Below are 55895 nucleotides of genomic sequence, written 5' to 3'. Positions count from 1 at the left end.
GGCCCGCCGCAACGGCGCGAACACGAAGGCCGCCAGCGCCCGGCCGACCCGGAAGACGGCCGCTTCGCCCCGCCACAACCACAGGCCGCAGACCAGCGCCGCCAGGGTGTGCGCGAGCACCATGCCCACCGACCAACCAGGTCCGGCGGCGTGCCGCATGTGCGCCATCCCCGTACCTGACATACCGTCAGCGGATGCGGGCGCGTCCACGAAAGCCTGCGCACCCGCGAACAACCCGTGCAGCGCCAACTGCGCCACTACGGTCGCCCCGGTCACCGCCAGCGCGCCCCGCTCCCGCCGACTGGCGAGCCACCACGCACCGGCGGTCGTGGCGGCGAAGGCATACGCCACCGCCCATCCCGGCACAGCCTCGGACATCAGCGCGTGCCCCAGCCCCGTCGTCGCCACACACACCGCCGCGAAGATCGCGGCGCGCGCAAGGCGGAACGCAGGCCCGGTGGTCATGGCCGACATCGTGCCACCAGCCCTCCGTCCAGGGGAGAAGGGGGCCGATCCGCATCCGGCGGACGTCGGCCTCTGCTAGGGCCGGTCCGCCGCCCAGTCGCGCCCGGACGTGCTGTGACCCGCGTCACGGCGGACCGCCGGAACTCGCCCTCCCGGCGGTCCGACTACTGGAATGCCACGGCCCCACCCGTGGCGTACGTCCCCGGCCCAGCATCAGGAGAAACGCCGATGGCCCTCGAACCGCCCCCGGTCGCGCCGACTACGGACGCTTCCGGGCCCCGCCCGGCACCCACCCGGAGGGCCTCCTGGGCCTCGCTGCGCCCGCTGGTGCTGCGGCTGCACTTCTACGCGGGACTGCTGGTCGCCCCCTTCCTGCTGGTGGCCGCCACGACCGGGCTGCTGTACGCCGGGTCCTTCCAGGCCGAGAAGCTCCTGTACGCCCATGAGTTGCGCGTCCCCGTCGGCAAGACCGTGCTGCCGATATCGCAGCAGGTCGCCGCCGCCCGCGAGGCCCACCCCGAGGGGACGGTCAGTGCGGTCCGCCCTTCACCGGAGGCGGGCGCGACGACCCGTGTGCTGCTGTCCGGAGTCCCGGGTGTGGACGAGGACCACACCCTGGCGGTCTTCGTCGACCCGTACACCGGCGCGGTGCGCGGGGCCCTGGAGCAGTACGGCAGCACCGGCGCCCTGCCGCTGCGCACCTGGATCGACGAGCTGCACGCCAACCTCCACCTCGGCGAGAACGGCCGGCTCTACAGTGAACTGGCGGCCAGTTGGCTGTGGGTCATCACCGGCGGCGGCCTGGTGCTGTGGTTCAGCCGCCGCCGTACGCAGCGCAAACTGCGGGGCGCCACCGGCCGTCGACGCACCCTGACCCTGCACGGGACGGCCGGCGTATGGGCGGCCGCAGGGCTGTTCTTCCTGTCGGCGACCGGCCTGACCTGGTCCACGTACGCCGGGGCGAGCATCGACGACCTGCGCACCTCGCTGCGGCAGGCCACCCCGTCCCTCACGGCGCGGGCCGCTGGCGGGCACGCCGAGCACCCCGGCGCCGCCGCAGGCAGCGGCACGGCCGCCGGGGTCGGCATCGACGCCGTTCTCGAGACCGCCCGGAGCCAGGGCCTGTCCGACCCGGTGGAGATCGTCCCGCCCGCCGACTCGGGTTCGGCGTACGTCGTCAGGCAGATCCAGCGCAGTTGGCCCGAGAAGCAGGACTCCGTCGCCGTCGACCCCACCACCGGCACGGTCACCGACACCTTGCGCTTCGCCGACTACCCGGTCCTCGCCAAGCTCACCCGCTGGGGCATCGACGCCCACACCGGGAGCCTCTTCGGCATCGTCAACCAGATCGCCCTGGCCGCACTCGCCCTGGCCCTGATCTCCCTGATCCTGTGGGGCTACCGCATGTGGTGGCAGCGCGGCCGCGGTTCCACCTTCGGCCGCCCGATCCCGCGCGGCGCCTGGAGCCAGGTCCCGCCCCTCGTCCTCGTCCCGTTGGCCGCCGCGATCGCCGTGCTCGGCTGGTTCGTGCCCCTGCTCGGCCTCCCGTTGGCCGCCTTCCTGGCCATGGACGCCGCGCTCGGGGAGATCGCGTACCGGCGCGGCAGGCGCACGTATGCTCCTTCCGCGAGGTGACGGTGAACGCAGTACCGGACGGTGCCGTATCCGAGGCCATGAACGCCTCCCCGGCGGTACGGATCCTGCGCGCGGCGGTCTTCGCGGCGCTGTGCGTCTCGCTGGCCGCCGCCGGCCACGGGCTGGCCGCGGGCGCGGTGCCGCCGCCGGGGGCGAGCGGCACCGCCTTCCTCGCGGTGTTCCTGCTCGGCTGCGTGTTCGGTGGCCGGGAGCGGTCGCTGCCCGCCATCACCGCCGCGATGCTCGCCACCCAGGCCGGCCTGCACCTGGCCTTCGACACCGCCCGGTCCGGGCCCGGGACGATGCCGATGGCGGGCATGCGTATGCCTGATGCCGCCGCGTATCCGGCCGGCCACCACGCCCTGGTGGCACACCTGGTCGCCGCCCTCATCGCCTCGTGGTGGCTGCGGCGCGGGGAGGCCGCGCTGTGGTCCCTCCTGCGCAGGGTCGTCCGGTGCCGGGCGCCGAGGAGCACGCTGCCCGTCCCCGCGTACGCGGACCTTCCGTACGGGACGACCGCAGGACCGAGGCCCCTGCGGCAACTGCTCCTGCGCCATGCCGTGTCCCGCCGTGGACCGCCGACAGGAACCCGTACCCGTCCGTCCCCCAACGCTTCTTCACCAGTACGGAGTTCCGCCCATGTCCCCGAGACTCACCACCGTCCGCCGCGCCCTGCGCCGAACCGCCCTCGTCAGCACCCTCGCCGCGACCGGAGTCCTGGCCGCCGCGGGTGCGGCCTTCGCCCATGTGACCGTCCACCCCGGCAGTTACGAGAGGGGCGCCACGGACGGCACCCTCACCTTCCGGGTTCCCAACGAGGAGGACACCGCCGGCACCACCAAGGTCCAGGTCTTCCTGCCGACCGACCACCCCATCCTCTCGGTGCTCGTCACGCCCGAGGCGGGCTGGACCGCCGACGTGAAGACCACCAGGCTCAAGACCCCCATCAAGACCGATGACGGCACCATCAGCGAAGCCGTCTCCGAGATCACCTGGACCAAGGGCGAGATCAAGCCCGGCCAGTACCAGGACTTCAACGTCGCCTTCGGCCAACTCCCCGACGACACCGACCAGCTGACCTTCAAGACCCTGCAGACCTACTCCGACGGCAAGATCGTCCGCTGGATCGAGGAGTCCCAGGCCGGCCAGGCCGAGCCGGAAAGCCCCGCCCCGGTCCTGGAACTCACCAAGGCCGCAGCACCGGTGGCCTCGTCCGCCGTATCCAAGACCCCTGCCACCTCCGCCGCCGTGGCGACAGCGACCAGCGACTCCACCGCCCGCGGCCTGGGGATCGCCGGGCTCGTCGTCGGCGTCCTGGGTCTGCTCGCGGCCGGGTTCGCCATCAGCCGCAACAGGTCCGCCCGCCCGTAGCGGGACGGGGCCGGAACGAAGGGGCTCTGTGCGTGGCGGGGGAGGGTCCGCCACGCACAGAGGACTGATTCGACGGGCGGCCGCGAGGGCACGCCAAGGGTCCGGACCAGATACGTGGTGGTCCGGAACGGGTGAACTGCGTTCAGCCCGTCGCGTCGCGGTCCCGCCGCCGACTGGGCGCCGAAGTGCTCGCTTTCGAGTGACGTGACGGCCCGGCACCGGCAGGGTCCGGTCCGGGTGGTCGACGATCGCAGGCGGCCGGACGGGTCCCGGCTGTGAGCTGCCGGTACGTGGGAGGGACGCCATGCAGGTCCTGCTTGTCGCGAGCGCGTTCAACAGCCTGACGCAGCGGGTCCACGCCGAACTGCGCGACCGCGGCCACACCGTGTCCGTCGAGCTCGCACCGCACGGGGAGGGCCTGCGGGCCGCGGTTCGCCGGTACGAGCCGGAGCTGATCGTCGCTCCGATGCTGAAGACGGCCATCCCCCGGGAGGTGTGGGCGGCGCACACCTGCCTCATCGTCCACCCCGGGCCGCTCGGCGACCGCGGGCCGTCCTCCCTCGACTGGGCGATCCACGAGAACGCGACCGAGTGGGGCGTGACCGTCCTTCAGGCCGACGCGGAGATGGACGCCGGCGACGTGTGGGCGACGGTCGCCTGCCCGGTGCCGCCGGTGGGCAAGAGCGACCTGTACCGGAACGAGATCTCCGACGCCGCGATGGCGGCGGTGCTGCTGGCCGTCGACCGCTTCGCCTCGGGCACGTTCACCCCCCGGGCCCAGGGCGGCGGCGCCGACGCGGCCGACGTACAGGTCCGGCCGTACGCCGACCAGCGGCTGCGGCGGATCCACTGGGAGTCGGACTCCACCGACACGGTGCTGCGCAAGCTGCGCGCGGCCGACTCGCAGCCCGGCGTGCTGGACGAACTGCTGGGCGCCGACTGGTATCTGCACGGCGGTCACCCGGAGGACACCCTGCGCGGCCGCCCCGGCGAGCTGCTGGCCACCCGGGACGGCGCGGTCTGCCGGGCCACCACCGACGGGGCGGTGTGGATTCCGGAGCTGCGGCCCCGGCGCCGGCCGGGCGGCCCCGCCACCTTCAAACTGCCGGCCACCACGGCGCTCGCCGACCGGTTGCCGGAGCTTCCCGAGAGCCCGGCGCCGCCGCACCCGGACGGGCGGCGCCGTACCTGGAGCGACATCCGCTACCGGGAGGACGGCCAGGCCGGCTTCCTGTCCTTCTCCTTCCCCGGCGGCGCGATGAGCACGGCGCAGTGCCGGCGCCTGCTGGACGCCTACCGGGCGGCGTGCTCCCGGCCCACCTCGCTGCTGGTGCTGGGCGGCACCCCGGACTTCTTCTCCAACGGCATCCATCTCAACGTCATCGAGGCGGCCGCCGACCCCGGCGAGGAGTCCTGGGCCAACATCAACGCCATGGACGACCTGGTGGAGGCCGTCCTCACGACCACCGACCGCCTCGTGGTCTCCGCCCTGGGCGGTAACGCCGCCGCGGGCGGGGTGATGCTGGCCCTGGCGGCGGACGAGGTGTGGTGCAGGTCCGGCGCGGTGCTGAACCCGCACTACCGCCTGATGGGGCTGTACGGCTCGGAGTGCTGGACGTACACCCTCCCGCGCCGGGTGGGCACCGACACGGCCGACCGGCTCATGCGGGAGGCCCTGCCGGTGAGCGCGGTGACCGCGCAGCGGCTCGGGCTCGTGGACCGACTGGTCGCATGCGGGCCGCAGGACTTCGCCGCGGAGGTCGCCGGGACGGCCGTACGGCTGGCCTCGATGCCCGCCACGCAGGCGCGGGTCGCCGCCAAGAAGGCCGACCGGGAGCGCGACGAGACGGTCCGGCCGCTGGCCTCGTACCGGCAGGAGGAGCTGGCCCGGATGCACCGCGTCTTCTTCGACCCGGACGCGACGTACCACGCCCTGCGCCGCGCCTTCGTCCGCAAGGAACCGTCGGCCGGCACCCCGCCGCACCTGGCCGCGGCGCTCCCGGGGAGGCCCGGGGAGGCTGCGCGCCGTCCGGGCGACAGCGTCACCGTAATGGCTCTCCGTGAGGCCGCACCGGGCCCGGAGGGCTGTTAGCAAGAGAGCAGTACGTCGAAATGCAGGCTTCGTTGTTCACCTCCCAGAGGAGGCATCCCCGTGGATGCAGCAACGCCGACCACGGTCGACACAGTGGGCGCGTCCGGCGCGGCCGAACAGGAAGAGTCCCCGATCCACATCCTCTGGATCAACGCGGGTCTGAGCTGCGACGGCGACTCCGTGGCGCTGACCGCCGCCATGCAGCCCAGCATCGAGGAGATCGTGCTCGGCGTGCTGCCCGGTCTGCCCAAGATCGCGGTCCACTGGCCGTTGATCGACTTCGAGTGCGGTCCGGTGGGTGGCGCCGACACGTTCATCGAGTGGTTCTTCAAGGGCGAGCGCGGCGAGATCGACCCCTTCGTCCTGGTCGTCGAGGGGTCCGTCCCCAACGAGTCGATCAAGCGAGAGGGCTACTGGTGCGGCTTCGGCGACAACCCGGAGACCGGCCAGCCCATCACGACCAGTGAGTGGATCGACCGGCTGGCGCCCAAGGCCCTGGCCGTCGTCGCCATCGGCACGTGCGCCACCTACGGCGGCATCCACGCGATGGCCGGCAACCCGACCGGTGCCATGGGTGTGCCCGACTACCTGGGATGGGACTGGAAGTCCAAGGCGGGCATCCCGATCGTCTGTGTGCCCGGCTGCCCGATCCAGCCGGACAACTTCTCGGAGACCCTGACCTACCTGCTCTACCAGGCGGCCGGGTCCGCGCCGATGATCCCGCTGGACGACAAGCTGCGTCCGACCTGGCTGTTCGGCGCCACCGTGCACGAGGGCTGCGACCGGGCCGGCTACTACGAGCAGGGCCAGTTCGCGCTCTCGTATGACTCGCCCAAGTGCCTGGTCAAGCTCGGCTGCTGGGGCCCCGTCGTCAAGTGCAACGTGCCCAAGCGTGGCTGGATGAACGGCATCGGCGGCTGTCCCAATGTCGGCGGTATCTGCATCGCCTGCACGATGCCCGGCTTCCCCGACAAGTTCATGCCGTTCATGGACGAACCGCCCGGCGGCAAGGTCTCCAGCTCCGCCAGCGGCGCGTACGGCGCTGTGATCCGCAAGCTGCGGTCGATCACCGCCAAGACCGTGGACAAGGAGCCCAAGTGGCGCCACACCGGTGACCAGTTGACCACCGGCTACCGACCGCCCTGGTGATCGGCTCGCTCCCGCACACCCTCCAGCACCGCGACCATCCGACATTCCGCCTGAGGAAGGGCACCACAGACAATGGCACCGAAGACGAAGGCGGCCGGCGACGGCAGCGGCCTGGTGGAGATGGCCTGGGATCCGATCACCCGGATCGTGGGCAGCCTCGGCATCCACACGAAGATCGACTTCAAGCAGAAGAGGGTCGCCGAGTGCTACAGCACCTCGTCGGTCTTCCGCGGCTACAGCGTCTTCATGCGCGGCAAGGACCCCCGCGACGCGCACTTCATCACCAGCCGCATCTGCGGCATCTGCGGCGACAACCACGCCACCTGTTCGGTGTACACGCAGAACATGGCCTACGGCGTGAAGCCGCCGCACCTCGCCGAGTGGATCATCAACCTGGGCGAGTCGGCGGAGTACATGTTCGACCACAACATCTTCCAGGAGAACCTGGTCGGGGTCGACTACTGCGAGAAGATGGTCCGCGAGACCAACCCGGGCGTCCTGGAGCTGGCCGAGCGCACCGAGGCACCGCACGCCGGCGAGCACGGCTACCGCACGATCGCCGACATCATGCGCTCCCTCAACCCCATCGAGGGCGAGTTCTACCGCGAGGCCCTCCAGGTCAGCCGCTACACCCGGGAGATGTTCTGTCTCATGGAGGGCCGCCATGTGCACCCCTCCACCCTCTACCCGGGCGGTGTCGGCACCATCGCCTCCGTCCAGCTCTTCACGGACTACCTCAGCCGCCTCATGCGCTACGTGGAGTTCATGAAGCGGGTCGTGCCCCTGCACGACGACCTGTTCGACTTCTTCTACGAGGCCCTGCCCGGGTACGAGGAGGTCGGCCGCCGCAGGGTGATGCTCGGCTGCTGGGGAGCGCTCAACGACCCCGAGTACTGCGACTTCACCTACGCCAACATGACCGACTGGGGCCGGCGGATGTTCGTCACCCCCGGCATCGTCGTCGACGGCAAGCTGGTCACCAACGACCTCACCGAGATCAACCTCGGCATCCGGATCCTGCTGGGCAGTTCCTACTACGAGGACTGGGAGGGCCAGGAGCAGTTCGTCACCCATGACCCGCTCGGCAACCCGGTCGACCCCCGGCACCCGTGGAACCAGCACACCATCCCCGCCCCGCAGAAGCGCGACTTCAACGGCAACTACAGCTGGGTGATGTCCCCCCGCTGGTTCGACGGCAAGGACTACCTGGCGCTCGACACCGGCGGCGGCCCCATCGCCCGCCTGTGGTCCACCGCGCTGTCCGGTCTGGTCGACACCGGATACGTCAAGGCCACCGGTCACAGCGTCGTCATCAACCTGCCGCGCACCATGACCAAGCCCGAGACCAGGTTCGAGTGGAAGATCCCGAAGTGGAGCAACGCGCTGGAACGCAACCGCGCCCGCACCTACTTCCAGGCGTACACGGCGGCCATCGCGCTGCACTTCGCCGAGAAGGGCCTGGAGGAGGTCCGCGCCGGACGCACCCAGACCTGGGAGAAGTTCGAGGTGCCGGACGAGAGCATCGGCGTCGGCTTCACCGAGGCGGTACGCGGCGTCCTCTCGCACCACATGGTGATCCGGGACGGGAAGATCGCCAACTACCACCCCTACCCCCCGACCCCGTGGAACGCCAGCACCCGGGACACCTTCGGCACCCCCGGCCCGTACGAGGACGCGGTGCAGAACACGCCGATCTTCGAGGAGAACCCGCCGGAGAACTTCAAGGGCATCGACATCATGCGCGCCGTGCGCAGCTTCGACCCCTGCCTGCCCTGCGGCGTCCACATGTACGTCGGCGAGGGCAAGACCGTGCAGAAGATGCACATGCCCACCGGCCTGAGCGGTCTGGCCGGATGAGCGCGATGACCGCGATGACCGCCGAGCAGGCCGGGCGGCGCGTCGAAGAGGTACTGGACCGACTCGCCGCCACCGGGGACCGCGAGGTCGCCGCGGCGGCCGAGGAACTGGTGCGCGTCCTCATGGACTTCTACGGCGCGGGGCTGGCCCGGATCATCGAGCTGCTCGACGCCGGACCGCCGGCCGAGCTCCTTGGCGACGAGCTGGTCTCCAGCCTGCTGGTCCTGCACGAGCTGCACCCCGAGGACCGGGACAGCCGGATCGCGCGGGCTTTGGAGACCGTACGCCAACACGCCGTCGAGGTGGCGGAGTTCGACGAGACCACCGGCACCCTGCGGTTGCGGTCCGCCGCCGGCGGAGGGTGCGGCTGCGGCAGCACCGGCGGGGCCGTCCAGCAGGAGGTGCGGGACGCCCTGGCCTGCTTCGCGCCGGAAGTGACCGCGGTGGAGCTGGAAACGGTGGCGGCCGAGCCGGAGCCGGTGCTGCTCCAGATCGGCCGGCCGTCCCCGGTGGAGGCGCCGTGAGCTCATCGCAGGCGTGGCCGCAGCGCCCCGCCCCGGCCCCCGGACCCCGGGGCCTGCGCCGGTTCGCCGGGCCGCGTCCGCCCCGGCAGGAGCGATGTGAACTCTGCGGTGTGCCGGTGGCCGAGGGCAACCACCGGCACCTGGTGGACACCGAGAAGCGCTCACTGGCCTGCGCGTGCACGCCCTGCGCCATGCTCTTCGAGGCGCCGGGCGCCGCGCACGGCCGTTTTCGGACCGTTCCCGACCGGTACCTGGCCGACCCCGACCACCGCCTCGACGACGGCGCGTGGGAACTCCTGCAGATCCCGGTCGGCGTGGCCTTCTTCTTCCGCAACGCCGCGCTGGACCGGCTGGTCGCGCTCTACCCCAGCCCGGCCGGCGCCACCGAAAGCGAACTCGACGACTCGACCTGGCAGGCCGTGCTCGGCGGCAGCCCCCTGGCCGAACTGCTCGAACCCGACGTGGAGGCCCTGCTGTTGCGCCGCTCCAACGGACGCGTCGAGTGCTATCTCGTCCCCATCGACATCTGCTACGAGCTGGTCGGCCGGATGCGACTGCTCTGGCAGGGATTCGACGGCGGGGCGGAGGCCCGGGCCGACCTGGACGCGTTCTTCGAACACGTCGGGCGGCTCGCCCGCGTGCCGGGGAAGGGGAAGCGGCCGTGACGGAGTTCTCCTTCACCTGCACCGGCGTACGCGCCGACCCGTACGCCGCCGGACCCACCCTGGTCTTCCGGCTGCGCATCACCGCGTCCGGGGACTCCCCGGTGCACGCCCTCATGCTGCGCTGCCAGATCCGTGTCGAGCCGGCCCGGCGCGCCTACGAACCCGCGGAGGCCGAGGCGCTGGGGGACCTCTTCGGTGAGCGCTCGCGCTGGGGCAGCACCCTCCAGCCGGTGCAGTTCGCAATGGTCCCGCTCATGGTCCCCGGCTTCACCGGGGAGACCGAGACCGACCTCGTCGTGCCCTGCACCTACGACATGGACGTCGCCGCGACCCGGTACGCCGACGCTCTGGTGGCCGGTGACGTGCCGCTGCTCATGCTCTTCTCCGGCACCGCCTTCACCGGAGCCGCCGGCTTCCGCGTCGAACCGGTGCCCTGGGACCGGGAGGCGACCTGCCGGATGCCGGTGGCGGTGTGGCAGGAGATGGTCGAGCAGCACTTCCCCGGCTGCGGCTGGCTCCGGCTGCCCCGCGAGACGATGATCGCGCTGCTCGCCTTCCGCTCGGGGCGGGCACTGCCGTCCTGGGAGGCGACCGTACAGGCGCTGCTGGACGGCGCCGAACTCCCGGATTCCCCGCCGCCGGCCCGCGCCGCCCTGTCACGCGTCGCCGCGTCGCGGGTCACCGAGAGGACGGCGCCGTGACGACCTCCGAACTCACCCCGGAGCTGGAAGCCCGCTTCGCCGTCGCCCGGCAGGTCGCCGACGCCGTCCTCTTCGAGGGCTATGTGCTGTACCCGTACCGCGCCTCGGCGGCCAAGAACCGGCTGCGCTGGCAGTTCGGCGTGCTCGTACCGCCCGCCTGGGGCGCCGAGCACGACGAGCACGAGTTCCAGCACACCGAATGCCTGATGGAACCCAAGGCGGGCGCGACGGTGGCGGCCGAGCTGCGCTTCCTGCACGCCCAGCGCCGTACGGTCCAACAGGCGCGGGAGGACGGGACCTTCGAGACCGTCGACGAACTGCACCTGCCCGACCGCGTCATCGTGCCCTGGGACGAGGGCGCCGAGGAACGGGTCACGGTGCTCGCATCCGTGGACGAGCTGGCCGGCGACGGAATCACCGTCCCCTTCACCCGTGCCGCACGCGAGGAGACCGAGCCGGTCCTCGACGCGGACGGCCGGCAGGTGGGCCGGCTGGTCCGCCGTCGCGAGGAGGTCAACGGTGTCCTGCGGCTGTCGGCCGGTGAGATCGGCGGCCCCTACCGCACGATGCGGCTGACCGCCGTCGTGGAGAACACCAGCACCTGGGCGCCGGACGGCCCCGGTGCCGACCGCGACGCCGCCCTGGCCCACGCGCTGGTCGCCGGCCACCTCATGCTGGGGCTCGGCGCCGGCTCGTTCCTGTCGATGACCGACCCGCCCGAGTGGGCCAAGGGCGCGGTCGCCTCCTGCCGGAATCTGCACACCTGGCCGGTGCTCGCCGGTGAACCCGGCCGTACGGACCTGGTGCTGTCCTCCCCGATCATCCTGGAGGACCACCCCGCCATCGCCCCGGAGAGCCCAGGGGCGCTGTACGACTCCACCGAGATCGACGAGATCCTCGCGCTGCGCACCGCGGCCCTCACCGACCAGGAGAAGCGCGAGGCCCGGGGCACCGACGACCGGGCGGCCGCCGTGATCGACCTGGCCGACTCGATGCCCCCCGAGGTCCTGGAGCGCCTGCACGGCGCCGTACGGGCCCTGCGGGAGGTCACCGAACCGGGTGCCACGGCGTCCCGGACAGGCCCCGAGGACATCGCCGAGCTGCCGGACGGGCCGGGCGTGGTCCGCCCCGACACCCCCTGGTGGGACCCGGCGGCCGACGCCTCCGTCGACCCGCTGCGCGACCGGATCCTGGTGGACGGTCAGTCCGTGGGCGCGGGCAGCCGCGTCCTGCTGCGGCCCGGCCTGCGGCGCACCGACGCCCAGGACCTCTTCCTCCACGGCCGCAGCGCCCACGTCGAGGCGGTCCTGCACGACGTGGACGGGGGAGTGCACCTCGCCGTGACCGTGGAGGGCGACCCGGGCGCCGACATCCTGCGCGAGCAGGGACGGTTCCGGTACTTCCAGCCCGACGAGGTCGCCCCCCTGACTTCCCTGGAGGACGCGTGAGCCCACCCACGGAACCGACGGACAAGACCCCCAGGATCCTGGTCGCCGGGGTCGGCAACATCTTCCTCGGCGACGACGGATTCGGCGTCGAAACGGCACGGCGGCTGGCCACGCAGTTACTGCCCGGGCATGTCGAAGTGGTCGACATCGGCGTGCGGGGCGTACACCTCGCCTACCAACTCCTCGACGGATACGACACGCTCGTCCTGATCGACGCCACCGCCCGCGGCGGCGCCCCCGGCACGCTCTACCTGATCGAGGCGGGCCCGTCCGGCGGCACCGGGGGCACGCAGCCCCCGGGCGCCGTGCTCGACGGCCACCGGATGACCCCCGACGCGGTCCTGGCCCTCCTGGACACCCTGTGCGCCGGCACCGGCGCGACCCCGCCCCGGCGCACGGTGGTGGTGGGCTGCGAGCCGGCCGACGTCGAGGAGGGCATCGGCCTGAGCACGCCGGTGGCCCGGGCGGTGCCCGACGCCGTACGGCTGGTCCTGCGCATTCTGCGGGACGAGGAGCAGGAGGCGCCCGCGCCGCGTGCCGTGGCCGGACCGGCCACGAGCTGACGGACCCGACGGAACTGACGGAACTGATCGAGAGGAACACCCCCATGAAGAAGATGGTCATCACCGGCGGTGCGGCCGCGGCCGCACTCGCCGCTCTCGGCGCCCTCGCGGCGGCGGCCGTGCCCGACCTCAAGCGCTACCTGCGGATCCGCAGAATGTGACGCCGCTCCGCTGCACCGAACGGTGTACCCCGTGCTGCCGTGTCGGCGTGCCAGCTCTCCGGCCCCCGGGGCCCGCCGTGTAATGGAGCCCGGCGGACCGACCGCACCGGACGGAGACCGATGCACGAGATGTCCATCGCCATGGCCGTCGTCGGCCAGGTGGAGGAGGCGGCGCGGACGGCCGGCGCCACGGCGGTCAGCAGCGTCCGGCTCCAGGTGGGCGAACTGGCCGGGGTGGTCCCCGACGCGCTGTCCTTCTGCTTCGAACTGGCCTGCGCCGGGACCGTCCTGGAAGGCGCCGAACTCGTCGCCGAATCCGTTCCGGCCCGCGCCCGCTGCGCGCCCTGCGCGGACGAATGGGCCGTCGGCATGCCGCCGCGGCTGAGCTGCCCGGTGTGCGGCGAGGCGACCGCCGAACTGCTCTCGGGCCGCGAGCTGCAGATCGTCAGCGTGCGCTGGGAGGACGGCCGGCCGCACGAACGCACCCGCGAACCGATCTCCGAGGAGCGCTGAACCATGTGCCGAGTGGTCGATCTGCAGCAGGCCGTACTCGCCAAGAACGACGCGTCAGCGCAGACCCTGCGCACGGAACTGGCAGCCCGCGGCACCACCGTCGTCAACCTCCTCTCCAGCCCCGGCAGCGGGAAGACCGCCCTTCTGGAACGCGAACTGGTCCTGGCGCGCGAGCGGGGAGTGCCGGTCGCCGCGCTCACCGCCGACCTCGCCACCGAGAACGACGCGCTGCGCCTGGCCCGCTCCGGCGTCCCGGTCAAGCAGGTGCTCACCGATGGGCTGTGCCACCTGGAGGCCGGGATGCTGGGCGGCCACCTGGACGGGTGGCTGCCCGAGGGGACCCGGTTGCTGTTCGTGGAGAACGTCGGCAACCTCGTCTGCCCGGCCTCGTACGACCTCGGGGAGTCGCTGCGGGTGGTGCTCGCCTCGGTGACCGAGGGCGAGGACAAACCGCTGAAGTACCCCGCCGCCTTCGGACTCGCGCACCTGGTGGTCGTCACCAAGACCGACATCGCCGACGCCGTCGACTTCGACGAGGCGGCCTTCCGCGCCAACGTCCAGCAGGTCAACCCCGGCGTCGAGGTCATCCTGACCTCCGCGCGCCGGGGAGAGGGACTGGGCATCCTGCTCGACCGGGCACTGGCCGCCGGGGACGGCGTCGCCGGCCACGTGCCGGTCATGGCCGCCCCACCCGCGCATACGCATACGCATGCGCCTACGCCCGACGCCCCGTCGCACACGCACGCCGCCGTGGCGCAGACCCGGCCGTGACCACCCCTCAGCCCGGCGCCGCCCTGGTCGAGACGACGCTGCGCCGGCGCGTCACCGTGCGGGGCGTCGTGCAGGGCGTCGGCTTCCGGCCGTACCTGTACACCCTCGCCACCGGCCTTGGGCTGGCCGGGCATGTCACCAACACCGGTGAGGGAGTGGTCGCGGAGGTCGAGGGCGCGGCGGCCGCCGTGACGCTGTTCTGCGACCGGATCGTGGCGGGCGCGCCACCGCTGGCGATGGTGGAGTCCGTCGACCACCGGGAGCTCGCCCCCGAGGGCGGCGCCGGGTTCGCCATCGTGGCCTCCCGTACGGACGGCCCGGCCCGCACGCTGGTCTCCCCGGACGTGGCCACCTGCGCCGACTGCCTGAGTGAACTGGCCGACCCCGCCGACCGGCGCCACCGCCACCCCTTCATCACCTGTACGCACTGCGGACCCCGGTTCACCATCGTCACCGGACTGCCGTACGACCGCGCCCACACGACCATGGCCCGCTTCCCGATGTGCGTCGCCTGCGCCAGCGAGTACGCCGACCCGGCGGACCGCCGCTTCCACGCCCAGCCGGTCGCCTGCCACGACTGCGGACCGCGCCTGCGGCTGCTGCCCACGTCCGGACCGGCCGCGGTCGACCCGGTCGCCGAGGCCCGCCGTCTTCTGTCCGACGGCGCGATCCTCGCCCTGAAGGGCCTCGGCGGCTACCACCTCGCCTGCGACGCGGCCAACTCCCGGGCCGTGGAGCTGCTGCGGCGCCGCAAGGCCCGGGGCGACAAGCCGTTCGCCCTGATGGCCCGGGACCTCGCCGAGGTCGAGCAGCTGGCGCATGTCGGGCCCGAGGAACGGGAGTTGCTCACCGGCGGCGTACGGCCCATCGTGCTGCTGCGCCGCCGGGCCGAAGCCGTCCTGGAAGCCGTTGCCCCCGGCAGCCCCGACCTGGGCGTGATGCTCCCGTACACGCCCCTGCACCATCTCCTGCTCGGCCTGCCCGGTGATCCGCCCGGACCGCGCCTGCTGGTGATGACCAGTGGAAACCTGGCCGGGGAGCCCATCGTCACCGACGACGCCGAGGCCCTGGACCGGCTGGCGCACCTGGCCGACGCCTGGCTGACGCACGACCGCCCGATCCATGTGCCGTGCGACGACTCCGTGGTGCGGGTCTGCGACGGGGAGCGGCTGATCGTACGCCGTGCGCGCGGCTACGCCCCGCTGCCGATCACGCTGCCCGTGCCGGTGCGGCCGTCGCTCGCCGCCGGGGGCGACCTGAAGAACGCGTTCTGCCTCGCCGAGGGACGCCGGGCCTGGCTGTCCGCCCACATCGGGGACATGGACGACCTCGCCACCCAACAGGCCTTCGAACGCGCCGAACACCAGCTGGAAACCATCACCGGGGTGCGCCCCGGAGTCCTGTCCGCCGACCAGCACCCCGGCTACCGCTCCGCCCAGTGGGCCCTGCGTCACGCCGACGGACGCCCGGTCGTCCGCGTACAGCACCATCACGCGCACATCGCCGCCGCCATGGCGGAACACGGCCTCGACGGCGGCCGCCAGGTCATCGGCGTCGCCTTCGACGGCACCGGATACGGCGACGACGAGGCGGTGTGGGGCGGGGAGTTCCTGCTCGCGGACTACGACGGATACGCGCGCTTCGCCCACCTCGCGTACGTCCCGCTGCCGGGCGGTGACGCCGCCGTACGCCGCCCGTACCGCATGGCGCTGGCCCATCTGCGCGCGGCGGGCATCGACTGGACGCCGGATCTGCCCTGCATGGCGGCGTGCCCTCCCGACGAGAGCCGGCTGCTGGACCGTCAGCTGGAGCGGAACCTGAACTGCGTGCCCACGTCCAGCATGGGCCGGCTGTTCGACGCCGTCTCCTCCCTCGCGGGCGTGTGCCACCGGGCGGGATACGAGGCCCAGGCCGCCGTCGAACTCGAAGCCGCGGCCCTGACCGCCGACGGGAACAGCGGACCGGCTTACGACTTCCCGCTGCGGCCCCCCGCAGCCGGGGCCCCGGCGGCGATGACCGCCGACCCGGCACCCGTACTGGCGGCGGCCGTCGACGACCTGCGCGCGGGCACCCCGCCGGAGGTCATCGCGGCTCGCTTCCACGCGGCGGTCGCCGGACTCGTCGGCAGGACCTGCGCCCTGGCCCGCGAGCGGCACGGCCTGGACACCGTCGCTCTGACCGGCGGGGTGTTCGCCAACACGCTGCTGTCCTCCGCCTGCGCGAAAACGCTGCGGGACGACGGCTTCACCGTCCTGCGCCATCACCAGGTGCCCCCCAACGACGGGGGACTGGCGCTCGGCCAGGTCCTCGTGGCGGCGCGCGCCACCGACTGACAACGCACCACCCACAGCGAGGAGAACCCCCATGTGCCTGGCGGTACCCGGCAGAGTTCTGGACATCGAGGAACGGGACGGCACCCGCATGGCCACCGTCGACTTCGGCGGCGTGGTCAAGGAGGTGTGCCTGGAGTACCTGCCGGACCTCCAGGTCGGCGAGTACGCCATCGTCCACGTGGGATTCGCCCTGCAACGCCTGGACGAGGAGTCGGCCAAACAGACCCTGGAGCTGTTCTCGCAACTCGGGCTGCTCCAGGAGGAGTTCGGCGACCCGTGGGAACTGGCCGCCGAGGCGGGCGGATCGCCCTGGCCCGGCGGCGGCAGCGACGCACCGCAGGAGGCGCAGAAGTGAAGTACATCGACGAGTTCCAGGACCCCGAGCTGGCCCGCCGGCTGCTCGACGACATCCACGCCACCGTGACCAGGCCGTGGGCGCTGATGGAGGTCTGCGGCGGCCAGACGCACACCATCATCCGGCACGGTATCGACCAACTTCTGCCGGATCAGGTGGAGTTGATCCACGGGCCGGGCTGCCCGGTGTGCGTCACCCCGCTGGAGGTCATCGACAAGGCCCTGGAGATCGCCTCCCGCCCCGACGTCATCTTCTGCTCCTTCGGCGACATGCTCCGCGTCCCGGGCACCGGCCGTGACCTCTTCCGGGTCCGCAGCGAGGGCGGCGACGTACGGGTCGTCTACTCACCGCTCGACGCCCTGCGGACCGCCCAGCAGAATCCGGACCGGGAGGTCGTGTTCTTCGGCATCGGCTTCGAGACCACCGCGCCGCCCAACGCCATGACGGTGTATCAGGCACGCAAGCTCGGCATCAAGAACTTCAGCCTGCTGGTCTCCCACGTGCGGGTGCCCCCGGCGATCGAGGCGATCATGCAGTCGCCGGACTGCCGGGTGCAGGCGTTCCTCGCCGCCGGCCATGTGTGCAGCGTCATGGGCATCGGGGAGTACCCGGAGCTGGCCGAAAGGTACCGGGTCCCGATCGTGGTGACCGGCTTCGAGCCGCTGGACATCCTCGAAGGCGTACGCCGGACCGTCCAGCAGCTGGAGCGGGGCGAGCACACCGTCGACAACGCCTATCCGCGTGCTGTACGGCCGGGGGGCAATCCGGCGGCACTGGCCATGCTGGAGGACGTCTTCGAGGTGACCGACCGGGCGTGGCGCGGCATCGGCGTCATTCCGCAGAGCGGCTGGCGGCTGTCCCCCCGGTACCGGGACCACGACGCCGAGCACCGGTTCTCGGTGACCGGCATCGACACCCGTGAGCCCGCCGAGTGCCGCAGCGGCGAGGTCCTGCAGGGCCTGCTGAAGCCCCACGAGTGCGAGGCCTTCGGCACCACCTGCACCCCCCGCAACCCCCTCGGGGCCACCATGGTCTCCAGCGAGGGTGCGTGCGCCGCCTACTACCTCTACCGGCGGCTGGACATCCCGAACGCAAGCCCGCTGGAGGCGAGCCCCGTTGTCTGAGACCACCACGACCGGCGCACCGGACCTCACGGCGTGGACCTGCCCTGCTCCGCTGCGCGACCACCCCCGGGTGGTGATGGGCCACGGCGGTGGCGGCGCGCTGTCCGCCGAGCTGGTCCAGCACGTCTTCGCGCCCGCCTTCGGCGGACCGGCGCTGTCGCAGCTGGGCGACTCCGCGGCGGTCTCGCTGGGTGGCGTCCGGCTTGCCTTCTCCACCGACTCCTTCGTAGTGCGGCCGTTGTTCTTCCCCGGCGGCAGCATCGGCGACCTCGCGGTCAACGGCACCGTCAACGACCTGGCCATGAGCGGCGCCCGGGCCGCGTACCTGTCCTGCGGGTTCATCCTGGAGGAGGGCGTCGAGGTCTCCGTCGTCGCGCGGGTGGCCGAGGCGCTGGGCGCGGCCGCCCGCGCCGCGGGTGTCGAGGTCGTGACCGGGGACACCAAGGTCGTCGAGGCCGGCCACGGAGACGGCGTCTTCATCAACACCGCGGGGATCGGCCTCATCCCGGCGGGCGTGGACCTGCGCCCGCAGCGTGTCGTCCCCGGCGACGTCGTCATCGTCAGCGGCGCGATCGGCGTCCACGGCGTGGCGATCATGAGCGTCCGCGAGGGGCTGGAGTTCGGCGTGGAGATCGAGAGTGACTGCGCCGCGCTGGGCGGGCTGGTCGACGCCATGCTCGCCGTCACCCCTGACCTGCACGTACTACGCGATCCCACCCGCGGTGGGCTGGCCGCCGCCCTCAACGAGATCGCGGCCGCCTCCGGCACCGGCGTGGTCATCCAGGAACGCGGCGTCCCCGTCCCGCCGACCGTGAGCAACGCCTGCGCGATCCTGGGTCTCGACCCGATGTACGTCGCCAACGAGGGCAAGCTCGTCGCGTTCGTCCCGCGCGAGCACGCCGACGCGGTCCTGGACGCGATGCGCGCCCACCCGCTCGGGGCCGAGGCCGCGGTCATCGGCGAGGCGGTGGAGGCGCACCCCGGCATGGTGGTCGCCCGCACCGGGCTGGGCGGCACGCGGGTGGTCGACCTGCCGATCGGGGAGCAGCTGCCGCGGATCTGCTGACCGGTCGTGGCGGGGCCGAGGGGAGCCTGCCGGGCGGCGGCTTTCCGTGCCGGTGCCCGGCAGGTTCGTACGGATGTATTGACCCGCAGCGTTGTTCACGCGGCTGATGGGGGGCTTGCCTTCGCACATCCTTCTCGCGCACGGCCCTCGGAGAGATCCGCCCGGTGACCTCGCCGCCGCCCATGCGGCGGACAAGATCCTGCGCCGGCGGTGGTGGACGCCCGGCGACCTGTCCGGCGACTCGGAGCCACTGTGGCCACCGCAACGGCCCGATCTGCTGACCAGGGTGCGCACGCGTGGCCTGCCCTCAACGCCGACTGACCTCGGCCATGTCCGGAGCAGGACGGCCGGCCTCGGCTGACGGTGCAGGTTGATACGGTCCCGCCATGGCTGAAGCACACGCAGCATCGCGCGACACCGGCACCGTCACCGCGGCCGACGTCGAGTACGCCGTCCGCCTCGCGGTCACCGCGCTGCGCGGGGGGCAGGCTCCGGACTGGGGCGCCAAGGCCGGGTCGCTGGAGTGGGACTGCTGGGAGACCGTCGAGCACCTCGCCGACGACCTCTTCTCCTACGCCGCCCAACTGGGCCCGGAGAAACCGCCGTTGGACACGCACATCCCGTTCGCCTGGAGCCGCAGGAAGCCGGGCGGCCCGGCGAACTCCATCTTCGCGGACCGCGCCGCCGGTCCGGACGGCCTGTTGCAGGTGCTGGAAGCCAGTGGCGCCCTGCTCACAGCCATCGTGCGCACCAAGCCGCCGACAGTGAGGTCGCACCACGTCTTCGGCGCGGCCGACCCCGAAGGCTTCGCCGCCATGGGCATCGTCGAGACCCTGGTGCATACGTACGACATCGCCGAGGGCCTGGGTATCGAGTGGGCTCCCGACGCCGACCTGTGCGACCGGGTGCTGGCCCGGCTCTTCCCCGACGCCCCGACCGACACCGACCGCTGGCGCACCCTCCTGTGGGCCACCGGCCGCGCGGAACTCCCCGGTCGACCACGCCTCACCACATGGCGCTGGCACGGCACGCCCCCCGGCGACGCCCCGGCCGGCCCTGCACCGGAGGACAACGACCCATGGCTGACGTGATCCTGTTCCACCACGCGCTCGGGCTCACCCCCGGCCGGGCGCGTTGGCCGCGAGCCTCTACCGCGCGCCGGGCAGTGACTCGTCACGGTCGCCCGGTTGGGCGGGAGCGGGCACCGATGAGGCCACGACGGAACTCCTGGGGATGCGGCCGCGGTTGTGGCGGAAGCGCTGAGCGGCGAAGATCACGGCCGCTACCGCGGCCACGCATACGACCGCGGTGATCGCCACATTGTGCAGAAGGCCTCCGGCGGAGGCGCCGAGGAAGTACCCCACCAGGACGTTCCCCGTGCCCCAGATGAGGCCGGCGGCGACGGCGGTCGGGAGGAAGCGCCGGTAGGGCATGCCGGCCGCTCCCGCCGCGAAGGGGAGGAAGGAGCGTACGAAGCCGACGAAGCGCCCGGTGAAGACGGCGGCGCCGCCGTGGCCCAGCAGGAAGTCGTGTGCCCGTTGCTTGCCGGTGCGCAGTATGGGGAGGTCTCGCAGGCGTCGCGCCAGGCGCCACTGCGCCGTCCAACGCCGCATCCGCTCGGCGGCGCGGCTGTGGACGGACCAGCGGCCGACCCAGTAGCCGACCGAGTCGCCCACGATGCTGCCGGTGATCACCACCGTGCCCAGGCCGATCACGTCGAGGTGACCGGCGCCGGCTATGGCGGCAGCGAGGAGGACCAGGGTTTCGCCGGGGAGGACGATGCCGATGAAGACGCTGGTCTCGCCCATGGTGAGGACGAACACCAGGACGTAGGCCCATACGCCGATCGACTCGACGAATCCGGCGGGTATCACAGGGCCCGCCCGGGCACTCCCGGCGGCGTGTCATCGCCGGCGGCGGGAACGTCTTCGCCGTCCATGCCGCCTCCTGTCACAGCGGAGTCTCCTCGGCGGCGCCGTGGAGCGTCCGGGCCCAGCATCGCGGGCCTATATGGATTGTACCCTCCATTTAGCCTTCTGGGCAGTCCGCCTCGATCTGCGCGGCCTGCGCCCGGTGGGTCATCATGATCCGGTTCATCTGTACGGGGGTCGGCGCCGCCGGCAACGGCCCGGACCGGTCACCCCGGGCGTGGAAGGCCTGCAACTGATAGGCGACCAGCCGCCGCCAGGCGTGCGGCGCCACATCCCGGGTGACCGCCAGGATTCCCGCGTTGGCCATCAGGAGGAGGGGGACGTCCTCCGGGGTGAAGTCCTCGCGGAGGACGCCCTCCTCCTGGGCCCGCTGTACGAGTGCGTGGAGGGCGCTCTTGGCCCGGTCCCGCAGGGCCAGAGCTTCCGTCGAGAGCGGCAGGGGCATGGTCATCACGCTGGTGAAGCCGCGGTTCTCGGCCTGCATGGCGCACATCCGCTCCACGCAGCCGCTGAATCCGGCCCAGGTGTCGGGAGCCCGGAGCGCTTCCTCCGCCGTTTCGGCGAAGTCCGCCATCTTGGCCTCGTAGGTGGCCGCGATCAGCTCCTCGCGGGTCGGGAACCGGCGGTACAGCGTCGCGATTCCCACCCCGGCACGTTCGGCGATGTCCTCCAGCGGGGCGTCCAGACCCTGCTCCGCGAACACGGCGCCGGCCGCCGCCACCAGGCGGGCGCGATTACGCTCGGCGTCGGCCCGCAGGGTGCGGCAGGGGGTCGCTCCGGTGCGGCCGGACTCCTGGGTCTGAGGGCTCATACTCCGATGTTACGCGTTCGGAGGCCGACTTCCGGTTCCCGTGCCGCCGACCTGCCCGTAGACCTGAAGGGCCGCCCGGATCAGCGCGTGCGCCCGGTGTATGAGGAATCCGGCGAGGGGCAGCTCGACGAACACCGCCAACGCGGCGGACATCCATATGTCGGGGGTACCGAAGGCGAGTGACACGTCGAACCAGGTGTCGCAGACCAGCAGAACGGCGGTCATGAGCGCGGAAATCGCGACCATGCGGTGGCGCCGCAGACCCAGGATCGCCGTGGACGCCATGGCCGCGACCAGCAGGATGTCGAAGCCGACCCAGGTCACTCGCCACTCGTGCACGTGGTACTGCTTCGGCAGGGTCAGCGCCAGCAGGACCGTCCAGGGCACCAGGGCGACGGCGCAGACCAGCAGTAGCTCCAGCGTGTGCCGCCGCTGCCGTTCGAGGTCGACCATGCTTCGCGCCCGGTCCCGGGGGTGGCCGGGGGCGGCTTCTTCCGCGTGGGCGGTCACGTCGTTGTCACATCCGTCTCCGTATCGGTCGTCCCCATGATATCGGAGGCTTACCTCCGTTCCTCGGGTCACTCGTGGTCGGTCGGGTGGGGGAGCGGCATCCGGAAGGCGGCGCCTCCCAGGCTCCGGCGCGTCCCGGCGGCGCGGGAAGACGGTGCCTGCCGGCACCAGGGTCGCGCCGAAGGGGATAATCTCGAACGCATGTACGAGTTGCCGCCGGATCTGGAACGCCTCCGAGTGATCCGCACGTATCTTCACCTGCAGCTTGCCGCTGTCGACGCCAAGATCGAGCAGGCCGAGAGGCCCATCGATCGGCCCAGGGCGGACCGGCCCCCGCAGGCGTGGCGGCTCCAGCACATCCCCAACCCCGAGGGCGGCGCCGGCCGGGGCGTGGTGCATCACGACCGTTGCCGGGTCGGAGGCGGCCGCCGGATCGACCGGAAGGAACTGGAGATGGCGCTCACGCTTCCCGAGGTCACCGCGTGCGGCCTCTGCCACCCCGACCGCGGGCTCGAGTTGTGACCGCCGGGTCGGCACAGCGGCAGTCGTGGCGCGCGGTTGTGGTTACCTGGCGTCATGACCGTGCTTGTGACCCGCCGCCACGTGGACTACGTGCGTGTCACCACCCTGGTTGTTCCGCCGTGAGCTGACGCCGCGCCACGGCCTCTGATCCTGACCGAGGCCATGAACAGCCACGACATCGGCCGGGACCGAGGCGGGACCCAGGCCGCGCTGCGCCGGGTGACCGCCCGTACCCTGGTGGCCGGCGTCGACTCCGACCGCCTCTACCCGCTCTCGCAGCAGGCGGAGCTGGCGGCCGGCATCCCTGGCGCCGACCGGTTGCGGGTGATCGAATCCCCTTACGGGCACGACGGCTTCCTCATCGAAACCGAACAGGTCGCCGCACTCGTACGCGAACTCACATGACAGGGCCCAGGAGGTCACACGTGATCACCGGATGTCTCATCGGCGACAGCCTGCGCGCAGGCGCGGTGTTCGAGCCGCGCCGTCTGCGGATCCGCAGGATCACCCGGCTCGACGTATCGGCCGGCGCCGCATCCGGGCAGCCTCAGATCTGGACGGTCATTGACTTCGAGACCGAAGACCATGAGGACCAGGACGTCCACGGCCTCGCGGAAGATCTCGCGGCCTGCCTGTCGGCCGAGGGCGGCTGGTACGCGGACTTCGCCACCGGCGACGAGCGCGTGGTCGTCTTCGCCGGCAAGGTCTTCCGTTTTCCGCGCGGGGACGAGGCAGGCCGCGCCGAGGCCGTGGCCTATGGCCGGTCGGTCGGAGTGCCTGATCACCAACTCGACTGGCGGGACTGAGCCGCACCGCGGCGCCGGCTCACCGGCGGTGCCACTCCTCGGCCAGAAGCTGGTAGGAGCGGACCCGGTCGGCGTGGTCGTGGGTGATGGTGGTGATGATCAACTCGTCGGCGGCGGTGGCTTCCTGGAGCTGTTCGAGCTGGTCGGCGACGCGCTGCGGCGAGCCGACGAACTGGGTGTCCACGCGGTCGGCGACCAGGGTCCGGTCCGCGTCGGTCCAGGCGTGGGCGCGGGCCTGCTCGGGGGTCGGGAAGGCGATGGCGCCCTCGGCGGTGCGGATGCTGCGGACCCACAGGCCGTAGCCGGTGGCGAGTTCGCGGGCGGTGCCGTCGTCATCGGCGACGACGACGTCGGCGGAGACACTGACGTACGGTTTGTCGAGGTCGTCGGACGGCTGGAAGGCGGCGCGGTAGCCCTCGGCCGCCTCCAGGACGGTGGCCGGGCTGACGTGGTAGTTGGCGGCGAAGCGCAGGCCGTTGCGGCCCGCGACCTCGGCGCTCTCCCCACCGCTGCTGCCCAGTATCCAGACCTGCACTTCGGCGCCCTCGCCGGGGACGACGTGTGCCTCGATGCCGTCCGTGGAGCGGTAGTCGCCCCGCAGCAGCGCGAGGATGTCGCCGACCTGCTCGCCGTAATCCTGGGCCTGGGCGTTCGGCTGGCGCAGCAACCGCTGCTGGAGCGCCACCCGGGGTGAGCCGAGCAGGTGCTCCGGGGAGAACCGGGCCGGGATCCGCAGCCCGTTGGGCGTACGACCGTCGGTGACCGGCGTCGCGGTCGGCAAAGGCTGAGCGGGCAGCCCGGGGGGACGTCCGCCGGAGCGGCCGAGGCCCAGGTCGAGTCGCCCGGGGTGCAGGGCGTCGATCAGGCCGAACTCCTCGACCGTGGACAGGGCGGTACGGTGACCGAGCTGTACGGCACCGGAGCCGATCCTGATCGTGGAGGTCGCGGAAGCGGTCAGGGCCAGCACGACGGCGGGAGAGGTGCCGGCGACGCCCGGGTTGAGGTGGTGCTCGGCGAACCAGTAGCGGGCGTAGCCGAACCGCTCGGACCGCTGGGCGAGGTCGACGGTGTTGCGCAGCGCCTCGGCGGCGGTGGAACCGGACGGGATCGGAACGAGGTCGAGAACCCCGAGGGGGATGCCGGACATGAGCGAGGTACTCCTCAGAGGTCGGTGGACGGGGAGACCGGGGCCCAGGGGAACGGCGGGTCGGGGATCTCGCGCCGCAGCACGGGGGCGATGTCGGACTGGAACAGTTCGAGCGAGGCGCGATGCTGACCGTCGGTGAGACCGCCCGCGTCCGCGTGCAGGTGCAGCACGCTGTGGCCGAACTGTTCGTGGTAGCGGTGCACCTTCTCGATCACCTGCTGGGGGCTGCCGACCAGCGCCGAGCTGCGCTCGACGAAGTCCTCCAGGGTCGGGAACACCGGCTCGACGCCGAGCCGCTTCTGGAAGCCGAGATAGCCCTCGAACACCGGCCGGTACGTGGCGATGGCCTCCTGCGAGGTGCGGGCGGCGTAGTAGCCGGCGGTTCCCGCGCCGACGACGGCTGCGGCCGGGTCGTGGCCGTAGTGCTCCCACTGCTGCCGGTAGTAGCGGATGAGCTCGGCGTACGGCTCGATCGAGTTGGTGACGTTGGCAGAGAAGAGCGGGTCACCGTAGCGGGCGGCCAGGTCGACGGATTCGCGGCTCGTCGCGCTGCCGTGCCAGACCCGGATGGGCTGCTGGAGCGGCCTGGGCCAGACCTCGGCCGCGGTGAGCTCCGGGCGGAAGCGCGGGGAGGCGGTCACCTTGTCCTCCCGCCAGATCCGCCGGAACAGCTCGTAGCTCTCGGCGTTGCGGTCCCACTGGTCCTCGGGGGTGACGTGGAACAGCTCGCGCTGGGCGGTGCCGTTGCCCTTGCCGATGATCAGGTCGAGGCGGCCCCCTGACAGATGGTCGAGGGTCGCGTAGTCCTCGTACGCACGCACCGGGTCGAGCAGGCTGAGGGTGGTGACGGCGGTGAACAGCCGGATCCGGGAGGTGAGCGCGGCGATGTGGCTGAGGACGACCGGCGGCGAGGAGGAGATGAACGGCTGCTCGTGACGTTCGCCGACGCCGAAGCCGTCGAAGCCGAGCTCCTCGACGAGCAACGCGTTGTCGATCACCTCGCGGAAGCGGTCGTTGGTCGGCTTCAGCACGCCGGTCACCGGGTCCGGGGCGTGCACGATGAGGGTGATGGCCAGGAACTTCATGACGCCGCTCCGAGCCCGGTGCCGGTGCCGGTTGCGGTGAGCCCCAGGTGATGGCGCAGGGTGGTGCCGGTGTAGTCCTCGCGGAACACGCCGCGTTCCTGGAGCAGCGGGACGACGGTGTCGGCGAAGGTGTCCAGGCCCGCGGGGGTGATGTGCGGGACGAGGATGAAGCCGTCGGCGGCGTCGGCCTGGACGAGGGAGTTGATGGACTCGGCGACCGTGGCGGGGGACCCGACGAAGGTCTGACGGTTGCCGGTCTCGATGACCAGGTCACGGATCGACCAGTTGTTGGCCGCCGCGAGTTCCCGCCACTCGCGAGCGGTTGTCAGCGGGTCGCGGTACATCCGCACCTGGGCGCGGCCGCGGGCGATGGTGTGCTCGCCGAGATCCGGGTCCACGTCGGGCAGCGGGCCGTCCGGATCGTACGCGGAGAGGTCGCGGTTCCAGACGAACTCCAGGTGCTTGATCGCGGTCGCGCCGCTGACCTGCTGCCGCCGCACCTCGCGGGCCCGCTCCTCCGCCTCGGCGTCGGTGTCGCCGAGTACGAAGCTGGCGGCGGGCAGGATCAGCAGCTGGTCGTGGGTCCGGCCGTAGCGGGCCAGACGGCCCTTGACGTCGGCGTAGAAGTCGCGGCCCGGGTCCAGGGTGCTGTACCGGCTGAAGATCGCGTCCGCGCTCGACGCGGCGAACTCGCGTCCTTCCTCGGAGTCACCGGCCTGGAAGATCACCGGGCGGCCCTGCGGGCTGCGCGGGACGTTGAACTGCCCGGCGATGTCGAAGTGCTGTCCCTGGTGGACGAACGCTCCCGCTCGCGAGTCCTTGAGGAAGGTGCCGGAATCCTGGTCGGCGACGATCTCGTGATCCTGCCAGGAGTCGAACAGCTCGGTGGTGGTGGCCAGGAACTCCTCGGCCCTGGAGTACCGCTCCCCCTGGGGGAGGAAGCCGCCACGGCGGAAGTTCTCGCCGGTGAAGGCGTCCCACGAGGTGACGACGTTCCAGGCGGCGCGGCCGTCGGAGAGATGGTCGAGGCTGGCGAACTGGCGGGCCACCTCGTAGGGCTCGTTGAACGTGGAGTTGATGGTGCCGGTCAGGCCGAGGTGTTCGGTGACGGCGGCGAGGGCGGACAGGACGGTGAAGGTGTCGGGTCGCCCCACCACGTCCAGGTCGTATATCTTCCCGCCCTGTTCGCGCAGCCGCAGTCCTTCGGCGAGGAACAGGAAGTCGAACTTGGCGCGTTCGGCTGTCCGGGCGAAATGCGCGAACGAGCTGAACTCGATGTGGCTGCCGGCCTTCGGGTCACTCCATACGGTGGTGTTGTTGACGCCGGGGAAGTGGGCCGCGAGATGGATCTGCTTGAGTGGCTTGCTCATGGTCGGACGGTCCTTCCGGCTCAGGCGGTCGCGGTGGCGTAGCGGTTGGCGGGGCGGGCGAGCCCGAGCAGACCGCGCAGGGTGTCGGCCTCGTAGGCGTGCCGGAAGGCGTCGCGGCGCTGGAGTTCGGGCACCAGGCCGCGGGTGATGGCCTGGAGGTCCTGGCCGATGACGCCGGGGCGCAGCCGGAAACCGGACAGCCCGGCCTGCCGCAACTCGACAAGCCGGTCGGCGAGTTGCGCGGGTGTCCCGGTGAATATCTCCGCGTCGCTGGTGTAGGCGTAACCGGCGAGGTCGTCCAGGCGGGCCTTGCGGGCTGCCGCGGCCGCGGGGTCGTCGTCGAGGAAGACCACCAGATCACCGAAGACGTGCAGGGGCTCGTCGGCCCGCCCCGCCTCGGCCTGGGCGGTACGGATCTCGGTGACGATGCCCCGGGCCTGGTCGGCGTCGTGCGGGGTGACGTAGCCGATGTCGGCCGAGCGGCCCACCAGTTCGTACGGAAGGGGGCCGTGCGCCAGCGCGCTCACGACCGGCTGGCCCTGGGGCGGGCGGGGCGTGATGGAAGGGCCCTTGACGCTGAAGTGCCTGCCCTCGAAATCGATGTAGTGCAGCTTGTCGCGGTCGACGAAGCGCCCGGTGGCCACGTCCCGGATCTCCGCGTCGTCCTCCCAGCTGTCCCACAGGCGGCGCACGACCTCGACGTAGTCGGCCGCCTCGCCGAACAGCTCGGCGATCAGCTCCCGTACGACCGGGTCGAGCGGGCCCTCGACGCCCTTGATGCTGACCGCCGGGAAGGTACGGCGGCCGAAGTGCGCGGCCTCGTGATTCCGCCCGGACACCTGCACCCGCAGACCCGCGCGGCCGGTGCTGACGTAGTCCAGGGTGGCGATGGCCTTGGAGATGTGGAACGGCTCGGTGTGGGTGGTGACGACGGTCGGCACCAGCCCGATGTGCCGGGTCAGCGGCGCCACGCGGGCGGCGATGAGCACCGCGTCGAGCCGGCCGCGGACCTGGTCGGTGCGCTCGTCCGGCTCTGAGACCTGCGAGGACTGGAGCGCGAGCGCGTCCTCGATGGTCACGAAGTCGAGCAGGCCGCGTTCGGCCTCGGTGACCAGGTCGGCCCAGTAACCGGCGGTGAGCAGATCCCGGGGCCGGGCCTGCGGCTCGCGCCAGGCGGCAGGGTGCCAGCCGGCGCCGTCAAGGGCGACGGCGAGGTGAAGGGGCGACGAGGGGGATGAAGGGGAAGGGGAAGGGGATGCGGACACGGAAAGGGTGCCTTCCTGATCGACCGTACGTGATCGCGGAGCCTCAGCCGGAGGGCTCAGCGGCGTGGGAAACAGGTCAGGAACAACAGAGCGCGCCGGCCACCCGCAGCAGGTCGATGTGAGGCCGGGAGTACAGACGGACACAGCCGCGCGGTACGAGGTCGACGACGACGCGCCGGGAGGACACGGGCTGCACCGCCATCACCTCCACCCTTCCGGCCTCGACGGCCCCACGGCCGCGTCGCCCCAAGAACACCACGGCCGCGCCGCTTATTCCGCCCCTCCGCAGCTCCGCGGGCAGCGACGACCGACCTGTGAGACCGGCGCGACGCCTTCTTGACGGCATTGCGGAGCGCAACCACACTGTTGTGGACGGTCACGATAGTCAGCGCCCACCGCGCAGGTTTCCTGCTCGCGTGGGTCATCGGCCCCGGCCCGCTGACAGGCAACCCTTCCACCGCGACGGGGTGCCCCGGGTGACGACCCGGTCCCGCCGGCGCGGCGGGGCAAGAGCGGTCTCGTGTCTCGCGAGCCCCGATGACGGACCGGTGAACATGCTCCGTAACGGCAGTGAGAGGCAAGGCGCCCATCTGACGAGGCGCCTGCACATCGACTTGCTTCGGGTCTGCAGCGCCACCGGTCCTGCCATCTGATCGGGCCTGGTCCGAAAGCGCAGTCGACCTTCCCTTCCGCCACCGGCGCCCAACAGGCCACCGGGGCGTCACCCTGCCATGGAGAGCCATGACCGAGACAGTCACGCTCAGTTCAGGTTCGGCCACTTTTCCCGATCTCCAGCCAGGCCTGTCCCATCCCACCGCCACGCCGGCCCTCCGCGCCGACCACTTCCGCAGCCGCATCGGCGTCGACCCAGCGGGCGGCTTCTACCCGGCACCGCACCGCTATCAGGTGTATCTCTCCCCGGGCTGTCCGGACTCGCTGCGCGTCTCGATCACCCTCGACCTGCTGGGACTCAGGGACTGGGTCACCGTCACCCACCTCGCCCACCCGGCCGACTGCCCCGATGCGCTCGCGTCGCTGCGCGGGGCCTACGAGGCCACCCGGCACCACTACAACGGTCCGCTGACCGTGCCCGCCCTGTGTGACCGCTGGAGCGGACGCGTCGTCAGCAACCACGCCCACGACATCCTGCGTGACCTCGCCGGCTACTTCGGCGACCAGTGCAGGACCGACCGCCCCCGCCTGCGGCCCGCGGCCCGGGCCGCCGACATCGACGCCCTCCGCGAACTCCTCGACGAGGACATCACCCGGGCCGCGCAGCGAGCGGGTGCGGCCCCGGCGTCGCAGCGCCACGGGGAAGCACTGGACACCCTGCTCGCGGCGCTGGACCTGCTCGACCGCCAACTGGCCTGCCGGCCGTACCTGCTGGGCGAGGAGCTCACCGCCGCCGACGTGGATCTGTGGGTGACCCATGTCCACCTCGACGTCGTCCACCGGGTCCACCTGGACGCCGACGCAGTCCACGCCGTCTCCCGGCACGACCGGCTCTGGGAGTACGTACGACGCCTCCACCGCCACCCCGCCTTCCGCGACACCTTCCGGGCGGACCAGATGGCCCAGCTGCACCGCCGCACCTGCCGTGGCCCGGAATCCTCCGGTGCCGCGGTCACGCTCCCCGGAGTCCTCCGGGCCGGCTGCTGAACCGCCCACCGCCCTCACGCAACCACAGGTGGTCCGTCATGCGTCGACGTGGACAGGACGGCGTCGGGAGGAGCAAGCGGTGGACGACAGGACCGGTCTGACGCTGCCCGAGGAGCTGCTGCTGCTCTGTACGGTCCCGCAGACAGGTCTGCTGAAGCGCCCGCAGAACTTCAACCGGGTGCTCGCCGGTGGCGTCCTTGCCGAGCTGCTGCTCGGCGGGGCGATCACGGTCGACGGGAAGCGGATCGCCGGGGTACGGCCGCTGACGACGCCGGGGGATCCGGTCGCCGACCGCGTGGTGGCCGACCTCGCGCGGGCGGGCAAACGGCCCCGGGCCCTGGGCCTGGAGCGGTGGGTCCGCAAGGTCTCGAACCGCGTCGACCGCCCCTACCTGGAAGCCCTTCAGGCGCGCGGGCTGCTGCTCGCCCGCCGCCGCCGTGCCCTGGGGATCTTCCCGCACACCGTCTGGCAGGTCGTACAGCCCGGCTGGGCCAAGGACGCGACCGCCCGTCTGGACCGCGCCGTAGGGCGCCAGGGCGACGACCGGGACCTCGCCCTGGCCGCCCTGGCCGGGGCGATCCGCCTCGACCGCCGGCTGTACCCCGGGCGCGGGCACCGGGACACCCGCCGCCGGATCCAGCGGCTCACCCGGGAGACCCCCATCGCCGACGCGGTGCGCAAGGTGGTGTCCTCCGACGAGTCCGCCGCCAACTCCGGCTGACCTACAGGGGTGACGGGGCGCCGCGGCCGCGACGGTTGATGAAGGCGGTCAGCCGCTGGTAGGCCCGCAGCAGGTCGCGGCGGGCGAAGTCCTCACGTACGTCGATGAGGGCGCCGTGGGAGGCGGCCGGGTCGACCGTGAAACGGTCGTGCCAGCCGCCTCCCGAGGCGATGATCACGGGCTCGTGCACACCGTCGAACTGGTCGGCGGTGAGGTCGACCCGCAGGCCGTTCTTCTCGATCCAGGCGTGCGTGGAACCGCCGTCCCACGCACTCACGTATGTCCATACGCCCTGGCCGTTGTCGTGCAGATACTGGCCGAGCAGGACCGAGGTGTCCCCGCAGGAACCGACGGGGAACCGCTCAAGGGAGAGCAGGTCCACATCCGGGCATTCGATGATCGCATGCCGCAGTTCCATTGCCAACGCGCGGAGTTCAGACACCGGCACACCCTATTGGCGTACGAACCGCCGGGACAGAGTTGTGTGCGGAGCCCACGGGGACACCTTCCTGCTACGGGTAACTGGTGAGGTAGGCGACGTTGTTGCTGGAGTTGGACGGTCCGCCGGTGGTGTTGATGATGTGGCTGATGGTGCCGACACCGCCCAGCGAGACGGTCACCATGTCATGGAACTTGACCCCGGAGACGCTGGGAACCTCGAAGGAATGATCGGCGACCACGCTCGAGTTGGAGCTGAAGTAGCAGTAGCTGCCCAGGCCCCATGCCTCGTGGGTGGTGACGGAGGCCCCGACCTTGTACGCCGGGTAGCCCTTGGCGGAGCCGTTCATCCAGGAGGCCTGGTCCGGCGGATCGTAGGGCATCTCGTTCTGGAAGAAGTACGTTCTGCCGCCGTTGCCGTTCCAGATCACCTGTGTCTTCTGGAAGTGCTCGACGAACAGGCCGTACGCGGTGACGTTGTTGCCGTTGACCACCACGCCGTTGTCGGCGGTGTTGATGGTCCAGCCGACCGTGCCGGAGTTGCCGTGGTCGGCCCGCCAGACCCAGGTGTGGTCGATGATCGCGTTGTTGGTGTTGATCACCAGCGACTGGGTCGCCTTGCCGACGGTGGCGCCGCCGATCCGGAAGAAGACGTCGGACAGCTGCGGCGGGTCGGCCGCGTGGCTGGCGGAGGAGCCGGCCGGGCCGAGCTGCATCAGCGTCTGGGAGTTGGTGGTGCCCGCGTCGATCAGCAGGCCGGCCAGCTCGATGCCGTCGACGTCAGCGGTGCTGACAGCGGTGATCCCACCGTCCGGCACGAGGGTGGCCAGGCCCATGCCCAGCACCACCGTGTCGGGGCGCGTGATGTTCAGCGTCTGGTTGAGGTGGTAGACACCGGGGGTGACCAGCAGGTTCTTACCCGCCGCGAGGGCCGTGTTCATGTCGGACGCGGTGGCGCCGGGCTTGACGATGTAGAACTGGTCGATCGACAGGGACTTGCCTGCCGGGGTCTTCCCACTCCACGTGGTGCCGGAGGCGTTGGTCTGCAACCCGGGCACGAACACCTGGTAGGCGCCCGCACTGTCGACGTACAGGAAGGGCTTCTCGCGGATCGTCGGCGAGCTGGCGACGGTGGTGTACGTCGGGAAGGACTGGGCGGGCGCGCCCTGGTCGCCGACGAAGACCATGTTCCAGTTGGAGCCGGACCAGCTGCCCATCGTCGAGTTCCGGGTGAGGAACTGCTGCTGGGAGCCGGACTGTATCTGGCCGTCGACCTTGGTGTCGGCGATGAAGCCGCCGCTGGACCAGCCGCCGTCGTCCAGGGCGAGGTTGCCGCGTACGTGCATGCGCCGGTACGGGGCGGCCTGCGAGACGGCCCAGCGGTCGCTGCCGTTGGTGGGGTTGACCGACATGTTCTCGGCGTCGCGCCAGAAGTTCTGGGTGGCGTTGCCCTGGAACCAGTCGGCCTCCGCGTGCACGGAACCGTTGACGGTCACGTCGTCCGGCGAGAAGCCGAGGCCGGCGACCTCGGTGTAGAAGCCGACGTTGGCGTTGGCGCTGTAGGTGCCGGGCTTGAACAGCAGGGCCTGGCGGGCGGAGCCGAACTGGTTGGTCTGCTGCTGGGAGAAGACCGAGTCGAGCTTCGACTGGATGCTGGACGCCGACATCGACGGGTCGAACACCGTCACGTTGGGACCGAAGTCCGGGGTGCCCGGCGGGTTCGTCGCGCCGCCGCCGGCGCCGCCCAGGGTGAAGGACTGTGCGGCGGTGCCGTTGCAGGTGTACTGCTGCAGCTGCACGCTGTCCGCGGTGGAGGCGCTGGGGACGTCCAGACACTTCCCGCTGTTGCGGTTCACGAAGTGGTAGGAGCCGTCGGTGTTGGCGACCGGCTGCCACTGCTGGTTGTTGCCGCCGGAGTACGTCCACAGCTGGACGGTCGCGGCGTCGGCGGTGGAGACGCCGGTGACGTCCCAGGCCTTGGTGGCGTCGTTGTTGTTGTTCGCGCGGTAGTAGCCGCCGCTGGTGGCCACCAGCTGCCAGTTCTGGGCGGTGCTGCCGTTACAGGTGTACTGCTGGACGGCGGTGCCGTCGGCGGTGGCGCCCGAGCGGGCGTCGACACACTTGCCGCTGCCCACGTTGACCACGGTGGTGTAGCCGGTCGGCAGCGCGGCGGCTGCCGCCGTGGCCGTGGCCGCGTGGGTCAGGGTCAGGCCGAGGCCGCCGATCAGACCGAGCGCGGTCAGCAGGGGCACGGTTCGTCTGCGCGACCATGGAAGGCGGAACCGGCCGCTGCCGGTGGTGGGGGGACTGTCCACTTTTCGGGCTCCTTTTAGGGGGGAGTTGGGAGCGTTCTGCAGGGTCGGCGGCTGCCTTGTCGGCGCGGCCGCCGCGGGGTGTGGGGGCGCATGCATGGCCGGTCAGCTCTTGAGATGTGGTCGCTTCAGGAAGTGAACGGCGTCACGGCTTAATTCACGCCGTGATTTAACGTGTGAAATAAGGGGCGCGTCAAGACTGTGCGCACCTGTGAATTCGGCCCGGCAGTAAGTGTTATGACGCCGCGAGACCGGTGAACGGCATGTGACCTGGTCTGAAACAGCCGATCGGTGCGCGGCGGCACCGACATTTCGAGGGCCGGCTCGATCGGAGGGACCAGGATCGCGGCACCGGGCCGCACCGGGGCGCGTTCGCGATCCATCAGAAACATGACAGCCTGCTCCCCAGGCGTCATCGCTGTCGCTGCTGGTGATGAGCTTGCTGGGACGGGACCCGTACGGCCAAGGAGAGGCTCCATGAAGGCCATCACTCAAGACAGGTACGGCTCTGCAGGCGTCCTGAAGCTCGCCGACATCGACCGCCCGACGGTGGGGGACGACGACGTCCTCGTGGCGGTGCACGCAGCCGGCCTCGACCGGGGCGCCGTCCACCTCATGACCGGCCTTCCGTACCTCCTGAGGCTGGGCTTCGGGCTCCGCGCGCCCAAGTACCCCGTTCGCGGCCGCGAGTTCGCCGGACGCGTGGACGCGGTCGGCAAGAACGTGACCCGCTTCCAGCCGGGGGAGGAGGTGTTCGGCATCGGCGAGGGCAGCTTCGCCGAGTACGTGTGCGCCCGCGAGAGCAAGCTCGCCCCCAAGCCGGCCAACATCGGCTTCGGGCAGGCGGCGGCCGTCGCCATCTCCGGGCTCACCGCCCTGCAGGGCCTGCGTGACGCGGGCAAAGTCCAACCAGGACGGCGAGGTCGGCGTTGCCCGCCTCCATGGTTGCGATGAGGTCGTCGGTGTGGCGGAACTCGACGAGCTGGATGCGTAGTTCGGGTAGTTCGCGCGCCAGACGCCAAGGGCCCGGGGCAGGATGTCGGTGCTGATGGAGAAGAGTGTGCCGACATGCAGTTCTCCGGTGGCGATGCCGGAGGCCCGTCGGCCGGCGCAAGTTCACCGCCCTCTACGCACGCGACGGGCGCGCCACCGCGGCCGTGGGCGTCAACAACCGGCAGTGCCCAGCCGGCTGTCCTGGCGGGCCTGGTGACCGGGCTCGACCCGGTCACGAACACCCTCTTCGCCGTATCGGCATTCGCCGTCGCCCTGGTCGGCCGACTGCGCTCCTTCGGGGCCACCGCCGCCGCGGGCATCGGACTGGGCATGCTGCGGAGCCTTGTCCTCAATCCCGGGTCGGCGGCCGGTGAACGCAGTCGCGGACTCCTCGGCGATCACTCGTGACCGGTGTGGGGGTCGCCCACGGAGTTGGCGGTCATCCGGTTCAGGATGCGGGTGGCCGCTCGGACGTCCTCGACCGGCACGTCCTCGAGTTTCCGGCACAGGCGGTCGTAGACCGCCCGGCTCAGCTGATCCGCGACCTTGCGGCCGTGTTCGGTGAGCGCGATCAGTTGGGCGCGTTGATCGGCCTGGTCGCGGGTGCGCTCGACCAGGCCCTGAGCCTCCAGCTGGGAGACCTGGCGGGTGACGTGCGGGGCCCGGACCAGGAGCCGCTCGGCGAGCTCGCTGATCCGCAGGGGTTCGTGGTGCCGCAGGATCCGCAGCAGTGCCACGCTGGCCCGCTCCACCTTGGCGTCGACCGTCGCCGCGATCTGCGTGTGCACCTGGCTGCGGCCCATCGCGTAGGAGAGTTCCGTCACGGCTTGCAGCAGTTGTCGCATCGGGTCGGTGGCGTCGTCGGACATGGTCACCATCTTCCCTCACCTCCGCCCCCTCCACGCCGATGAAGTTGCAGGTAGCATTCAAATGTGATTACCTAACTTAGGTAAGTAAAATAAGGATGGCAAGAGGGAGCGTTGGAATGCCCGATCGACAGGCCGCGGGCCGGACCATACGTACGCTGGCGGGAAGTTTGTGGTTCCCGCTGTTCTTCTTCTTCGGGTTCCTGCTCTGCTATGTGCTGCCGTTCCACTCGCCAGAACCCCATGACGTGAAGGTCGCCGTGGCCGGTCCCGCAGTCGCCGGCGAACTCCAGGCCGCCTTCGACAAGAAGGCCCCGGGTGCCTACGACATCATCCCGGTCGCCGACGGTGCAGCCGCCCGCGAGGCGGTGCTGGACCGCGAAGCGGTGGCCGGCTACGTGGTCCACGGCAAGCACGCGACGCTGTACACGGCCGAGGCAGCAGGCAAGTCGCTGGAATCGGTGGTGGAGCCCACCTTCGGTATGGTCGCGGACCAGGGCGGCCAGCGGCTCTCCACGGTCGAGCTTGTGCCTTCCGCTGACGGCGACAAAACGGGCACGGGCATGTTCTACGTGGCGATGGTGTGGAACATCGTCGGCTACATCACCGTGATGATGTTGCTGCGCGCGGTCACGTTGAGCCGTCGCGGGAAGCTGCTGACCATCATGGGGATGGGAGCGTTCATCAGCGTCGTCGGATACTTCGCCGGCCTGGCCATGGACGTCATCCCGAACGAACCGGTCGCCATCCTGTACGCGTTTCTCATCAACCAGGCGGTCGCCTGGACCACCTTCGGACTGGTCCCCTTCGTCCGGCAGTACATCCCTGGCGCGGCACTGGGTCTGTTCGTCCTGCTCTCCATTCCGTCCAGCGGCGGGGCCATACCCGAGCAGCTCGTGCCTGGGTTCTTCCGGTCGCTGCATCCCGTCATGCCCTTGGGTAATCTCATCGATGCTCTGCGCGGGATCTTCTACTTCGACGGCAAGGGCCTGCTGCGTCCCACCTTGGTGCTCTGCGGCTGGCTGGTTGCTGGTATGGCGCTGGTCGCGGTGGGTGCACTGCTGCAGCGCCGACGAGAGAGGCAGGCCGCACTCGAGGCCGCGGCCGCTGACCATGTGCGCGGCGACGAGGCCGATCAGGTCGAGGAAGAAGCAGTGGTCGAGGACCCGACCTTCGAAACCCCGTTGCCGCACCCAGTCCAGCTGCACAGCGGCAGGCACGCCCGTCACGAGCCGCCCATGCTTATCGGCAAGGTGAGCGAGGGCAGCGGAGCAAGCGTCGCGGGCGCCGTGGTGACGATCGTGGATGGGCGCGGCCGCCAGCTCATGCGCGCCATCACCGATCAAGAGGGCGTGTACGCCGCCACGGGGCTGCCCGAGGAGATAGTGACCGTCGTGCTCTCCGCACCGGGCCAGATGCCCGACGTGTTCCGTGTGGTGCCCCGGTCGGGAACGACGCTGCACAAGGACTTCACTTTCCCGGAGCGGAACCGCATGGTTCCCCAGCCCAGGCCCGTCGGCTGACGCCGATGTCACAGCTTGCAAATGCCGGGCTCCCGTCCTTGTTCCCGGACGAGGCGTTCGAGCAGGGCTTCGCGAGACTCGTCACGTGACCACGACGGTCACTTCAAGATCTCCGCACCGGGAAGACCCCCCCGGTGCGGACGGTCACCGGCAGGGCAGGCATGGCCACCGGTGACCCATCTCCGGGCACGAAGGGACGCGTGCCCGGAGATGGGCGGCACTCCACGGGCCACCGGCGCCCAAGCGGAGCGGCGGGATCAGCGCCCGTGGAGTGCCGCCCCACTCACCAAGGCGCTGCTTCGACGCCGATCCACCGCCCCTCTGCTTCAGCGGCCGCCGGCGCATCCCCGACGCTTCGCACACCGCCCGCACCAGGGCGGATGAGGCTATCGGTATGGGCAGCCTCTCTCGCCGGCGTCCGCCTCGGCTACTTCGGCCAGGCCGCACCCGCCCCTGCGCCGCCGCTGCCCGGCAAGCGCGTTGGGGCGTGCGTCAGAGTGCGTACCGGGCCCGTCTGTTTTCGCGAGGAGGCGGGACACGACCTGCGGCGGTCGGCCCTGGTGACCAGCAGGGCGAGGACGACGCACCACGGGTATTCGTACAGGAAGGTCGGGCGATAGATGCCGTCACCGACCCCGGGGGCGCTCACACCGCTGATGGTGTGGAGGTCTGTCCAGGTGGTGCTGGGCAAGGACTTCGCCGGCACGGTCGAGGCGGTCGGCGGCCGGTTGCCGTCAGGAGCCCATCATCTCGCGCACCAGCGGTGCCACCTGGGTGCCGAACAGCTCGATGTTGGTCATGAGTGCGGTGTGAGACATGCCGTTCATCCCGTACTTCAGGTCGAAGCGGGTCGCGTTGAGGTCCTTGAGCGTCGCCGTGATCTTGCGCGCCACGGTTTCCGGTGATCCGACGTGCAGTGCGCCGCCGGGGCCCACGTCCCGCATGAGGCTCTCGCGGGTGGGGGTCCGGAAGCCGCGCTGCTTGGACACGCCTCGTATCACGGCTTCGAAGGCCGGCAGGAACTCCTCCACCGCCTGTTCGTCGGTGGCGGCGACATGGCCGGGCGCATGGACGCCGACGGGCCGGTGGGGCCGGCCGAACTTCTCCAGCGCCTGGTCGAACAGCTGTGAGAACGGAGCGAAGCGGGCCGTCTCGCCGCCGATGATGGCGAGCATCAGCGAGAACCCGTACCGGGCGGTCCGGACGACCGACTGCGGGCTGCCGCCGACGCCGACCCAGGTCGGGATCGAGCCCGACTCGCTGTGCGGGTAGACGGAGAGTCCGTCGAGCGAGGCGCGGGCGTTGCCGGACCAGGTGATCGGCTTCTCGAGGAGAAGCTCGGCGAAGAGGCCGAGCTTCTCCTCGAAGAGTTCCTCGTAGTCGTTCAGGTCATAGCCGAAGATCGGGAAGGACTCGATGCTCGATCCCCTGCCGAGGATCACCTCGGCGCGACCCCCGGAGACGCCGTCGAGGGTGGCGTAGCGCTGGAAGACACGGACGGGGTCGTCGGAGCTGATCACCGTCACCGCCGAACCGAGGCGGATGTGCGACGTGCGCGCGGCGACGGCCGCGAGCACCACGTCGGCGGCCGAGAGCGGCATCGTGTCGGTGTGGTGCTCGCCGATGGCGAAGTGGTCCAGGCCGACCCGGTCGGCAAGGACGCCTTCCTCGACCAGGTGGCGGATGGTCTGGCCGTGCGAGAGCGGCCGGCCCTCGGCGTCGTTCGTCACGTCGCCGAATGTGTCGAGCCCGAGCGTGATGGTGTCTGTGGCCATGTCGTACTCCTTGAATCGCCCGGTGCCTCAGGTGGCGAAGCGCCGCAGTGCGTGGATGAGCTGGGTGAGGTCGGTGCCCTCGATGTGGTCGAAGACGTGACGACGGGCGCTGGCCAGGTGGGAGGGCCACGCCTTTTCCAGCCGGGCGAGACCGGCATCGGTGAGGACGGCGTTCCACCCACGGCCGTCCTGGTCGCACCTGACCCGTTCGACCAGTTCCTGCTTCTCCAGGCGGGTGACGACGCGGGTGATCCCGCTCAGCGAGAGGTTGCAGACGGCGGCGAGCTCACTCATGCGCATCAGCCGGTTCGGCGCCTCGGACAGATGCATCAGGGTCGTGTACTCGGAGAGCGGCAGGTGCTCCTCGCGCATCATGTCGGCGTCGATCACGCGGGGGAGCACGATCATCACCCGGCCGAGCTCGCGCAGGAGCGCTTCCTCGTCCGCGGTCAGGGGCTGGAGTGGCTGCTCGGCGGTGGACATGCGTTCAGCATACTTGCTTGACGCATCAAGTGCTTCGTGGATTACTTGACGGAGCGAGCATTATTCTGCGGATCGATCAACAGAAAGTCATAGAGGGAAACCCATGACCAAGATCGGGATCATCCTCGGCAGCACCCGCCCCGGACGCAACGGGGAGGCAGTCGCCCGCTGGGTGTACGAGGTCGCCGCGCAGCGCACCGACGCGGAGTTCGAGCTTGTCGACCTGCTCGACTACAAGCTGCCCCACCTCGACGAGGCGTACCCGCCGTCGATGGGCCAGTACACGCAGCCGCACACCCGGAACTGGGCGGACAAGATCGCCTCCTTCGACGGCTTCGTGATGGTGACGCCGGAGTACAACCACTCCACCTCCGGCGCGCTGAAGAACGCCATCGACTTCCTCTATGCCGAGTGGAACAACAAGGCCGTCGGCTTCGTCAGCTACGGCTCGGCCGGCGGCACCCGCGCCGTGGAGCACCTGCGGCTGATCGCCGCCGAGCTCCAGATGGCCGACGTGCGCGCCCAGGTCGCGCTGTCGCTGTTCACCGACTTCGAGAACTTCAGCGTGTTCAAGCCCGGCGAGTTCCAGCGCGAGGCGCTCACCACCACGCTGGACCAGGTCGTGGCGTGGAGCCAGGCACTGGCCCCGCTGCGCGCGTGACCGACCCCGGCTTGCCCGAGCTGCGCACGCCCCCGCGCCGGGCGAATTCTGCCGCCGCGGTCACCGCCGCAGCGGCAGCGCAGAGGCGCTGGGCACATCCGGAACAACGTCCGCCTGATGCTCCGTCACATACGCGGGTGCCCCGCCCGCGAGGATCGCAGGCGGGGCACCCGGGGGCTGGTCCAGGTCAGGCGACGATCTGACCGTCGTGCAGCTTGGCGATGGCGTCCGCGTCGTAGCCGAGGTCGGCGAGCACCTCGTCGGTGTGCTCACCGAGCAGCGGCGCACCGAGGATGTCGGGCGTGAAGCCGGAGAACTTGATCGGGCTGCCCACGGTCAGGTAGGTGCCGCGCTCCTTCTGCTCGACCTCGACGATCGTGCCGCTCTTGCGCATGTCGGGGTCCACGGCGAGCTCCTTCATGCTGAGCACGGGCGCGCAGGGCACCTCGAACGTGCGCAGGATGTCGACCGCCTCGTACTTGGTCTTGTCGGCCAGCCACTTCTCGATCTCGGCGAAGATGTCGAAGATGTGCGACTGACGGGCCAGAGCGGTGGTGTACTCCGGGTCCTCGGTCCACTCGAGCTTGCCGATCGCCTCGCAGGTGCGCGCCCAGTTCTGCTCCTGGATCGTGAAGTAGATGTAGGCGTTGGGGTCGGTCTCCCAGCCCTTGCACTTCAGGATCCAGCCCGGCTGGCCGCCGCCGCCGGCGTTGCCGCCACGGGGCACCGCGTCGCCGAACTCGCCGTTCGGGTACTGCGGGTACTCCTCCAGGTAGCCGATCTTCTCCAGGCGCTGCTGGTCACGGAGCTTGACGCGGGTCAGGTTGAGCACGGCGTCCTGCATGGACACCGACACCTTCTGGCCCAGTCCGGTCGCGTTGCGCTGGATGATCGCGGTCAGCAGGCCGATCAGCAGGTGCATACCGCTGTTGCTGTCGCCGAGGGCCGAACCGCTGATGGTGGGCGGGCCGTCCCAGAAACCGGTGGTGGACGCGGCGCCACCGGCGGCCTGCGCGACGTTCTCGTAGACCTTGAGGTCGGACCACGACGAGTCGTCGTTGAAGCCCTTGACCGAACCGAAGATCAGGCGCGGGTTGAGCTCGTGGATGTAGTCCCACCCGAGACCCATGCGGTCCATGGCGCCCGGCGCGAAGTTCTCGACGAGGATGTCCGCCTCGCGGATCATCTTCTCCATGACCTCCTTGCCCTCGGGAGCCTTGGTGTTGATGGCCAGGGAGCGTTTGTTGCTGTTCAGCATGGTGAAGTACAGGGCGTCGACGTCCGGGATGTCGCGCAGCTGCTTGCGGGTCACGTCGCCGCCGTTGATGCGCTCGACCTTGATGACGTCGGCGCCGAACCAGGCGAGCATCTGGGTACACGCGGGACCGGCCTGGACCCCGGTGAAGTCGATCACCTTGATTCCGGCGAGCGGCTTTTCACTCATCTTGGCTTCCTTTTCGTGAATGATCTGGTGCGAGGGTGGGAGTGCGGGGTGGTTCGGGGGTGCAGGCGGTCACTTCTTCGCCGGCGTGATGTTGCCGCCGGTGATGCCCTTCGGGTTGAGGTGCGCGATATGTCCGCTCTCGGTACCGGCCGAGGGGTCGATCACACAGTCGATGAGCGCCGGGCCGCCCGAGGCCAGCGCTTCGGTGAGGGCGGCGGTCACCTCGGCGGGCGTGGTCGCGTGGTAGCCCTTGCCGCCGAACGCCTCGATCATCTTGTCGTGGCGGGCACTGAGCATCAGGGTCGTCGGCGACGGGTCGTTCTCCAGCGGGTTGACGTCGTCGCCGCGGTAGACACCGCCGTTGTTCATGATGACCGTGATGACGGGCAGCTTGTAGCGGCAGATCGTCTCCAGCTCCATGCCGCTGAACCCGAAGGCGCTGTCGCCCTCCACGGCCACGACCGGGCAGCCGGTCTCGACGGCGGCGGCGATCGCGTAGCCCATGCCGATGCCCATGACGCCCCACGTACCGCTGTCCAGGCGGTGGCGCGGCACATGCATGTCGATCACGTTGCGGGCGATGTCCAGCGCATTGGCACCCTCGTTGACGATGTACGTCTCCGGGTGCTCGTGCACGACATCACGTACCGCCTTCAGGGCGCCCATGAACTGCATCGGATGCGGGTCGGCCTTGAGACGCTCCGCCATCTTGGCGACGTTCTGCGCCGAGCGCGACGCCAGCTCTTCCCTCCACGCCGCGGGGGCCGCGATCTGGCCCGGCTTGGTCCGCTCGGCGATGGCGTCGAGCACCGACTCGATGTCCCCCACGAGCGGGGCGGCGATCGGCTGGTTGCTGTCGATCTCCTTGGGCTCGATGTCCACCTGGATGAACTTCGCGTCCGGGTTCCACTGCGGTGCCTCGCCGTGGTTGAGCAGCCAGTTCAGGCGGGCGCCGACGAGCATCACGACGTCGGCCTTCTTCAGTGCCAGCGAACGGGCGGTGGCCGCGGACTGCGGGTGGTCGTCGGGCAGCAGCCCCTTCGCCATCGACATCGGTACGTACGGAAGGCCGGTGGACTCGATGAACTCGCGGACCTTGCCGTCCGCCTGCGCGTACGCGGCGCCCTTGCCGAGCACCACCAGCGGCCGCTCGGCACCCGCCAGCAGCTCGATCGCGCGGTCCACCGCCTCCGGCGCGGGCAGCTGGCGCGGCGCGGGGTCGACGAGACGGCTCAGCGTCCTGGCGCCCGCCTCCGCGTCCATGATGGAGCCCAGCACCGCCGCCGGGATGTCGAGGTAGACCCCACCGGGACGGCCCGATATCGCGGTGCGCAGCGCGCGGGCGATACCGCGGCCGATGTCCTCCACCCGGCTCACGCGGTACGCGGCCTTGACGAACGGCTGCGCGGCGGCGAGTTGGTCCATCTCCTCGTAGTCGCCCTGCTTGAGGTCGACCAGGTGCCGCTCGCTGGAGCCGGAGATCTGCACCATCGGGAAACAGTTCGTGGTCGCGTTCGCCAGCGCGACCAGTCCGTTGAGAAAGCCCGGTGCGGACACCGTCAGGGCCACGCCCGGTTTCTTGGTCAGATACCCGGCGATGGCCGCCGCGTGGCCGGCGTTGCTCTCGTGACGGAAACCGATGTAGCGGATGCCCTGCGCCTGTGCGAGGCGGGCCAGATCGGTGATCGGGATGCCGACCACCCCGTAGATGATGTCGACGTCGTTCAGCTTCAGAGCGTCGACGACCAGGTGGTACCCGTCGGTGAGCTCGGCCGGAGCGTCGGCGGTGGCCGCTGTCTCCGTTGCAACAGGGGCGGTCATAGTCCGAGGTCCTCCTTGGGCAGTCATGCCTTTGCGGCTACTCACCCCACCTTCGGCAGCACGCGCCCTCACGTCCAAGACCTATCGGCGACCAGCCGATAAACAACATTTATCGAAGGCCGCCTCAGGCCTGCCACGCTGCACCGAAGCTCCTTGATAGACGGTCGCTATCGGCTGTTCGCCAGTGCGTATTGGACGCGCACTTGCCGTCCCCGCAGGCTCACAGGTGACAGCTTCATCAGACCTGGCGCGAGGAGGTGGTGGTCATGGCGGTCCCGACCGCAGCATCCGTACGAAACACGAACCGGTACCGGCCCCCGGCGATCACCGGCCTCGCCGATCTTCTCGACCGGCAGGTGCGCGATCGTCCCCACGCCCGGGCGCTCGTCGTCACCGGAGACCGGGTCGACCTGTCGTACCGCGCCCTCGCCGCCCTGGCCGAGGACGTGGCGGCTCGACTCGGCAGTACGGGGCTGCGCCGCGGGGACGCGGTCGGCCTCGTGTGCGCCAACACCTCCGAGTTCGTCGTCGCGCTCCTGGGCGCGGCACGGGCCGGGCTGGTGATCGCTCCGATGGACCCCGCACTGCCCGAGTCACAGATGTCGGCCCGGCTCGAGGCGCTGGGAGCGCAGGCCATCCTCGTCGGGCCACCCGCGGCCGGCGCCGCGCCGGTCGCGCAGCTCCAGGTCCCGGCATGGTCCCTGCGCGTGGACATCTCCCGTGCCGGGACGTCGACGGCCACGCTCGAAACGGGTGCGCGTGTGGTGCGCGACGTCCGGGGCGCCGCCCATGAGCTCTCGGGCCACGACGCCCTCGTCCTGTTCACCGCGGGCACCACCGACCAGGCCAAGATGGTCCCGCTGACGCACGCCAACGTGGCCGCCTCCGTGCGGGGCATCTGCGACATCTACGAGCTGGGACCCGGCGACGCGACGGTCGCGGTGATGCCGTTCTTCCACGGCCACGGGTTGTTCGCGGCGCTTCTGGCCACCCTGGCCGCCGGGGGATGCGTGCTGCTGCCCGAGCGGGGGCGGTTCTCGGCACACACCTTCTGGGACGACGTGCGGGCCGTGTCCGCCACGTGGTTCACCGCGGTCCCCACCATCCACGAGATACTCCTGGAGCGGTCGGCACGCGAGTACCCGGGCCCGGAGATCGCGCCTCTGAAGTTCGTGCGCAGCTGCAGTGCCCCGCTCAACACGGCCACCCAGCGGGCGCTGGAACGCACGCTCGGCGCGCCGCTGCTGTCCGCGTACGGGATGACCGAGACCACGCATCAGGCGACCAGCGAGCCGCAGCCCAAGGACGGGCTGCTCAAGCAGGGGTCGGTCGGCCGGTCGACCGGAGTGGACCTTCGTATCGTCGACCCGGACGGGCAGCCGTGCCCGGCCGGCACCGAGGGCGAGGTGTGGGTGCACGGTCCCACCGTCACCCGCGGCTACCTCGCCAACCCGGCCGAGACGGCCAAGAACTTCGCCGACGGGTGGTTCCGTACCGGCGACCTGGGCTCAGTCGACGAGGACGGGTACCTGTTCCTGACCGGGCGTATCAAGAACCTCATCATCCGCGGCGGCGAGAAGATCTCGCCCGAGCACGTCGAGGACATCATCGCCGGGTGCCCCGGGGTCGCTGAGGCGGCCGTGTTCGCCATCCCCGACGCGACCTACGGGCAGCGGGTGGGCGCCGTCGTGGTCGTACGCGACAGCGAGAACATCGAGGCGGAGCACATCCTGCAGTACTGCCGCAACCGGCTGTCCGCCTTCGAGGTACCCGACCGGCTCGACATCGTCGCCGCCCTGCCCCACACGGCCAAGGGCGCGCTCGACCGCCGGGCGGTGGACGCCCGGTACGCGCCCTGACGCAGCCGGGACCACTCTCACCTGACGCGGTGCTCGGTGGGCATCGGCTGGTCGAAGAAGTCGTCCAGCGACAAGCCCGTTGCCGCGTTCACGAACGCCCGCGCGGCGACCGAACCGGGAGTCGCCGCGTGCATCGCCACCGAGACCTGCGCCCCGGCGTCCGGTTCGACCAGCCGCAGGGCCCTGGTCCTGCCGATCACCGGCATCGCGCGCAGCCATGTGTGCGGCACGATGCTCGCCCACTCACCGACGCCCACGTGCGCGTAGAGGGAGGCGATCGAGTCCGTCTCCACCTGCGGGGTCACCACGACCCCCTTGTCCGCGAACACGCTGTCGATGAGCTGGCGAATCCTCATGTCGGGCGTGAGCAACGCGAGCGGCAGCTGGGCCGCCTCCGCCCACGTCATGGTGGAGGTCTGGGACATCAGCTGCTCGCCCGAGGCCAGCAGCATGTACCTCTCCTGGTACAGCGGCACCACCTGCAGGCCCTCCTGGTCGCCGGGATCGAAGTGAGCGATCGCCACGTCCAGCTCGAAATCGCGCAGCTGGCGGTGCAGCTCCTTCGTCGACAACCGGGACCGGACCTGCACCTTGGCCAGCGGGTGCGCCGCGCAGAACGCGGCCACCGGAAGCGCCAGCGTCGTCGAGGCCGTGGGGTCCGTCCCGAGCCGCAGCGTCCCGGTCACGCCCGACTGGACGGCGGCCACCTCGGCCTTGAAGGCGTCCTGCTCGGCCAGGATCCGCTTGGCCCACACGACGAGCCGTTCGCCCTGCGGGGTGAGGCCCTCGTAGTTGTGCCCCCGGTTGATCAGGGTGACGTTCAGCTCCCGCTCGAGCTTGGCGATCGCGGCCGAGAGCGCGGGCTGCGACACGTAACAGGATTCCGCTGCCCGCGCGAAGTGCTTCTCCCTGGCCACCGCTACGAAGTACTCCAGCTGACGGAACAGCATCAGCGACTCCTCCCTGCCTGGGCGCCGCGCCGACATGGACCGCGGGGGTTCCGTCGTTCCCGCGACGCCGTGGCCATCCTACTGATCAACCATTCAATGACCGGTCCTGGACCTGGTGGCTCCGTTCGACGTCAGTGCGAGGCGATGGCGGCCCGCGCCGCGGGGATGACCTCGGTGGCGAACCGCGTCAGCTGCTCGACGCTCTCGTCCTCCGGCAGGAAGTTGACGGTGTCGAACCGCTCCTCGCGGACGAATTCGGCGATGATGCGCGCCCACCCGTCCGGCGTGGTGCGGATCGGCTGTCCTCCCGGACCGCTGCGGGGGCGCTCTTGGGTCTCCACGCGGTCGGTGACCGCGCCGACGGGCTGGATGATCCGGCGGATGTCGGTCGGTTCGCGGCCGGCCGTGCGTGCTGCGGCGTCGATACGGTCCTGGGCGGCCGGCTTGGTCTCGTAACTGGTGGCCAGCGGGGCGACCCAGCCGTCGGCCCTGCGGCCGGTGAGGTCCAGCATGCGGGGCCCCAGGGCGCCCAGCCAGATGCCGATGTCGTGTGCCGGGGCGGGCCCGGTCGCCGCTTCGGTGAGCGAGTAGTGGCGGCCCTGGAAGGTCGCGAGGCGTCCGGGCTTCCACAGGGTGCGCAGCACGGTGATGGCCTCGTCGAGGCTGGTGACGACCTCGCCGGGGGTGCGCCGGGGGCCGCCGAGCCCGGCGATCTGCGACCAGAGCCGGCCGCCGCCGAGGCCGAGTTCGAAGCGGCCGCCGGACAGGAGGTCCAGCGTCGCGCTGGTCTTGGCGAGCATGGCGGGCGGTCGCAGAGGCAGGTTGGCCACGTTGGGCACGAAACGCAGTCGGCTGGTCTGCCCGAGCATCGTCCCGATCAGCGCGAAGGTGTCCAGGAAGGCGGGGGAGTAGGGATGGTCCTGGATCGACACGTAGTCGAAGCCGGTCTCCTCCGCGGTGAGCACGTGCTCGCGCAGCCGCTGGATGTCGGCGTGCTGGGGCGAGACGAAGACACCGAACTGGACGGGGTTCACGACATCCTCCTGGGGTATTTGTGGCGGTTACCTTCTGTTCGTAACCACACTAGGAGCGGCCAGAAGGATGAGCTGGACCCCCTGCCTCCGCGACGGCTCTGAGCAGGCCGCTCCTGCTTTCCGCTGTCGGCGCGGGGGCCATGGCGGGGATCGCGGCGCTTGGCGTGACGGTGGTGCGGGTGAGCAGGACCACGCCTCGGCCGGCCACCACGGCGGCGGCGAGAGCGATGAGGAACCCGGTGCCGCCGCCCCGCAGGTGGTCGCCGGTCAGCAGCAGTCCGATGGCGGCGGCGGTGGCGGGGTTGACGAGGGTGGCGGTGGCGAGCGGGGCGCCCAGGCCGCCGCGGTAGGCGAGTTGGGAGAGCAGGAGGCCGCCGAGGGAGAGCGGGACGACGAGGACGGCCGGGATGAGTACGCCGGGGGTCAGCAGTGCGTGTCCGCTGTCGTCGCCGACACGGCCCAGGGCGGTCTGGGTCATCGCCGAGCCCACTCCGAAGGCGATCCCGGCGGCCGTGGCGTAGCGGAGGCCGGCGGTGACGGAGGCACGGGAGGTGGCCGGGATCGCGGTGAGGGCGGCGATCGCGGCGGCCGTGACGGCGGCCAGGAGCAGCGTGGTCCGTACGTCCAGGGCGGCCGGGGAGGCGGTCGATGACGTGGTCAGCAGCAGTCCGGTGAGCCCGAGCACGGTCAGGACCGCGCCCCGCCATTCGTCCCGTGCGACGCGGCGGCCATGGGCGGCGGCCCCCATCGGTACGGCCAGGACCAGGGACAGGGCGCCCAGTGGCTGGAGCAGGGTGAGCGGCCCGTACGGCAGGGCGGCGACGTGCAGTCCGGCCCCGAGGCCGGTGAGGGCCAGGGCGGTGGGCCATGAGGCGCGTGGCTCGTGGCCGGCGATGCGTTCCTGGGCCACGGCGGCAGCGGCATAGCAGGCGGCCGAGAGCAGGGACAGGGCGATGGCGAGGGCGAGCGCGTTCATGCCGGTCTCCCCGGGTGGCCGGCGGGACGGGGGACCAGCAGGAGGGCGACGGCGAGCAGGACGGCGGCGGCGATGCCGTCGAGCCAGTAGTGGTTGGCGGTCGCGACGACGACGAGCAGGGTGAGCGCCGGGTGGATCAGCCACAGCCAGCGCCACCGGCTGCGGGTCGCGGCGATCAGCCCGACGGCCAGGGCCAGCGCCCAGCCGACGTGCAGGGACGGCATGGCGGCGTACTGGTTGGCCAGCGAGTCGACGTCCGGGTTGCCGTACACCGCCGGGCCGAAGAGCCGGCCCGTGTCCACCATGCCGACGGTGGTGAGCATCCTCGGCGGCGCGAGCGGCAGCAGCAGGTGCAGTACGAGAGCCGCCGCCGTCAGCGCGGTCAGCACCCGCCGGATCCATACGTAGTGAGCCGGACGGCGCCAGTACATCCAGAGCAGGAACAGGGCGGTGGCCGGGAAATGGACCGTGGCGTAGAAGGTGTTGGCGGCCCGGACGAGCGGCTCGCTGTGCATCAGCAGCTGCTGCACGGTGGCCTCGTCGGGGAGGTGGAGATCGCGCTCCAGGGTCCAGACGTCCGCGGCGTTGCGATAGGCGGCGGCGACATGCCCCTCGGCCACCAGCCGCCCCAGGCGGTACCCCATGTACAGCGCGGCGACCAGCAGCAGCTCCGGTACCGGGCGGGGCCGGGCGGGCGCCGTGGCCGGTGTCCCGGCGGGCGTGGACGGCGCGGGGACCGCCGTCTGTGACGCCTCTTCGACGGCCATCGTCCGTCCCCCTCTCCCACGCGATCCTGGCTCCTAGTGTACGAAACGATTTCGTACACCTGGCCGCGAAGCGCACTCTACGCCTGCCGCACGCGGATGTCTCCAGGCGGTCCTGAGACGCGAACGGGGGCTCCGGCGGCACAGCCGCCGGCGCCCCCGTCCAAGGGCTCCTACCTGGCCTTACCGGCCGATTCCGGCTCCGATTCCGCCGGAGCCGGCGCCGACGGCGTCCGCGCGGGGAGGGAGGCGCCCTCGACGTCGACGTTGGGCAGGATGCGGTCGACCCAGCCCGGCAGGCTCCAGGCTCGGCGTCCCAGCAGGGCCATGACGGCGGGGACGAGGGTCATACGGACGACGAAGGCGTCGAAGAGCACGCCGAAGGTGAGGGAGAAGGCGATCGACTTGATGACCGGGTCGCCGGTGAAGATGAAGCCGCCGAAGACGACCGCCATGATCAGAGCGGCCGCGGAGACCACCCGCCCGCTCTTGGCGACGCCGTGGGTGACGGCCTCCGCGGCGTTCCCGGTGTGCTCGAAGTGCTCGCGCATACGGCTGACGAGGAAGACCTCGTAGTCCATCGCGAGCCCGAACAGCACCCCGATCAGCAGGACCGGCAGGAAGGCGACGACCGGTGCGGCGGCGGCGACCTGGAAGACCCCGTCCAGATGCCCGTACTGGAACACCCACACCACGAAGCCGAGGCTGGCGGCGGTGGAGAGCAGGAAGCCGAGCACCGCCTTGAGCGGGACGAGCAGCGACCGGAAGGCGAGAGCCAGCAGCAGCATCGCCAGGATCACGATGATGGCGACGAACAGCGGCAGCGCGTCGGCCAGTTTGGCCGAGATGTCGATGGCGGCGGCGGTGGCGCCGGTGACGTACATGACGCCGCCGGCCCGGGCGACGGCCTGCTTGTCGTGGTCGCGCACCCGGTGCACCAGGTCGGTGGTGGCCTGGGCGTCCGGTCCGCTCCTGGGAACGACGCTGAGGATGGCCATCGTCCCGGCCGTGTTGGTCACCGGCGGCGCCACGGCGGCGATGTCGGAGTCCTTGCGCAGCGTGGTGGCCAGGTCGCCCAGCAGTGCGGTGCGCTTCGCGGCCGGGACGTCGGTGGTGTCGACGGCGACCGTGATGGTGGCGTTGAAGCCGGGCCCGAAGCCGCGGCTGAGCAGGTCGTAGCTGCGGTGCTGGGTACTGGCCACCGGCTGGGCCTCGTTGCTGGGCAGGCCGAGCCGCAGATGGCGGGCGGGCAGTGCGACGGCACCCAGGCCGACGACGCAGATCAACACGACGGCGAGCGGCGCGCGGGTGATCGTACGGGCCCACGCCAGGCCCCACGTGCCCTGCGACTCGTGGCCCCGGCTCAACCGCAGGAAGCGGAAGCGGCCGCCGCCCGCAGCGCGGGGCCGCAGCCGCTCACCGGCGAAGCCGAGCACCGCCGGGACGAGGGTGATCGCGATGAGGACGGCGAGCAGCACGGTGAACGCGGCGGCCAGGCCCATGATCGTCAGGAAGGGGATGCCGGTGGCCGACAGCGCGGACAGCGCGATGATGACGGTGACGCCGGCGAAGACCACCGCGCTGCCGGCGGTCGCGGTGGCCCGGCCGATCGAGTCCTGGACGTCGTGGTCGTCGCCCTGCTCGGCCAGCTGCTCGCGGTGCCGGGAGACCAGGAACAGGGCGTAGTCGATGCCGACGGCCAGGCCGATCATGAGGGCCAGGGTGGTCGCGGTGTTGGTCATGTCGACGAACCGGGACACGAACTGCACGCCCAGTACGCCGATCGCCACGCCGACGAGGGCGGTGAGCAGCGGCATCCCGGCCGCGAGCAGGGAGCCGAGAGCGATCGCCAGCACCACGAACGCGGCGACCACCCCGATGATCTCGGCGGGTCCGCCGATCTCGACCGCCGGCTTCATGGCCGTGCCGCCGTACTCCACCTGGAGGCCCGCGGCGCGGGCCGGTGCCATCGCGTCCTTGAGGTCGTCCTTGGCGGACTCCGGCACGTTGTCCGGGATCTGCTGGAACAGCACGTCGGCGTAGCCGATCCGGTGGTCCGCCGACAGTGCGCCGGTCTTCGCCGGGTCGGACACGGCGATCACCCCGGGGACCGAGGCGGCCTTCTTCAGGCTCGACGCGATCGCGGCCTGCTCCTTGGATGCGGCCAGTGTCGTGCCCGACGGTGCCGCGAACACCACCCGGGCCGTGCCGCCGGCCGCCGCCGGGAACTGCTTCTTCAGCAGGTCCGTGGCCTGCTGCGACTCGATCCCCGGCACGCTGAACTCCGTGGAGAGCTTGCCGTGCAGCGTGATCCCCAGCCCGCCGACCACCGCGAGCAGCAGCAGCCAGGCCGCCAGCACCCGGCCCCGGCGGTGTGCCGCCCACCGGCCCAGCGCGTACAACCGTCCAGCCACAGCCATCCTCCGTCAGCCAGCCATCCGATAAGGTTTGCAGCCTAAGCTACTTTTGCAGTCTGCTGCAAAATCACATCTGGCTGTAACCTGCGGTTATGGTCGAGGAAGGTCTACGAGAGCGCGGCAAGACCCGGCGCAGAGCGGCGATCACCCGTGCCGCCTTCGAGTTGTTCGCCGAGCGCGGCTACGACGCCACGACGGTCGCCGACATCGCCGCGCGGGCCGAGGTCGCCCCGCGCACCGTCGCCATGTACTTCCGTACCAAGCAGGACATCGCCCTGTCCCGGTTCAGTGAGGGCGCGGACCAGCTGACCGACGCCCTGCGCGACCGCCGGCCCGGTGAGACCGCCCTGGACATCCTCGGCCGGTGGGTGCGCGCCGAGAACGCCATGCCCGACGACGGGAACGACGAACTCGCGCGGCGGATGTTCGACGCCAACCCCGAACTGAGCGCCTTGCGCAACGCGCGCCTGGCCGCAGCCGTCCACGAAGCCACCAAGGCCGTCGCCGACGACCTCGGAGTCGCCCCCGACGCCCTCGGCCCGCGCATCGCCGCCGCCGCGGCCGCGGCCGTCATCATGGAACTCGCCAACGGCTCCCGGGCCTTCGGTACCGAGGAGGACATCGTCACCGCCCTCGACTTCATCGAGGCGGGCATGAAGTCCCTGGGACTCGCGGCCGGAAGAGAAACGGGAGCGCGGTCCGTGTGAGCCTGGCCTCATCCGGGCCGCCGCACTACTGCGCCCCGACCTGACGCGGTGGCCGGCGGGGGGTGTTGAATGACCCGATCAGCGGTCCTCGCTCCCACAGGTCCACGTGGGACGATCGCCGCCGATGGGGGGCCTGTTTACATCTTTGCTCATCCGTGTGCAAGCATTTGCGACGACACGTCCGCCCGACAGAGGGACCGCAGTGACGAAGTCCGCCATCCTCGAACCCCAAAGACGCCAGGTATGCGACAGTCGCGCCCGTATCCTGGCGGATGTCCGGCGGGGGTCGGGTGTGAATCCCGATCCCTCGCCCGACGTGGCCCATGACCTTCCGACCTCTTCCGGTGATGCCAGGTGAACCCCGTCGGATCAGACGGCACGCCGTACGCGGGCGGGCCATCCCAGGGATCGTCCTACCAGGGCTCGTCCTATCAGGACGCGTCGTACGCGGACGCGTCGTACGCGAACCCGTCCTACACGTACGAGGCTCCGACTCAGGCCTTGCCGTCGTACGTCCTGAGCGGCCGCTACCAGTTGAGCCAGCTCCTGGGCCGCGGCGGCATGGCGGACGTCTACTTCGCCCATGACACCCGGCTCGGCCGGACCGTCGCGGTGAAGACGCTGCGTGCCGACCTCGCCCACGACCCGGCCTCCCAGGGCCGGTTCCGCCGTGAGGCCCAGTCCGCGGCCTCCCTCAACCACCCCTCCATCGGCGCCGTCTACGACACCGGTGAAGACTGGATAGAGGGCGTCTCCCTCCCGTACATCGTCATGGAGTACGTCGACGGCTCCACCCTGGCGGACCTGCTCAACGCCGGCCGCAAGCTGCTGCCCGCGGCCGCCCTGGAGATGACAGTCGGCATCCTGCAGGCGCTGGAGTACTCGCACCGCAGCGGTATCGTCCACCGCGACATCAAGCCCGCGAACGTCATGCTGACGCGCGAAGGCCAGGTCAAGGTCATGGACTTCGGCATCGCCCGCGCGATGGACGACCCCAGCATGAACATGACGCAGACCGGCATGGTCGTGGGCACCGCCCAGTACCTGTCGCCGGAGCAGGCCCTCGGCCGGCAGGTCGACGCGCGCTCCGACCTGTACTCGACGGGCTGCCTGCTGTACGAACTCCTCGCCGTGCGGCCGCCGTTCACCGGTGAGTCCCCGGTCGCGGTCGCCTACCAGCACGTACAGGAGGAGCCGCTGCCGCCCAGTGCGTACGACCCCGGGCTCGCCCCCGAGATCGACGCCATCGTGCTGCGGGCGCTCGCCAAGGACCCCAACTACCGGTACCAGTCGGCCGACGAGATGCGGGCCGACATCGAGGCCTACCTCGATGGCAGGGCCGTCGCAGCCGGCACCGGTGCCACCGGCGGCCCCACTGCCAACCTCGCCGCCGTCGAGGACCCGGGGGAGGGCGGCTACGGTGGGCCCCCGGAGGACCAGGGGCAGCCGAAGAGCAAGAAGTCGGCGGTGCTGCTGGGCGTGGCGGCCGCCGTGGTGCTCGCCGGTGCCGTCCTCGTGGGCTGGATCCTGTTCGGCGGCCACGGCACGGACACCGGCAAGGTGGCCGTGCCGAACCTCGTCGGCCAGACGCTGGACGACGCCAAGAACCAGGCGGACAACGTCGGCCTCACGGTCACCGTCACCAAGAGCGCGCCCTGCGCGGACCAGCCCAAGGACCGGGTGTGCAGTCAGAGCCCGGCGAGCGGCCAGGTCGCGAGGGGCGCGACCCTCTCGGTCGTCATGTCCACCGGAGCCCCGAAGGTCGCGGTCCCCGACGTCACCGACCAGAACGAGACCGATGCCACGACCAGCCTCGAGGACAAGGGCTTCGTCGTGAAGACCAAGCAGGTCGTGTCCGACAAGGACCCCGGAACCGTCCTCGGCCAGAACCCGACGGCCGGCACCAAGGCCGAGAAGGGCTCCACGGTCACCCTCAAGGTGGCCAAGGCAGCCGACAAGGCCACCGTCCCCGACCTCACCGGCCTGACCCCCAGTGAGGCCAAGACGCTGCTCGAATCCAACAACCTCGTCCTCGGCTCCACCACCGACGTGGACTCGAGCTCAAAGGAAGGCACCGTCGTCGGCCAGAGCATCCTGGCCAACAAGGAGGTCAAGGCCGGAACCACCATCGATGTGGACGTCGCCAAGGCCGCCTCGACGGTCCAGGTGCCGTCGAACCTCATCGGCATGACCCTCACCGACGCCCGCACGGCACTGAACAACCTCGGCCTCAAGGTCGCCCTGGCCTCCGGCTCCTCCGCCGACTCCAGCGCGACGGTGACGGGCAGCAACCCCACCCCCGGCAGCGATGCCGACAGCGGCAGCACGGTGACCATCACCACCTCGCCGCCGTCCGGCGGCTCGTCGAGCGCCTCGCCCACGGCGTCGGCCGCAGCGGGATAGACCTCCGCCGAGCCCAGGCCCGTGGGGGGTCTGGGCTCGGCGGCGGAGCGTGCGGTCCTGGGAACGGCGGGCGTGTTCCGTTTCTCCGGAGCGGTAAACAGCTGTCTGCCGCTGCGGGTGTCCCTGGCGCTACCACCCTTCGAAGGGACACGACACGTCCGGGTCCGGCGCCTAGCGTGATGATCGTCATCCCCCGTCGGGACGCAGGAAAGGCGGCGCGACATGCCGACGACCCAGGACATCGATCTGAGCGAGCTCAGCGCCGAGAGGGGCGGCTCACAGCCGTTGCGCGGCTATCTGGCACGGCCGTCGCAGGAGGAACACGGCTCCGGCCCCTGGCCGGGCGTCGTCGTGGTGCACGAGATTTTCGGGCTGGACGAGCAGGCCCGGCAGCACACGGAGCGGCTCGCCGCGGCCGGCATTCTCGCGCTGGCCGTGGACCTGTTCAGTGCGGGCGGTGCCCGTCGCTGCCTGGTGTCGACCATGCGCTCCCTGAGCCGGGGCGAGGGCCGGCCCTTCACCGACATCGACACGGGGCGCGAGTGGCTGAGCCGATCACCCGATCAGGCAGGCGGGATCGGCGTCATCGGCTTCTGCCTCGGCGGCGGCTTCGCCCTGCTGAGCGCCGCGGGACACGACTTCACCGCCGCATCGGTCAACTACGGCTTTCCGCCCAAGGACCTGGACGCCCTTGTCGACGGCGCATGCCCGGTGGTCGCCAGCTACGGCGGTCGGGACCGGCCGCTGCGCGGGGCCGCCGCCGCTCTGGACACCGCTCTGACCGGTGCCGGGGTCGTGCACGACGTCAAGGAGTATCCGCACGCCGGCCACAGCTTCCTCAACTCCGCCCCCAACGGCCCACGCATGCTGCGGCCGCTGTTCCGTGTGGCGGGTATGGGGCCGGACCCCGTCGCGGCGGACGACGCCTGGCGCCGTATCGAGACCTTCTTCCACGCGCACCTGTGAGGAGACACATGAACGCGCGGCGGTGACGGCCACGGCCCTACGATCCGCGCGTCACTGCTGCGTGCTGGTCTCGGCCTGGACGCGTCGCACCGTGTCGACGGCCCCCGCCGGTGCGACGCCGGCCGCGATCAAGCTGGCCACGGCCGCATCGGTGGCTGTGCCGTTCCAGAAGCCCTGGGCCGTCATCTCCAGCAGGGAAAGCCCCAGGGCTTCCAGTGCGCCCGCCAGCACCTCGGCCGGGAGGTGGCTGGAGAACACTCCTGCCTTCTGGCCGCGGCTGAGCGTCTCGGTCACGATCTGACGCGGGGGAAGGAGCGCCTCGGTGATCTTCAGATCCCCCAGATCCCGCCGGGCAAGGGCCAGCAGCATGCGGTAGCGGTCACCGACCGGCCATCCTGTGAGCACATGGCGAGCCAGCCGTTCCTCGGGGCTGTCGTAGGGCACCAGGGTCGAGCGTATGGTCTCCAGGAGCGTCTCGGCCCCCTCGTCGGTGAGGGCCTCCAGGAGCGCCGCTCGCCCGGGGAAGTGGCCGTACAGGGTGCGTCGTACGACTCCGGCGGCCCGCGCGATGTCATCCATGGCGACGTCCGGATTCTCGCTCAGCTGCTGGCGCGCGACAGCGAGGATGCGGGCCCTGTTCGACCGTGAGTTGCTGCGAAGCGGTACTGGGCCCTTGGAGTTGGCCATGGCTGGACCTTCCGAACATGGGACTGCGTGAGCAAATTTGCACAGTTATGAGCAAGAACCTACCCGTCCGGGCGGTCGGGGGCAACCGGCCCGCGATGCGGCGGCGGGTGTTCACGTCGGAGTCGACGGCTGTTATTTGCACAACGGTGAGCAAGAAGTTAATCTGCTCATCGTTGAGCAATTACCGACTCCGGCT

Annotated in this window: 52 protein-coding genes, 1 pseudogene and 1 riboswitch (1 of these 54 only partly in view); of the genes and pseudogenes, 31 read left to right on the top strand and 22 right to left on the bottom strand. The window is 70.9% G+C overall.

Annotated elements, in window-relative coordinates; translation table 11 throughout:
- Window positions 1-465 carry the 5' portion of a hypothetical protein gene (locus ACFXJ5_RS13615; protein WP_384630534.1) on the bottom strand. It extends 147 nt beyond the left edge of the window, so only the first 465 of its 612 coding nucleotides appear in the window; it begins with the start codon at window positions 463-465; the stop codon falls past the left edge of the window.
- Between the two features lie 228 nt (window positions 466-693).
- Here ACFXJ5_RS13615 and ACFXJ5_RS13610 point away from each other — a divergent pair, with 228 nt between their 5' ends.
- From ACFXJ5_RS13610 to ACFXJ5_RS13525, 18 genes are all read left to right on the top strand, one after another.
- Complete coding sequence (locus ACFXJ5_RS13610; protein WP_384630533.1) at window positions 694-2100, top strand: PepSY-associated TM helix domain-containing protein; 1407 nt, start codon at window positions 694-696, stop codon at window positions 2098-2100.
- Between the two features lie 639 nt (window positions 2101-2739).
- Entirely contained in the window at window positions 2740-3471 is a 732-nt protein-coding gene (locus ACFXJ5_RS13605) for a YcnI family protein (RefSeq protein ID WP_384630532.1), read from the top strand.
- 304 nt (window positions 3472-3775) lie between these two features.
- The gene (locus tag ACFXJ5_RS13600) at window positions 3776-5563 is read left to right on the top strand and encodes a hydrogenase maturation protein (protein ID WP_384630531.1); all 1788 of its coding nucleotides are present in this window, start codon (window positions 3776-3778) and stop codon (window positions 5561-5563) included.
- A gap of 60 nt (window positions 5564-5623) precedes the next feature.
- The gene (locus ACFXJ5_RS13595) at window positions 5624-6712 is read left to right on the top strand and encodes an NADH-quinone oxidoreductase subunit B family protein (protein WP_384630530.1); all 1089 of its coding nucleotides are present in this window, start codon (window positions 5624-5626) and stop codon (window positions 6710-6712) included.
- Between the two features lie 72 nt (window positions 6713-6784).
- Window positions 6785-8569 (top strand): nickel-dependent hydrogenase large subunit, encoded by a 1785-nt coding sequence (locus ACFXJ5_RS13590; RefSeq protein ID WP_384630529.1) that lies wholly within the window; start codon window positions 6785-6787, stop codon window positions 8567-8569.
- Window positions 8566-9093 (top strand): hypothetical protein, encoded by a 528-nt coding sequence (locus tag ACFXJ5_RS13585; protein WP_384630528.1) that lies wholly within the window; start codon window positions 8566-8568, stop codon window positions 9091-9093. Before ACFXJ5_RS13590 ends, ACFXJ5_RS13585 begins: the two co-directional genes overlap by 4 nt.
- Window positions 9090-9758, top strand: a complete 669-nt coding sequence (locus ACFXJ5_RS13580) for a DUF5947 family protein (RefSeq protein ID WP_384630527.1) — start codon at window positions 9090-9092, stop codon at window positions 9756-9758. The genes ACFXJ5_RS13585 and ACFXJ5_RS13580 overlap by 4 nt, the downstream gene beginning before the upstream one ends.
- Window positions 9755-10459 (top strand): DUF6084 family protein, encoded by a 705-nt coding sequence (locus ACFXJ5_RS13575; protein WP_384630526.1) that lies wholly within the window; start codon window positions 9755-9757, stop codon window positions 10457-10459. Before ACFXJ5_RS13580 ends, ACFXJ5_RS13575 begins: the two co-directional genes overlap by 4 nt.
- Complete coding sequence (locus ACFXJ5_RS13570) at window positions 10456-11907, top strand: hypothetical protein (protein WP_384630525.1); 1452 nt, start codon at window positions 10456-10458, stop codon at window positions 11905-11907. Before ACFXJ5_RS13575 ends, ACFXJ5_RS13570 begins: the two co-directional genes overlap by 4 nt.
- Complete coding sequence (locus ACFXJ5_RS13565; RefSeq protein WP_384630524.1) at window positions 11904-12470, top strand: hydrogenase maturation protease; 567 nt, start codon at window positions 11904-11906, stop codon at window positions 12468-12470. The genes ACFXJ5_RS13570 and ACFXJ5_RS13565 overlap by 4 nt, the downstream gene beginning before the upstream one ends.
- A gap of 44 nt (window positions 12471-12514) precedes the next feature.
- Entirely contained in the window at window positions 12515-12631 is a 117-nt protein-coding gene (locus tag ACFXJ5_RS13560) for a DUF6893 family small protein (protein ID WP_384630523.1), read from the top strand.
- A 120-nt stretch (window positions 12632-12751) separates the two neighbouring features.
- The gene (hypA, locus tag ACFXJ5_RS13555) at window positions 12752-13144 is read left to right on the top strand and encodes a hydrogenase maturation nickel metallochaperone HypA (protein WP_384630522.1); all 393 of its coding nucleotides are present in this window, start codon (window positions 12752-12754) and stop codon (window positions 13142-13144) included.
- 3 nt (window positions 13145-13147) lie between these two features.
- Complete coding sequence (gene hypB, locus ACFXJ5_RS13550; RefSeq protein ID WP_384630521.1) at window positions 13148-13915, top strand: hydrogenase nickel incorporation protein HypB; 768 nt, start codon at window positions 13148-13150, stop codon at window positions 13913-13915.
- Window positions 13912-16248 carry a carbamoyltransferase HypF gene (hypF, locus tag ACFXJ5_RS13545; RefSeq protein WP_384630520.1) on the top strand — a complete coding sequence of 779 codons (2337 nt, stop codon included), beginning with the start codon at window positions 13912-13914 and terminating at the stop codon, window positions 16246-16248. Before hypB ends, hypF begins: the two co-directional genes overlap by 4 nt.
- A 31-nt stretch (window positions 16249-16279) precedes the next feature.
- Entirely contained in the window at window positions 16280-16603 is a 324-nt protein-coding gene (locus tag ACFXJ5_RS13540; RefSeq protein ID WP_384630519.1) for a HypC/HybG/HupF family hydrogenase formation chaperone, read from the top strand.
- Window positions 16600-17727 carry a hydrogenase formation protein HypD gene (gene hypD, locus ACFXJ5_RS13535; RefSeq protein WP_384630518.1) on the top strand — a complete coding sequence of 376 codons (1128 nt, stop codon included), beginning with the start codon at window positions 16600-16602 and terminating at the stop codon, window positions 17725-17727. The genes ACFXJ5_RS13540 and hypD overlap by 4 nt, the downstream gene beginning before the upstream one ends.
- On the top strand, window positions 17720-18793 hold the full coding sequence (gene hypE / locus ACFXJ5_RS13530; RefSeq protein ID WP_384630517.1) for a hydrogenase expression/formation protein HypE: 1074 nt from the start codon (window positions 17720-17722) through the stop codon (window positions 18791-18793). Before hypD ends, hypE begins: the two co-directional genes overlap by 8 nt.
- 386 nt (window positions 18794-19179) lie before the next feature.
- Window positions 19180-19884: a hypothetical protein gene (locus ACFXJ5_RS13525; protein WP_384630516.1), complete on the top strand. Its 705-nt coding sequence runs from the start codon at window positions 19180-19182 to the stop codon at window positions 19882-19884.
- Window positions 19885-19941: 57 nt separating this feature from the next.
- Here ACFXJ5_RS13525 and ACFXJ5_RS13520 read toward each other — a convergent pair whose 3' ends face one another.
- The 3 genes from ACFXJ5_RS13520 to ACFXJ5_RS13510 form a co-directional block, all read right to left on the bottom strand.
- Window positions 19942-20667, bottom strand: coding sequence for a DedA family protein (locus ACFXJ5_RS13520; protein ID WP_384630515.1), 726 nt, complete (start codon window positions 20665-20667; stop codon window positions 19942-19944).
- 154 nt (window positions 20668-20821) lie between these two features.
- Window positions 20822-21535, bottom strand: coding sequence for a TetR/AcrR family transcriptional regulator (locus ACFXJ5_RS13515; protein ID WP_384630514.1), 714 nt, complete (start codon window positions 21533-21535; stop codon window positions 20822-20824).
- Window positions 21536-21544: 9 nt separating this feature from the next.
- Window positions 21545-22045, bottom strand: coding sequence for a hypothetical protein (locus ACFXJ5_RS13510; protein ID WP_384630513.1), 501 nt, complete (start codon window positions 22043-22045; stop codon window positions 21545-21547).
- Window positions 22046-22246: 201 nt separating this feature from the next.
- Between ACFXJ5_RS13510 and ACFXJ5_RS13505 the strand changes: the two genes are divergently transcribed.
- The 3 genes and pseudogenes from ACFXJ5_RS13505 (at window position 22247) to ACFXJ5_RS13495 (ending at window position 23373) form a co-directional block, all read left to right on the top strand.
- Window positions 22247-22567, top strand: a complete 321-nt coding sequence (locus ACFXJ5_RS13505) for a DUF6233 domain-containing protein (RefSeq protein ID WP_384630512.1) — start codon at window positions 22247-22249, stop codon at window positions 22565-22567.
- Between the two features lie 144 nt (window positions 22568-22711).
- Window positions 22712-22972: pseudogene (locus ACFXJ5_RS13500) on the top strand (homoserine O-acetyltransferase); the annotation flags it as partial.
- A gap of 20 nt (window positions 22973-22992) precedes the next feature.
- Entirely contained in the window at window positions 22993-23373 is a 381-nt protein-coding gene (locus tag ACFXJ5_RS13495; protein ID WP_384630511.1) for a hypothetical protein, read from the top strand.
- Between the two features lie 19 nt (window positions 23374-23392).
- On the opposite strand, the gene ACFXJ5_RS13490 is transcribed toward ACFXJ5_RS13495, so the two are convergent.
- From ACFXJ5_RS13490 to ACFXJ5_RS13470, 5 genes are all read right to left on the bottom strand, one after another.
- Complete coding sequence (locus ACFXJ5_RS13490) at window positions 23393-24520, bottom strand: LLM class flavin-dependent oxidoreductase (protein ID WP_384630510.1); 1128 nt, start codon at window positions 24518-24520, stop codon at window positions 23393-23395.
- Window positions 24521-24534: 14 nt separating this feature from the next.
- Window positions 24535-25605: an LLM class flavin-dependent oxidoreductase gene (locus ACFXJ5_RS13485; protein WP_384630509.1), complete on the bottom strand. Its 1071-nt coding sequence runs from the start codon at window positions 25603-25605 to the stop codon at window positions 24535-24537.
- Window positions 25602-26975 (bottom strand): NtaA/DmoA family FMN-dependent monooxygenase, encoded by a 1374-nt coding sequence (locus ACFXJ5_RS13480; RefSeq protein ID WP_384630508.1) that lies wholly within the window; start codon window positions 26973-26975, stop codon window positions 25602-25604. Before ACFXJ5_RS13480 ends, ACFXJ5_RS13485 begins: the two co-directional genes overlap by 4 nt.
- 20 nt (window positions 26976-26995) lie before the next feature.
- A complete protein-coding gene (locus tag ACFXJ5_RS13475) occupies window positions 26996-28240 on the bottom strand; it encodes an LLM class flavin-dependent oxidoreductase (RefSeq protein WP_384630507.1) in 1245 nt (414 codons plus the stop codon).
- Window positions 28241-28316: 76 nt separating this feature from the next.
- Entirely contained in the window at window positions 28317-28442 is a 126-nt protein-coding gene (locus tag ACFXJ5_RS13470) for a putative leader peptide (RefSeq protein WP_384630506.1), read from the bottom strand.
- A gap of 208 nt (window positions 28443-28650) precedes the next feature.
- Window positions 28651-28759: riboswitch (SAM riboswitch) on the top strand.
- 222 nt (window positions 28760-28981) lie between these two features.
- Here ACFXJ5_RS13470 and ACFXJ5_RS13465 point away from each other — a divergent pair.
- Window positions 28982-29899: a glutathione S-transferase C-terminal domain-containing protein gene (locus ACFXJ5_RS13465; RefSeq protein WP_384630505.1), complete on the top strand. Its 918-nt coding sequence runs from the start codon at window positions 28982-28984 to the stop codon at window positions 29897-29899.
- 79 nt (window positions 29900-29978) lie between these two features.
- Window positions 29979-30620, top strand: coding sequence for a GPP34 family phosphoprotein (locus ACFXJ5_RS13460; protein ID WP_384630504.1), 642 nt, complete (start codon window positions 29979-29981; stop codon window positions 30618-30620).
- 1 nt (window position 30621) lies between these two features.
- Here the strand turns inward: ACFXJ5_RS13460 and ACFXJ5_RS13455 are convergent, their stop codons facing one another.
- Both ACFXJ5_RS13455 and ACFXJ5_RS13450 read right to left on the bottom strand, forming a co-directional pair.
- Window positions 30622-31062 carry a hypothetical protein gene (locus ACFXJ5_RS13455; protein ID WP_384630503.1) on the bottom strand — a complete coding sequence of 147 codons (441 nt, stop codon included), beginning with the start codon at window positions 31060-31062 and terminating at the stop codon, window positions 30622-30624.
- 70 nt (window positions 31063-31132) lie between these two features.
- A complete protein-coding gene (locus ACFXJ5_RS13450) occupies window positions 31133-33469 on the bottom strand; it encodes an RICIN domain-containing protein (RefSeq protein ID WP_384630502.1) in 2337 nt (778 codons plus the stop codon).
- Window positions 33470-33847: 378 nt separating this feature from the next.
- On the opposite strand from ACFXJ5_RS13450, the gene ACFXJ5_RS13445 reads away from it, so the two are divergent.
- Together ACFXJ5_RS13445 and ACFXJ5_RS13440 are read left to right on the top strand one after the other, a co-directional pair.
- A complete protein-coding gene (locus ACFXJ5_RS13445; RefSeq protein WP_384630501.1) occupies window positions 33848-34324 on the top strand; it encodes an NAD(P)-dependent alcohol dehydrogenase in 477 nt (158 codons plus the stop codon).
- A gap of 252 nt (window positions 34325-34576) precedes the next feature.
- Window positions 34577-34771 carry a hypothetical protein gene (locus ACFXJ5_RS13440; protein ID WP_384630500.1) on the top strand — a complete coding sequence of 65 codons (195 nt, stop codon included), beginning with the start codon at window positions 34577-34579 and terminating at the stop codon, window positions 34769-34771.
- On the opposite strand, the gene ACFXJ5_RS13435 is transcribed toward ACFXJ5_RS13440, so the two are convergent.
- On the bottom strand, window positions 34762-35241 hold the full coding sequence (locus ACFXJ5_RS13435) for a MarR family winged helix-turn-helix transcriptional regulator (RefSeq protein ID WP_384630499.1): 480 nt from the start codon (window positions 35239-35241) through the stop codon (window positions 34762-34764). The two genes, ACFXJ5_RS13440 and ACFXJ5_RS13435, sit on opposite strands and share 10 nt — an antisense overlap.
- A gap of 107 nt (window positions 35242-35348) precedes the next feature.
- Here ACFXJ5_RS13435 and ACFXJ5_RS13430 point away from each other — a divergent pair, with 107 nt between their 5' ends.
- Window positions 35349-36752, top strand: coding sequence for a carboxypeptidase regulatory-like domain-containing protein (locus ACFXJ5_RS13430; RefSeq protein WP_384630498.1), 1404 nt, complete (start codon window positions 35349-35351; stop codon window positions 36750-36752).
- Between the two features lie 734 nt (window positions 36753-37486).
- Here the strand turns inward: ACFXJ5_RS13430 and ACFXJ5_RS13425 are convergent.
- Both ACFXJ5_RS13425 and ACFXJ5_RS13420 read right to left on the bottom strand, forming a co-directional pair.
- Entirely contained in the window at window positions 37487-38527 is a 1041-nt protein-coding gene (locus tag ACFXJ5_RS13425; protein ID WP_384630497.1) for an LLM class flavin-dependent oxidoreductase, read from the bottom strand.
- A 27-nt stretch (window positions 38528-38554) separates the two neighbouring features.
- Window positions 38555-39010: a MarR family winged helix-turn-helix transcriptional regulator gene (locus ACFXJ5_RS13420; RefSeq protein ID WP_384630496.1), complete on the bottom strand. Its 456-nt coding sequence runs from the start codon at window positions 39008-39010 to the stop codon at window positions 38555-38557.
- 103 nt (window positions 39011-39113) lie between these two features.
- On the opposite strand from ACFXJ5_RS13420, the gene ACFXJ5_RS13415 reads away from it, so the two are divergent.
- The gene (locus ACFXJ5_RS13415; protein WP_384630495.1) at window positions 39114-39671 is read left to right on the top strand and encodes an NADPH-dependent FMN reductase; all 558 of its coding nucleotides are present in this window, start codon (window positions 39114-39116) and stop codon (window positions 39669-39671) included.
- Between the two features lie 187 nt (window positions 39672-39858).
- On the opposite strand, the gene frc is transcribed toward ACFXJ5_RS13415, so the two are convergent.
- Together frc and oxc are read right to left on the bottom strand one after the other, a co-directional pair.
- Window positions 39859-41115: a formyl-CoA transferase gene (gene frc / locus ACFXJ5_RS13410; RefSeq protein WP_384630494.1), complete on the bottom strand. Its 1257-nt coding sequence runs from the start codon at window positions 41113-41115 to the stop codon at window positions 39859-39861.
- Between the two features lie 69 nt (window positions 41116-41184).
- A complete protein-coding gene (oxc, locus tag ACFXJ5_RS13405; RefSeq protein WP_384630493.1) occupies window positions 41185-42936 on the bottom strand; it encodes an oxalyl-CoA decarboxylase in 1752 nt (583 codons plus the stop codon).
- A gap of 266 nt (window positions 42937-43202) precedes the next feature.
- Between oxc and ACFXJ5_RS13400 the strand changes: the two genes are divergently transcribed.
- Window positions 43203-44795: a FadD7 family fatty acid--CoA ligase gene (locus tag ACFXJ5_RS13400; protein ID WP_384630492.1), complete on the top strand. Its 1593-nt coding sequence runs from the start codon at window positions 43203-43205 to the stop codon at window positions 44793-44795.
- Window positions 44796-44812: 17 nt separating this feature from the next.
- On the opposite strand, the gene ACFXJ5_RS13395 is transcribed toward ACFXJ5_RS13400, so the two are convergent.
- From ACFXJ5_RS13395 to ACFXJ5_RS13375, 5 genes are all read right to left on the bottom strand, one after another.
- Entirely contained in the window at window positions 44813-45745 is a 933-nt protein-coding gene (locus ACFXJ5_RS13395) for a LysR family transcriptional regulator (RefSeq protein ID WP_384630491.1), read from the bottom strand.
- 131 nt (window positions 45746-45876) lie between these two features.
- The gene (locus tag ACFXJ5_RS13390; RefSeq protein WP_384630490.1) at window positions 45877-46779 is read right to left on the bottom strand and encodes an LLM class flavin-dependent oxidoreductase; all 903 of its coding nucleotides are present in this window, start codon (window positions 46777-46779) and stop codon (window positions 45877-45879) included.
- Between the two features lie 49 nt (window positions 46780-46828).
- On the bottom strand, window positions 46829-47755 hold the full coding sequence (locus ACFXJ5_RS13385) for a hypothetical protein (RefSeq protein ID WP_384630489.1): 927 nt from the start codon (window positions 47753-47755) through the stop codon (window positions 46829-46831).
- Window positions 47752-48522: a phosphatase PAP2 family protein gene (locus ACFXJ5_RS13380; RefSeq protein ID WP_384630488.1), complete on the bottom strand. Its 771-nt coding sequence runs from the start codon at window positions 48520-48522 to the stop codon at window positions 47752-47754. The genes ACFXJ5_RS13385 and ACFXJ5_RS13380 overlap by 4 nt, the downstream gene beginning before the upstream one ends.
- A gap of 170 nt (window positions 48523-48692) precedes the next feature.
- A complete protein-coding gene (locus ACFXJ5_RS13375; protein WP_384630487.1) occupies window positions 48693-50933 on the bottom strand; it encodes an MMPL family transporter in 2241 nt (746 codons plus the stop codon).
- A gap of 95 nt (window positions 50934-51028) precedes the next feature.
- Here ACFXJ5_RS13375 and ACFXJ5_RS13370 point away from each other — a divergent pair, with 95 nt between their 5' ends.
- From ACFXJ5_RS13370 to ACFXJ5_RS13360, 3 genes are all read left to right on the top strand, one after another.
- Window positions 51029-51643 carry a TetR/AcrR family transcriptional regulator gene (locus tag ACFXJ5_RS13370; protein WP_384630486.1) on the top strand — a complete coding sequence of 205 codons (615 nt, stop codon included), beginning with the start codon at window positions 51029-51031 and terminating at the stop codon, window positions 51641-51643.
- Between the two features lie 501 nt (window positions 51644-52144).
- Window positions 52145-54046, top strand: coding sequence for a Stk1 family PASTA domain-containing Ser/Thr kinase (pknB, locus tag ACFXJ5_RS13365; protein ID WP_384630555.1), 1902 nt, complete (start codon window positions 52145-52147; stop codon window positions 54044-54046).
- A gap of 222 nt (window positions 54047-54268) precedes the next feature.
- Window positions 54269-55012: a dienelactone hydrolase family protein gene (locus ACFXJ5_RS13360; protein ID WP_384630485.1), complete on the top strand. Its 744-nt coding sequence runs from the start codon at window positions 54269-54271 to the stop codon at window positions 55010-55012.
- A gap of 51 nt (window positions 55013-55063) precedes the next feature.
- On the opposite strand, the gene ACFXJ5_RS13355 is transcribed toward ACFXJ5_RS13360, so the two are convergent.
- Window positions 55064-55699 carry a TetR/AcrR family transcriptional regulator gene (locus ACFXJ5_RS13355; RefSeq protein WP_384630484.1) on the bottom strand — a complete coding sequence of 212 codons (636 nt, stop codon included), beginning with the start codon at window positions 55697-55699 and terminating at the stop codon, window positions 55064-55066.
- Between the last annotated feature and the right edge of the window lie 196 nt (window positions 55700-55895).

The sequence above is a fragment of the Streptomyces sp. NPDC059373 genome (assembly GCF_042751495.1).
In the GTDB taxonomy this organism is placed as follows: domain Bacteria; phylum Actinomycetota; class Actinomycetes; order Streptomycetales; family Streptomycetaceae; genus Actinacidiphila.
Note: the sequence above shows the minus strand (reverse complement) of the source record. Positions and strands in the feature narration are given on the sequence as shown.

Excerpts from the sequence above, each read along its gene's own strand:
- ACFXJ5_RS13600 (WP_384630531.1), top strand. The coding sequence starts at position 3,776 with ATGCAGGTCCTGCTTGTCGCGAGCGCGTTCAACAGCCTGACGCAGCGG.
- ACFXJ5_RS13485 (WP_384630509.1), bottom strand. The coding sequence starts at position 25,605 with ATGAAGTTCCTGGCCATCACCCTCATCGTGCACGCCCCGGACCCGGTG.
- ACFXJ5_RS13470 (WP_384630506.1), bottom strand. The coding sequence starts at position 28,442 with ATGGCGGTGCAGCCCGTGTCCTCCCGGCGCGTCGTCGTCGACCTCGTA.
- ACFXJ5_RS13445 (WP_384630501.1), top strand. The coding sequence starts at position 33,848 with ATGAAGGCCATCACTCAAGACAGGTACGGCTCTGCAGGCGTCCTGAAG.
- oxc (WP_384630493.1), bottom strand. The coding sequence starts at position 42,936 with ATGACCGCCCCTGTTGCAACGGAGACAGCGGCCACCGCCGACGCTCCG.
- ACFXJ5_RS13490 (WP_384630510.1), bottom strand. The coding sequence starts at position 24,520 with ATGTCCGGCATCCCCCTCGGGGTTCTCGACCTCGTTCCGATCCCGTCC.
- ACFXJ5_RS13590 (WP_384630529.1), top strand. The coding sequence starts at position 6,785 with ATGGCACCGAAGACGAAGGCGGCCGGCGACGGCAGCGGCCTGGTGGAG.
- ACFXJ5_RS13420 (WP_384630496.1), bottom strand. The coding sequence starts at position 39,010 with ATGTCCACCGCCGAGCAGCCACTCCAGCCCCTGACCGCGGACGAGGAA.
- ACFXJ5_RS13465 (WP_384630505.1), top strand. The coding sequence starts at position 28,982 with ATGACCGAGACAGTCACGCTCAGTTCAGGTTCGGCCACTTTTCCCGAT.
- ACFXJ5_RS13355 (WP_384630484.1), bottom strand. The coding sequence starts at position 55,699 with ATGGCCAACTCCAAGGGCCCAGTACCGCTTCGCAGCAACTCACGGTCG.
- ACFXJ5_RS13505 (WP_384630512.1), top strand. The coding sequence starts at position 22,247 with ATGTACGAGTTGCCGCCGGATCTGGAACGCCTCCGAGTGATCCGCACG.
- ACFXJ5_RS13560 (WP_384630523.1), top strand. The coding sequence starts at position 12,515 with ATGAAGAAGATGGTCATCACCGGCGGTGCGGCCGCGGCCGCACTCGCC.
- ACFXJ5_RS13435 (WP_384630499.1), bottom strand. The coding sequence starts at position 35,241 with ATGGTGACCATGTCCGACGACGCCACCGACCCGATGCGACAACTGCTG.
- ACFXJ5_RS13360 (WP_384630485.1), top strand. The coding sequence starts at position 54,269 with ATGCCGACGACCCAGGACATCGATCTGAGCGAGCTCAGCGCCGAGAGG.
- ACFXJ5_RS13380 (WP_384630488.1), bottom strand. The coding sequence starts at position 48,522 with ATGGCCGTCGAAGAGGCGTCACAGACGGCGGTCCCCGCGCCGTCCACG.
- ACFXJ5_RS13605 (WP_384630532.1), top strand. The coding sequence starts at position 2,740 with ATGTCCCCGAGACTCACCACCGTCCGCCGCGCCCTGCGCCGAACCGCC.
- ACFXJ5_RS13430 (WP_384630498.1), top strand. The coding sequence starts at position 35,349 with ATGCCCGATCGACAGGCCGCGGGCCGGACCATACGTACGCTGGCGGGA.
- hypA (WP_384630522.1), top strand. The coding sequence starts at position 12,752 with ATGCACGAGATGTCCATCGCCATGGCCGTCGTCGGCCAGGTGGAGGAG.
- ACFXJ5_RS13480 (WP_384630508.1), bottom strand. The coding sequence starts at position 26,975 with ATGAGCAAGCCACTCAAGCAGATCCATCTCGCGGCCCACTTCCCCGGC.
- ACFXJ5_RS13425 (WP_384630497.1), bottom strand. The coding sequence starts at position 38,527 with ATGGCCACAGACACCATCACGCTCGGGCTCGACACATTCGGCGACGTG.
- ACFXJ5_RS13370 (WP_384630486.1), top strand. The coding sequence starts at position 51,029 with ATGGTCGAGGAAGGTCTACGAGAGCGCGGCAAGACCCGGCGCAGAGCG.
- frc (WP_384630494.1), bottom strand. The coding sequence starts at position 41,115 with ATGAGTGAAAAGCCGCTCGCCGGAATCAAGGTGATCGACTTCACCGGG.
- ACFXJ5_RS13525 (WP_384630516.1), top strand. The coding sequence starts at position 19,180 with ATGGCTGAAGCACACGCAGCATCGCGCGACACCGGCACCGTCACCGCG.
- ACFXJ5_RS13415 (WP_384630495.1), top strand. The coding sequence starts at position 39,114 with ATGACCAAGATCGGGATCATCCTCGGCAGCACCCGCCCCGGACGCAAC.
- ACFXJ5_RS13385 (WP_384630489.1), bottom strand. The coding sequence starts at position 47,755 with ATGAACGCGCTCGCCCTCGCCATCGCCCTGTCCCTGCTCTCGGCCGCC.
- hypB (WP_384630521.1), top strand. The coding sequence starts at position 13,148 with ATGTGCCGAGTGGTCGATCTGCAGCAGGCCGTACTCGCCAAGAACGAC.
- ACFXJ5_RS13515 (WP_384630514.1), bottom strand. The coding sequence starts at position 21,535 with ATGAGCCCTCAGACCCAGGAGTCCGGCCGCACCGGAGCGACCCCCTGC.
- ACFXJ5_RS13540 (WP_384630519.1), top strand. The coding sequence starts at position 16,280 with ATGTGCCTGGCGGTACCCGGCAGAGTTCTGGACATCGAGGAACGGGAC.
- ACFXJ5_RS13450 (WP_384630502.1), bottom strand. The coding sequence starts at position 33,469 with ATGCATGCGCCCCCACACCCCGCGGCGGCCGCGCCGACAAGGCAGCCG.
- ACFXJ5_RS13585 (WP_384630528.1), top strand. The coding sequence starts at position 8,566 with ATGAGCGCGATGACCGCGATGACCGCCGAGCAGGCCGGGCGGCGCGTC.
- ACFXJ5_RS13610 (WP_384630533.1), top strand. The coding sequence starts at position 694 with ATGGCCCTCGAACCGCCCCCGGTCGCGCCGACTACGGACGCTTCCGGG.
- ACFXJ5_RS13395 (WP_384630491.1), bottom strand. The coding sequence starts at position 45,745 with ATGCTGTTCCGTCAGCTGGAGTACTTCGTAGCGGTGGCCAGGGAGAAG.
- ACFXJ5_RS13400 (WP_384630492.1), top strand. The coding sequence starts at position 43,203 with ATGGCGGTCCCGACCGCAGCATCCGTACGAAACACGAACCGGTACCGG.